Annotated in this window: 53 protein-coding genes (2 of these 53 running past the window's edge); 18 read left to right on the top strand and 35 right to left on the bottom strand. The window is 61.2% G+C overall.

Annotation, left to right across the window (positions count from 1 at the left end; translation table 11 throughout):
* A protein-coding gene (locus tag AB7E19_RS19360; RefSeq protein ID WP_319882614.1) for a MotA/TolQ/ExbB proton channel family protein crosses the window boundary here: on the bottom strand, positions 1–351 show its beginning. Its footprint begins 957 nt before the window's first position; 351 of the gene's 1,308 nt are visible here — the first part of the coding sequence; its start codon is at positions 349–351; its stop codon lies beyond the left edge, outside the window.
* Complete coding sequence (locus tag AB7E19_RS19355) at positions 348–1,109, bottom strand: DUF3450 domain-containing protein (protein ID WP_180344745.1); 762 nt, start codon at positions 1,107–1,109, stop codon at positions 348–350. Before AB7E19_RS19355 ends, AB7E19_RS19360 begins: the two co-directional genes overlap by 4 nt.
* 211 nt (positions 1,110–1,320) lie before the next feature.
* Between AB7E19_RS19355 and AB7E19_RS19350 the strand changes: the two genes are divergently transcribed.
* Positions 1,321–2,097: a LuxR family transcriptional regulator gene (locus AB7E19_RS19350; RefSeq protein ID WP_010672236.1), complete on the top strand. Its 777-nt coding sequence runs from the start codon at positions 1,321–1,323 to the stop codon at positions 2,095–2,097.
* A 60-nt stretch (positions 2,098–2,157) separates the two neighbouring features.
* On the opposite strand, the gene glmS is transcribed toward AB7E19_RS19350, so the two are convergent.
* Positions 2,158–3,990 carry a glutamine--fructose-6-phosphate transaminase (isomerizing) gene (gene glmS / locus AB7E19_RS19345; RefSeq protein ID WP_010672252.1) on the bottom strand — a complete coding sequence of 611 codons (1,833 nt, stop codon included), beginning with the start codon at positions 3,988–3,990 and terminating at the stop codon, positions 2,158–2,160.
* A gap of 55 nt (positions 3,991–4,045) precedes the next feature.
* Positions 4,046–4,819, bottom strand: coding sequence for a DeoR/GlpR family DNA-binding transcription regulator (locus AB7E19_RS19340; RefSeq protein ID WP_010672253.1), 774 nt, complete (start codon positions 4,817–4,819; stop codon positions 4,046–4,048).
* Positions 4,820–4,941: 122 nt separating this feature from the next.
* On the opposite strand from AB7E19_RS19340, the gene blrA reads away from it, so the two are divergent.
* From blrA to creD, 4 genes are all read left to right on the top strand, one after another.
* The gene (gene blrA / locus AB7E19_RS19335; RefSeq protein WP_041212060.1) at positions 4,942–5,616 is read left to right on the top strand and encodes a beta-lactam response regulator transcription factor BlrA; all 675 of its coding nucleotides are present in this window, start codon (positions 4,942–4,944) and stop codon (positions 5,614–5,616) included.
* Between the two features lie 34 nt (positions 5,617–5,650).
* Positions 5,651–7,072 carry a beta-lactam sensor histidine kinase BlrB gene (gene blrB / locus AB7E19_RS19330; protein ID WP_045522705.1) on the top strand — a complete coding sequence of 474 codons (1,422 nt, stop codon included), beginning with the start codon at positions 5,651–5,653 and terminating at the stop codon, positions 7,070–7,072.
* A 99-nt stretch (positions 7,073–7,171) separates the two neighbouring features.
* Positions 7,172–7,966, top strand: a complete 795-nt coding sequence (gene blaOXA, locus AB7E19_RS19325; protein ID WP_427936278.1) for a class D beta-lactamase — start codon at positions 7,172–7,174, stop codon at positions 7,964–7,966.
* A 121-nt stretch (positions 7,967–8,087) separates the two neighbouring features.
* On the top strand, positions 8,088–9,479 hold the full coding sequence (gene creD, locus AB7E19_RS19320; RefSeq protein ID WP_322131117.1) for a cell envelope integrity protein CreD: 1,392 nt from the start codon (positions 8,088–8,090) through the stop codon (positions 9,477–9,479).
* A gap of 51 nt (positions 9,480–9,530) precedes the next feature.
* Here the strand turns inward: creD and glmU are convergent, their stop codons facing one another.
* The 15 genes from glmU to mioC form a co-directional block, all read right to left on the bottom strand.
* A complete protein-coding gene (glmU, locus tag AB7E19_RS19315; protein ID WP_263309558.1) occupies positions 9,531–10,892 on the bottom strand; it encodes a bifunctional UDP-N-acetylglucosamine diphosphorylase/glucosamine-1-phosphate N-acetyltransferase GlmU in 1,362 nt (453 codons plus the stop codon).
* Positions 10,893–10,985: 93 nt separating this feature from the next.
* Positions 10,986–11,414, bottom strand: a complete 429-nt coding sequence (locus AB7E19_RS19310) for a F0F1 ATP synthase subunit epsilon (RefSeq protein WP_010672259.1) — start codon at positions 11,412–11,414, stop codon at positions 10,986–10,988.
* Between the two features lie 18 nt (positions 11,415–11,432).
* Complete coding sequence (atpD, locus tag AB7E19_RS19305) at positions 11,433–12,821, bottom strand: F0F1 ATP synthase subunit beta (protein WP_010672260.1); 1,389 nt, start codon at positions 12,819–12,821, stop codon at positions 11,433–11,435.
* A gap of 33 nt (positions 12,822–12,854) precedes the next feature.
* Positions 12,855–13,721, bottom strand: coding sequence for a F0F1 ATP synthase subunit gamma (gene atpG / locus AB7E19_RS19300; RefSeq protein ID WP_010672261.1), 867 nt, complete (start codon positions 13,719–13,721; stop codon positions 12,855–12,857).
* Between the two features lie 42 nt (positions 13,722–13,763).
* Positions 13,764–15,305 (bottom strand): F0F1 ATP synthase subunit alpha, encoded by a 1,542-nt coding sequence (gene atpA / locus AB7E19_RS19295; RefSeq protein ID WP_010672262.1) that lies wholly within the window; start codon positions 15,303–15,305, stop codon positions 13,764–13,766.
* 15 nt (positions 15,306–15,320) lie between these two features.
* A complete protein-coding gene (gene atpH / locus AB7E19_RS19290) occupies positions 15,321–15,854 on the bottom strand; it encodes a F0F1 ATP synthase subunit delta (protein WP_010672263.1) in 534 nt (177 codons plus the stop codon).
* 13 nt (positions 15,855–15,867) lie between these two features.
* A complete protein-coding gene (atpF, locus tag AB7E19_RS19285) occupies positions 15,868–16,338 on the bottom strand; it encodes a F0F1 ATP synthase subunit B (protein WP_010672264.1) in 471 nt (156 codons plus the stop codon).
* Between the two features lie 51 nt (positions 16,339–16,389).
* A complete protein-coding gene (gene atpE, locus AB7E19_RS19280; RefSeq protein WP_010672265.1) occupies positions 16,390–16,629 on the bottom strand; it encodes a F0F1 ATP synthase subunit C in 240 nt (79 codons plus the stop codon).
* Positions 16,630–16,687: 58 nt separating this feature from the next.
* A complete protein-coding gene (gene atpB, locus AB7E19_RS19275; protein ID WP_010672266.1) occupies positions 16,688–17,470 on the bottom strand; it encodes a F0F1 ATP synthase subunit A in 783 nt (260 codons plus the stop codon).
* An 8-nt stretch (positions 17,471–17,478) separates the two neighbouring features.
* Positions 17,479–17,889: an ATP synthase subunit I gene (locus tag AB7E19_RS19270; RefSeq protein ID WP_010672267.1), complete on the bottom strand. Its 411-nt coding sequence runs from the start codon at positions 17,887–17,889 to the stop codon at positions 17,479–17,481.
* A 190-nt stretch (positions 17,890–18,079) separates the two neighbouring features.
* Complete coding sequence (locus AB7E19_RS19265) at positions 18,080–18,988, bottom strand: ParB/RepB/Spo0J family partition protein (RefSeq protein WP_010672268.1); 909 nt, start codon at positions 18,986–18,988, stop codon at positions 18,080–18,082.
* Positions 18,985–19,788, bottom strand: a complete 804-nt coding sequence (locus AB7E19_RS19260; protein ID WP_279474156.1) for a ParA family protein — start codon at positions 19,786–19,788, stop codon at positions 18,985–18,987. Before AB7E19_RS19260 ends, AB7E19_RS19265 begins: the two co-directional genes overlap by 4 nt.
* Before the next feature lie 27 nt (positions 19,789–19,815).
* On the bottom strand, positions 19,816–20,442 hold the full coding sequence (gene rsmG / locus AB7E19_RS19255) for a 16S rRNA (guanine(527)-N(7))-methyltransferase RsmG (protein WP_010672270.1): 627 nt from the start codon (positions 20,440–20,442) through the stop codon (positions 19,816–19,818).
* A 20-nt stretch (positions 20,443–20,462) separates the two neighbouring features.
* Positions 20,463–22,352, bottom strand: a complete 1,890-nt coding sequence (gene mnmG / locus AB7E19_RS19250; protein ID WP_427936271.1) for a tRNA uridine-5-carboxymethylaminomethyl(34) synthesis enzyme MnmG — start codon at positions 22,350–22,352, stop codon at positions 20,463–20,465.
* 508 nt (positions 22,353–22,860) lie between these two features.
* Positions 22,861–23,310, bottom strand: a complete 450-nt coding sequence (gene mioC / locus AB7E19_RS19245; RefSeq protein ID WP_427936269.1) for an FMN-binding protein MioC — start codon at positions 23,308–23,310, stop codon at positions 22,861–22,863.
* A 371-nt stretch (positions 23,311–23,681) separates the two neighbouring features.
* Here mioC and AB7E19_RS19240 point away from each other — a divergent pair, with 371 nt between their 5' ends.
* The 5 genes from AB7E19_RS19240 to fhuB are packed head-to-tail and all read left to right on the top strand — an operon-like array spanning position 23,682 to position 31,221.
* On the top strand, positions 23,682–25,790 hold the full coding sequence (locus tag AB7E19_RS19240) for a TonB-dependent siderophore receptor (protein ID WP_319891547.1): 2,109 nt from the start codon (positions 23,682–23,684) through the stop codon (positions 25,788–25,790).
* Between the two features lie 60 nt (positions 25,791–25,850).
* The gene (locus AB7E19_RS19235) at positions 25,851–27,497 is read left to right on the top strand and encodes a multidrug ABC transporter permease/ATP-binding protein (RefSeq protein ID WP_322131114.1); all 1,647 of its coding nucleotides are present in this window, start codon (positions 25,851–25,853) and stop codon (positions 27,495–27,497) included.
* Positions 27,498–27,543: 46 nt separating this feature from the next.
* Positions 27,544–28,308, top strand: a complete 765-nt coding sequence (locus tag AB7E19_RS19230; RefSeq protein WP_010672275.1) for an ATP-binding cassette domain-containing protein — start codon at positions 27,544–27,546, stop codon at positions 28,306–28,308.
* Between the two features lie 31 nt (positions 28,309–28,339).
* Positions 28,340–29,242 (top strand): ABC transporter substrate-binding protein, encoded by a 903-nt coding sequence (locus AB7E19_RS19225; protein ID WP_427936289.1) that lies wholly within the window; start codon positions 28,340–28,342, stop codon positions 29,240–29,242.
* On the top strand, positions 29,239–31,221 hold the full coding sequence (gene fhuB / locus AB7E19_RS19220) for a Fe(3+)-hydroxamate ABC transporter permease FhuB (RefSeq protein WP_029313369.1): 1,983 nt from the start codon (positions 29,239–29,241) through the stop codon (positions 31,219–31,221). Before AB7E19_RS19225 ends, fhuB begins: the two co-directional genes overlap by 4 nt.
* Before the next feature lie 70 nt (positions 31,222–31,291).
* Here fhuB and mnmE read toward each other — a convergent pair whose 3' ends face one another.
* The 8 genes from mnmE to AB7E19_RS19180 form a co-directional block, all read right to left on the bottom strand.
* The gene (mnmE, locus tag AB7E19_RS19215) at positions 31,292–32,653 is read right to left on the bottom strand and encodes a tRNA uridine-5-carboxymethylaminomethyl(34) synthesis GTPase MnmE (RefSeq protein ID WP_010672278.1); all 1,362 of its coding nucleotides are present in this window, start codon (positions 32,651–32,653) and stop codon (positions 31,292–31,294) included.
* A gap of 109 nt (positions 32,654–32,762) precedes the next feature.
* The gene (gene yidC, locus AB7E19_RS19210; RefSeq protein ID WP_041214180.1) at positions 32,763–34,409 is read right to left on the bottom strand and encodes a membrane protein insertase YidC; all 1,647 of its coding nucleotides are present in this window, start codon (positions 34,407–34,409) and stop codon (positions 32,763–32,765) included.
* Positions 34,410–34,414: 5 nt separating this feature from the next.
* Positions 34,415–34,663 (bottom strand): membrane protein insertion efficiency factor YidD, encoded by a 249-nt coding sequence (gene yidD / locus AB7E19_RS19205; RefSeq protein WP_010672280.1) that lies wholly within the window; start codon positions 34,661–34,663, stop codon positions 34,415–34,417.
* On the bottom strand, positions 34,630–34,989 hold the full coding sequence (rnpA, locus tag AB7E19_RS19200) for a ribonuclease P protein component (RefSeq protein WP_010672281.1): 360 nt from the start codon (positions 34,987–34,989) through the stop codon (positions 34,630–34,632). The genes yidD and rnpA overlap by 34 nt, the downstream gene beginning before the upstream one ends.
* Positions 34,989–35,123: a 50S ribosomal protein L34 gene (gene rpmH, locus AB7E19_RS19195; protein WP_005307156.1), complete on the bottom strand. Its 135-nt coding sequence runs from the start codon at positions 35,121–35,123 to the stop codon at positions 34,989–34,991. Before rpmH ends, rnpA begins: the two co-directional genes overlap by 1 nt.
* A gap of 269 nt (positions 35,124–35,392) precedes the next feature.
* A complete protein-coding gene (locus tag AB7E19_RS19190; protein ID WP_010672282.1) occupies positions 35,393–36,127 on the bottom strand; it encodes an amino acid ABC transporter ATP-binding protein in 735 nt (244 codons plus the stop codon).
* A gap of 12 nt (positions 36,128–36,139) precedes the next feature.
* On the bottom strand, positions 36,140–36,808 hold the full coding sequence (locus tag AB7E19_RS19185; RefSeq protein WP_010672283.1) for an amino acid ABC transporter permease: 669 nt from the start codon (positions 36,806–36,808) through the stop codon (positions 36,140–36,142).
* Positions 36,809–37,567, bottom strand: coding sequence for an amino acid ABC transporter substrate-binding protein (locus tag AB7E19_RS19180; RefSeq protein WP_010672284.1), 759 nt, complete (start codon positions 37,565–37,567; stop codon positions 36,809–36,811). It lies immediately after the preceding gene.
* Between the two features lie 310 nt (positions 37,568–37,877).
* On the opposite strand from AB7E19_RS19180, the gene dnaA reads away from it, so the two are divergent.
* The 4 genes from dnaA (at position 37,878) to gyrB (ending at position 43,949) form a co-directional block, all read left to right on the top strand.
* Positions 37,878–39,248 carry a chromosomal replication initiator protein DnaA gene (dnaA, locus tag AB7E19_RS19175; protein WP_039040645.1) on the top strand — a complete coding sequence of 457 codons (1,371 nt, stop codon included), beginning with the start codon at positions 37,878–37,880 and terminating at the stop codon, positions 39,246–39,248.
* 83 nt (positions 39,249–39,331) lie between these two features.
* The gene (gene dnaN, locus AB7E19_RS19170) at positions 39,332–40,435 is read left to right on the top strand and encodes a DNA polymerase III subunit beta (protein ID WP_039040646.1); all 1,104 of its coding nucleotides are present in this window, start codon (positions 39,332–39,334) and stop codon (positions 40,433–40,435) included.
* A gap of 2 nt (positions 40,436–40,437) precedes the next feature.
* Positions 40,438–41,541: a DNA replication/repair protein RecF gene (gene recF / locus AB7E19_RS19165; RefSeq protein ID WP_010672287.1), complete on the top strand. Its 1,104-nt coding sequence runs from the start codon at positions 40,438–40,440 to the stop codon at positions 41,539–41,541.
* Positions 41,538–43,949: a DNA topoisomerase (ATP-hydrolyzing) subunit B gene (gene gyrB, locus AB7E19_RS19160; protein ID WP_322131113.1), complete on the top strand. Its 2,412-nt coding sequence runs from the start codon at positions 41,538–41,540 to the stop codon at positions 43,947–43,949. The genes recF and gyrB overlap by 4 nt, the downstream gene beginning before the upstream one ends.
* Positions 43,950–44,053: 104 nt before the next feature.
* Here the strand turns inward: gyrB and AB7E19_RS19155 are convergent, their stop codons facing one another.
* Positions 44,054–45,019: a GlxA family transcriptional regulator gene (locus tag AB7E19_RS19155; RefSeq protein WP_427936261.1), complete on the bottom strand. Its 966-nt coding sequence runs from the start codon at positions 45,017–45,019 to the stop codon at positions 44,054–44,056.
* 85 nt (positions 45,020–45,104) lie between these two features.
* Positions 45,105–45,875, bottom strand: a complete 771-nt coding sequence (locus tag AB7E19_RS19150) for an MBL fold metallo-hydrolase (RefSeq protein ID WP_322131111.1) — start codon at positions 45,873–45,875, stop codon at positions 45,105–45,107.
* 256 nt (positions 45,876–46,131) lie between these two features.
* Between AB7E19_RS19150 and AB7E19_RS19145 the strand changes: the two genes are divergently transcribed.
* Both AB7E19_RS19145 and AB7E19_RS19140 read left to right on the top strand, forming a co-directional pair.
* On the top strand, positions 46,132–46,545 hold the full coding sequence (locus AB7E19_RS19145; protein WP_010672291.1) for an Hsp20 family protein: 414 nt from the start codon (positions 46,132–46,134) through the stop codon (positions 46,543–46,545).
* A 92-nt stretch (positions 46,546–46,637) separates the two neighbouring features.
* Positions 46,638–47,078 (top strand): Hsp20 family protein, encoded by a 441-nt coding sequence (locus tag AB7E19_RS19140; protein WP_010672292.1) that lies wholly within the window; start codon positions 46,638–46,640, stop codon positions 47,076–47,078.
* Positions 47,079–47,151: 73 nt separating this feature from the next.
* On the opposite strand, the gene AB7E19_RS19135 is transcribed toward AB7E19_RS19140, so the two are convergent.
* Positions 47,152–48,402 carry a valine--pyruvate transaminase gene (locus tag AB7E19_RS19135; protein ID WP_109113150.1) on the bottom strand — a complete coding sequence of 417 codons (1,251 nt, stop codon included), beginning with the start codon at positions 48,400–48,402 and terminating at the stop codon, positions 47,152–47,154.
* Positions 48,403–48,685: 283 nt separating this feature from the next.
* Between AB7E19_RS19135 and AB7E19_RS19130 the strand changes: the two genes are divergently transcribed.
* Positions 48,686–48,919: a hypothetical protein gene (locus tag AB7E19_RS19130; protein WP_041212072.1), complete on the top strand. Its 234-nt coding sequence runs from the start codon at positions 48,686–48,688 to the stop codon at positions 48,917–48,919.
* On the opposite strand, the gene AB7E19_RS19125 is transcribed toward AB7E19_RS19130, so the two are convergent.
* On the bottom strand, positions 48,849–49,673 hold the full coding sequence (locus AB7E19_RS19125; RefSeq protein ID WP_322131110.1) for a helix-turn-helix transcriptional regulator: 825 nt from the start codon (positions 49,671–49,673) through the stop codon (positions 48,849–48,851). The genes AB7E19_RS19130 and AB7E19_RS19125 overlap by 71 nt on opposite strands.
* Positions 49,674–49,765: 92 nt before the next feature.
* Here AB7E19_RS19125 and AB7E19_RS19120 point away from each other — a divergent pair, with 92 nt between their 5' ends.
* The gene (locus AB7E19_RS19120; protein ID WP_322131109.1) at positions 49,766–50,893 is read left to right on the top strand and encodes an MFS transporter; all 1,128 of its coding nucleotides are present in this window, start codon (positions 49,766–49,768) and stop codon (positions 50,891–50,893) included.
* A 96-nt stretch (positions 50,894–50,989) separates the two neighbouring features.
* Here the strand turns inward: AB7E19_RS19120 and AB7E19_RS19115 are convergent, their stop codons facing one another.
* From AB7E19_RS19115 to kdpB, 4 genes are all read right to left on the bottom strand, one after another.
* Positions 50,990–51,673: a response regulator gene (locus AB7E19_RS19115; RefSeq protein ID WP_322131108.1), complete on the bottom strand. Its 684-nt coding sequence runs from the start codon at positions 51,671–51,673 to the stop codon at positions 50,990–50,992.
* A 38-nt stretch (positions 51,674–51,711) separates the two neighbouring features.
* Positions 51,712–54,300 carry a sensor histidine kinase gene (locus AB7E19_RS19110; protein ID WP_042016150.1) on the bottom strand — a complete coding sequence of 863 codons (2,589 nt, stop codon included), beginning with the start codon at positions 54,298–54,300 and terminating at the stop codon, positions 51,712–51,714.
* 102 nt (positions 54,301–54,402) lie between these two features.
* Positions 54,403–54,930: a potassium-transporting ATPase subunit C gene (locus AB7E19_RS19105; RefSeq protein WP_049636913.1), complete on the bottom strand. Its 528-nt coding sequence runs from the start codon at positions 54,928–54,930 to the stop codon at positions 54,403–54,405.
* 60 nt (positions 54,931–54,990) lie between these two features.
* On the bottom strand, positions 54,991–56,640 hold the 3' portion of the coding sequence (gene kdpB, locus AB7E19_RS19100; RefSeq protein ID WP_427936255.1) for a potassium-transporting ATPase subunit KdpB. 408 nt of this gene lie beyond the right edge of the window; only the last 1,650 of its 2,058 coding nucleotides appear in the window; its start codon lies off the right edge, out of view; its stop codon occupies positions 54,991–54,993.

Below are 56,640 nucleotides of genomic sequence, written 5' to 3'. Positions count from 1 at the left end.
CTGGCCCTCGACGGCGGATTCGCTCAGCAACTTGACCGCATCGCTGGCCCCCTGACGGGTGACCGCAAAGATGTCGTTCATGTCGCCGGAGGCTTGCTCCCACTGGGTATTGAGCTCCACCAGCTGCTTTTCATTGGCCGCGAACTGGCTGGCCAGCTCCTTGCTCAGGCGCTGGGCCTCGGCCAGCTTGGTACGGGCAGTGCTCAGCTCCCTGGAGACAGACGCCAGATCCTGCTGAGCCTTCTGTTCACGGGCCTGTTCCTGCTGCTGCCAGGCTTCCTCGGCCACGGCGGCTGTGGTGCCCAGAGAGAGGGCGAGGGCAAGGGGTAACCACTTCATGGTGACGCTCATGACTGGGCCTCCTGACCACGGCTGACGGAAAGGGGGACATTCAACAACTGGGGAACTTTCTTGTCGGCAGCCATTTCCAACGCCTCGGCGATGGGGGAGAGCCACTGGCCGTCGAGGGCTTGCCACTGCTTGTGCTCGGCAGACCAACGCCACGCCTGGGAGCGATCGGCGGTCATCGCCAGCAGGGAGACCCGACCCAGAGCCAGCACATCGACCCGGCGCGGTGCGCCATCCAGCACCAGCTCGGCGGAATAATGGTCCAGCCTGCTGCCGTATTCGGCTTCAATCTGATAGGCCTGCAATAGCTGGCGGAACTTCTCCGCCTCGCTCACATCGGCTCTGGCCAGCGTCGCTTTCAAGGCAGCAACCCGCGCCAGACGATCCTCCCTGCGCAGCGGGATGTCATCCTGTACCAGCTGTTCCAGATCGGCTTGCATCTGCAGCATCAGGGGGACAAGCCCCTGTCTGGTCTCCTGTACCGCCTCCAACTGCTGGTCCAGCTTGCCCAGCTCGTTTTGCTGATCGGCCACCAGAGACTGCATGTAGCGGTTGTAGGCTTCCAGATCCCGCAGTTGCAGTTGGGCATTTTGCAGCTCAATCCTGGCGGCGACGGCTCCATCGGCGGCTTTCTCCACACGCAGCTGGGAGGCTTTCCCGTCGGCGATACTGTTCTTCAATGCTGGCGCAACCACTTCGTCGGCGGACACGACGCAATGAACGGCCATGGGTAACAAGGCCAGACCCCAAAACTTGTTCATGATATAAATCTTAACAATGATAACTATTCTCATTGTCTCAAAGAGTAGGGTCACTGGCAATCAGATGATTTTCTTGGCCTCTGGCCGAAAAAACAGGATACTTTTTAGACAAGTACGGGAATAACTGGCGTTGGTAGTCGCAACACCATTTTAAATAACTAAAAAATGTCTTTTCGATCAGCAAGATAAGTGATCGAAAAAGGAGACTTACATGTTTAACGATGCGATCTGGGAACACATAGATCGGTTCACCAAGGCGAAGAAGACCAGCGAGATCCAGCAACAACTGGAGCGCTTCAGTCATCAGATGGGGTTTGATTACTTCCGTTTGCTGATTATTTTCCCCATCAGTATGCAGAAATCCCATGTGGCCTTGTTCAACAACTGCCCCACCAGCTGGTTTGATGCCTATTCGGAACGACACTACCTGACCCAGGATCCGGTCGTCTTCCTGGGACTGAAGCAGACCCAGCCCATCTTCTGGAACAAGCTCGATTGTGATGCCCCCTGGTTGCCCAGCGCCAGCAGGGAAGTAATGAACCTCGCCGCCGACTTCGGGGTGAGGAACGGCGTCTCCTTCCCGCTGCACACGCCGCAGGGGGAACACGGCATCCTCTCTTTCATCAGCAAGGAGAAGTCCAATTCCGATCTGATGTTTGAAAACGTTCCCCTGCTGTCATTCTGTGCCAGCTACATTTTCAACTCGGCCCTGACCCTCATCAAGGCCAGGCCAGACCTGATGAAATACCTGGCCGAGCTGTCGGATCGGGAGAAGGAGTGCCTGTTCTGGGCCAGCGAGGGCAAGACCTCCTGGGAGATCGCCACCATCCTCGGCATCAGCGAGCGAACCGTGAACTTCCACCTCAATCAGGTCACCAACAAGACGGACTCGCGCAACCGCAACCAGGCGATTGCCAAGAGCATCTCCAGCGGCATCATTGTGCCTTCCCTGGACGACGTGACCATCACCAACCTGCGGCTGTCGTAGCCTGTTTTGCCAAAACAAAAAGAGCCGCAATGCGGCTCTTTTTTCATTTCCGGCGACGGCTTATTCCACAGTCACGGATTTGGCCAGGTTGCGTGGCTGATCCACGTCGGTGCCCTTGATGAGGGCGACGTGGTAGGAGAGCAACTGCAGCGGCACGGTATAGACGATCGGCGCGATCATCTCTTCCACGTGGTTCAGGCTCATCACCCGCATGGTCTCGTCGCTCTTGAAACCGGCGTCCGCATCGGCGAACACATAGAGGATACCGCCACGGGCACGCACCTCTTCCACGTTGGACTTGAGCTTCTCCAGCAGATCGTTGTTCGGCGCCACGACGATGATGGGCATCTCGGCATCGATCAGCGCCAGCGGGCCATGCTTCAACTCACCGGCGGCATAGGCTTCTGCGTGGATGTAGGATATCTCCTTGAGTTTGAGCGCCCCTTCCATGGCGATGGGGTACTGACTGCCACGACCGAGGAACAGGCTATGGTGCTTGTCGGCAAACTCTTCGGCCAGAGTCTCGATCTGCTTGGCCAGGGCCAGGCTCTCCTTGATGCGCACAGGCAGGGCTTGCAGCGCCTTGACCAGTTCGGCCTCGGCGGCGGCGCTCAGGTTGCCACGGCAGTGACCGACGGAGGCCACCAGCATCAGCAGACCAGCCAACTGGGTGGTGAACGCTTTGGTGGACGCCACCCCGATCTCGGCACCAGCCCGGGTCATGAAGGCCAGGTCGGATTCGCGCACCAGGGAGGAGCCTGGTACGTTGCAGATGGCCAGAGAGCTCATGTAACCAGACTCCTTGGCCAGACGCAGGGCTGCCAGGGTATCGGCAGTCTCGCCGCTCTGGGAGAGGGTCACCAGCAGGCTGTTGGGACGCACCACCGACTTGCGATAGCGGAACTCGGAGGCGATCTCCACGTCGCAGGAGACGCCGGCGATCTCTTCGAACCAGTAGCGCGCCACCATGCCGGAGTTGTAGGAGGTGCCACAGGCGACGATCTGGACGTGCTCGACCTTGTCGAAAATGGCACGGGCGCCGTTGCCGAAGGACTCGACCACCACGTGATCGCTGCCCAGGCGGCCTTCCAGGGTATTGGTGATGGCCTTGGGCTGCTCGTAGATCTCCTTGAGCATGTAGTGGCGGTATTCACCCTTGTCACCGGCATCGTGGGACAACTCGGACTCCAGCTCTTCGCGCACCACGGCCTCGCCGTGGGTATCGAAGATGTGCACGTCGCGGCGGGTCACTTCGGCCACATCGCCCTCCTCCAGGAAGATGAAGCGGCGGGTCACCGGCAGCAGGGCCATCTGGTCGGAGGCGATGAAGTTCTCGCCGATGCCGCGGCCGATCACCAGGGGGGAGCCGGAACGGGCCACCACCACGCGGCTGTCGTCACGGCTGTCCATCACGACTGTGCCGTAGGCGCCGCGCAGCTGCTTCACCGCTACCTGCATGGCCGCCAGCAGGCTGGGGGCGGATTTCAGCTCGTGGTGCACCAGGTGGGCGATCACTTCGGTGTCGGTGTCGGAGCTGAAGACATAGCCCAGCGCCTTCAACTCTTCCCGCAGCTCTTCGTGGTTCTCGATGATGCCGTTGTGCACCACCACGATATGCTCGGAGACGTGGGGGTGAGCATTGCGCTCGGACGGCTCGCCATGGGTAGCCCAGCGGGTGTGGGCAATGCCGGTACCACCGTGGACGGACTGCTCCTCCAGCGCCTTGGCCAGCTCGGCCACCTTGCCGAGGCGACGTACCCGCTGCAGCGGCTGGTTGGCGCTGAACACGGCGACACCGGCCGAATCGTAGCCACGGTATTCCAGACGGCGCAGACCCTCTACCAGGATTTCAGCCACATCACGTTGGGCGACGGCCCCGACGATGCCACACATAGACTTCTCCTTGAAACGTAAGACGTTAATTCGGTTGGATAATGGTTTGTTCAAATCACACGGCCACGGGAGCGCAAATCAGCGTGATCCCCCTGGCCTGAATCTGTTCTCTGGCCGCATTGCTCAGCCCCTCGTCGGTCACCAGGGTATGGATGCCGGACCAGGGCAGCTCGAGATTGGGGATCTTTCGGCCGATCTTTTCCGACTCCACCATGACGATGACCTCCCGTGACACTTCGGCCATGACCCGGGAGAGGCCCACCAGCTCGTTGAAGGTGGTGGTGCCCCGCTCCGGGTCGATGCCATCGGCACCGATGAAGAGCTGGTCGAAGTCATAGGAGCGCAGCACCTGCTCCGCCACCTGACCCTGGAATGATTCGGAATGGGGATCCCAGGTCCCGCCAGTCATCAGCAGGGTGGGCTCGTTTTCCAGCTCGCGCAGGGCACCGGCCACATTGAGGGAGTTGGTCATGACGATGAGGCCGCGCTTGTTGCCCAGCATGGGGATCATGGCGCTGGTGGTGCTGCCGCTGTCGATGATGACGCGGTTGTGATCGCGGATCCGCTCGGCGGCAGCGCGGGCAATGGCCAGCTTTCGATTCGAAACTTGTTCCGGGTTGCTGTCCACCACCATCTCGCTGGGGAGGGGAACGGCACCGCCGTAGCGACGCAGCAACAGGCCACCGGTCTCCAGCACCGCCAGATCTTTGCGGATGGTCACCTCGGAAGTGGCGAAGTGTTTGGCCAGGGCATCGACGCTGACTTCCCCCTGCTCCTGCACCAGACTCACTATGGTGTGACGGCGCTGCTGTGTGTTGCGTTTGGTCATCTTTAAGTTTCGATTCGAAAGAATTGCGAAATATTAATGCCTTTTCGGGAAAAATCAAACGGCAAATAGGATCCGATTTGGTTCGATGCCAGAATGAGGAGCCGATTTGCGACGAGGACGCCATGCAAAAACGACTCATCTGGCTGGTGGAAGATGAAGCCAGCATTGCCGATACCCTGATCTATGCCCTGCAGACCGATGGTTTCGAGGTGGAGTGGTTCCCCCTCGGCCAGCCGTTGCTGGCGCGACTGGAACAGACGCGACCGGATTTTTTGATCCTGGATGTGGGGCTGCCGGACATCAGCGGTTTTGAACTGTGCAAGCGGGTGCGGGCACTGACCGATATTCCCCTGATGTTTCTCACCGCTCGCAGCGAGGAGATAGACAGGCTGATCGGGCTGGAGATAGGGGCAGACGACTATGTGGCCAAACCCTTCTCACCCCGTGAGGTGTGCGCCCGGGTGCGGGTCATCCTGCGCCGCAGCCAGCCCGCCCCCTACCAGCCGATACAGCCACTCGCCCTGGACGAGGAGCGGGCACGAATCTGCTTCCTGGGCCAGCCCCTGACGCTCACCCGCTATGAGTACCTGCTGCTCAAGACCCTGATGCTGGCGCCGGGTCGGGTCTACTCCCGCCAGCAGCTGATGGATCTGGTGTGGCAGGATGCGGAAGAGAGTCTGGATCGCACCGTCGACACCCACATCAAGACTCTGCGGGCCAAGCTGCGGGAGCGGGACCCTGACGCCAACCTGATCCTGACCCACCGCGGGCTGGGCTACAGTCTGGAGCTGGCATGAACTCGGGGTGGCCGGGCATCGGCAGGGGGATGAGATGAGAATCGGATTGCAACTGCTGTGCGGCCTGGTGCTGATCTTCGCCCTGGCCGCCTGGTTCGTGCTGGAGATCTTCGTCGAGGAGATCAAGCCCGGGGTACGCAGCGCCACCGAAGATACCCTGGTAGACATGGCGCAGATGCTGGCCCCCCTGGCCCTGGACGACATGCAGGAAGGAAAGATGGCGAATGGCCGGCTGGCCAGCGCCTTCGCCCGCCTGAACCAGAGTCCCATCAATGCCCTCATCGATGGCCACCTCAAGCAGCAGGCGGAGTACCGCATCTATGTGACCGACGCAAAAGGCAGGGTGGTCTACGACTCGGACGGGGTGGATCTGGGCAAGGACTACTCGCGCTGGAACGACGTCTACCTGACCCTGCGCGGCGAATATGGCGCCCGCAGCACCCGCAGCGACCCCGACGATCCCGCCAGTTCGGTGATGCACGTGGCCGCCCCGCTGCGGGAAGGGGATGACATCCTCGGCTCCCTCACCGTCGCCAAGCCCAACAGCACCCTGCAGCCCATGATAGAGCGCAGCGAAGACCAGTTGCTGAAAGGGGCGGCCCTGCTGCTGTTCATCTCGCTGCTCATCGGCGCCTTGCTGGTGTGGTGGCTCAACCGCGCCATCGGCAAGCTGGTGCACTATGCAGATGCAATCAGCCAGGGTCAGCCCGCCAGCCTGCCGCGCCTCTACAGCCCCGAACTGGACAGGCTAGGCCACTCCCTGGAAACCATGCGCCGCCAACTGGACGGCAAGGCCTATATCGAGGCCTATGTCCACAGCCTGACCCACGAGCTCAAAAGCCCGCTGGCGGCCATTCGCGGGGCGGGGGAGATTCTGGCCGAGGCGCCGCCGCCGGACATCGCAAAGCGCTTTATCGGCAACATCAATCTGGAGACGGCCCGCATGCAGCAGCTGATCGAGCGCATGCTGCAACTCGCCCGCCTCGAATCAGGGCAGGGGCTGGACAGACAATCCGTCGAGCCGGCCCGGCTGGGCAGACGGGTGCTCGACGCCCGCCAGATCCAGGCCCAGCGCCGCCAGATCTCCCTGCACGCCGAGCTGGGGGAAGGTCAGAAGCAGAAGTGGGATCCCCTGCTGGTGGAGCAGGCCCTTGGCAACCTGCTGGACAACGCCCTCGATTTCGCCCCCGTCGGCAGTACCCTGGTGCTGAGCGGCGCCATGGAGGAGGGGGGTTATTGCTTCCGGGTGCGGGATCAGGGGCCAGGCATTCCCGACTTTGCGCTGCCCAGGATTTTCGAGCGTTTCTACTCCCTGCCAAGGCCAGACAAGGGAAAAAGCAGCGGCCTCGGGCTCAGTTTTGCCATGGAGGTGGCACGCCAGCATGGCGGCCATCTTGCTCTTGCCAATCAGCCGGACGGGGGGGTGCTGGCCACACTCTGGCTGCCCGGCAACTGAGGACACTTCACACCAAGCACACAGAGCCGGGCTAAGCTGCACCTCCTCGATGACGACCTTCCCCGTCGATGCGCATTCATATTAATCAAGGAGATAGATATGCCCCGTATGCTGTTGTCCGGTCTGCTTGCTGCTGGCCTCTTCTGTGCACTGCCTGCCAGCGCCGCTTCTGGCTGCATGCTGTTTGCCGACGGCACCGGCAAACCCGTCAGCACCCAGGGGGACTGTGCCGCCCAGTTGACCCCGGCCTCCACCTTCAAGATCCCGCTGGCAGTGATGGGCTATGACAGCGGCTTCCTGGTGGATGAACAACTGCCTGCCCTGCCGTTCAAGGCCGGTGATCCTGATTTCCTGCCGGAGTGGAAACAGACCACCACCCCGAGCAGCTGGATGCAATTCTCGGTCATCTGGTACTCGCAGCGCCTCACCGAGTGGCTGGGAGAGGCTCGCTTCCAGCACTACGTGGACAGCTTCGACTACGGCAACCGGGATCTCGAAGGCAACCCGGGCAAGCACGACGGTCTGACCCAGGCCTGGCTCAGCGCCAGCCTCGCCATCAGCCCCCAGGAGCAAGCCCGCTTCCTTGGCAAGATGGTGAGCGGCAAGCTGCCGGTCTCCGCCCAGACCCTGCGCCATACCGCCAACCTGATGCGTCAGCCCGACATCGACGGTTGGCAGATCCACGGCAAGACCGGCATGGGTTACCCCAAGCTGCTGGATGGCAGCCTGGACAGGGAGCAGCAGATCGGCTGGTTCGTCGGCTGGGCCAGCAAACAGGACAAGACGCTCATCTTCGTCCACACCGTCATCCAGACGCCGGGCAAGCAGTTCGCTTCCCTCAGGGCCAGGGAGGAGGTGTTCGCCGCCCTGCCGGCCCGGTTGAAGACACTCTGATGCCAGCAACACCGGCGCCTGGCGCCGGTTTTTTTATCCCCCTTCACCACTACTTCACACTGCCCCATCCTCCCTTCACGCGACCCCGGCACACTCCCGTTCAACAACAAGGAGACGTGTCATGGTCAAACAGATTTTCACCCACAAGATCGCCCTGCTGCTGTTGCTCTGCCTGCTGATGATGATCCCGGTTCACGCCATCATGGAGCTGAATCGGGAGCGCCAGGCCTATCGCAGTCAGGCCATTCACAGCATCATGGCCAGCCACAGCGGGCCCCAGCGCCTGATGGGGCCCGTACTGGTACAACCCTATACCCGGGCCGTCACCGTCGAGCAGGATGGCAAACATTTCGTGCGCAAGGAGCAGGTCTATCGCTACCTGCTGCCCAAGAGGCTGGACGTGCGGGCCAGCATGGAGGTGACCCCGCGCAAGCTCGGCATCTATCAGGCCCAGATTTATCACAGTCGCCTCTCTCTCTCCGGCCTGATGCCCACCAGCCTGGCTGACAAGGGGCTGGTGGCCGGCAACCCGAACCTGAGCTTCGACCCGGCTGATCCCGCCCTGGTGCCGGGCAAACCCTATCTCAGCCTGATCCTCTCCGATGCCCGGGGCATCAGCCGCGTACCCGAACTGCAATGGGGGGAGCAACGCATCCCGTTTGCCCCTGGTGCCCAGCTGGGGGACGGGCGAGTGGGGATCCATGCCCCGCTCGACGCCTTGCCAGACGAAGATGGCCGCTTTCACATCGAGCTGGATCTGCAGGGCATGAACGCGCTGGAAGTGGTGCCGCTCGGACAGGACAGCCGGTTTCACCTGAGCGGCAACTGGCCCCATCCCAATTTTCTCGGCGACTTTCTGCCCGGTGAACGCACCCTTGCGGATCAAGGGTTCGAGGCAAGCTGGCAGACCAGCTGGTTCGCCACCGACATGGAGAGTCGCTTCAACCGCATGATGAAGGGAACGGGCACCAAACTGCCGTCATTCAGCGTCAGCCTGGTGCAACCGGTGGATCACTATCAGCTGAACGAGCGGGCCGCCAAATATGCCCTGCTGTTCATCGGCCTCACCTTCATCAGCTTCTTCATGTTCGAGCTGATCAAGGGACTGCGGGTACACCCCATCCAGTACGCGCTGGTGGGCATGGGGCTGGCCATCTTCTATCTGGTGCTGCTGGCGCTGACCGAGCATCTCGGCTTTACCTTGGCCTATCTCATTGCCGCCCTGGCCAGTGTGGCCCTCAACGGCTTCTACCTGAGCCATGTGCTGGGCGGCCCGAAACAGGGCATGGGATTCGCCGCCCTGCTGGGGCTGGTCTACGCCATCCTGTTCGGGCTGCTGCAGGCCGAGGAGACAGCCCTGTTGCTCGGCGCCCTGCTGCTGTTCGCCACCCTGGCGCTGGTCATGGGGCTGACTCGCAAGCTCGACTGGTATCAGGTGATGGAGAGCAGTCCCTCCGCCACCGCATGGGCGGCCCCCCAGCCATCGACCAGTAACACCAGCCATCAGCCATAAGCAAAAAAACCGGCGCCTTCGGGCGCCGGTTTGCATTTCATTGATCGGGCATCACTTCTTCTTGACCGGACGGGGCCAGTTGGGAATGTGGCGCTGGGGCACCCGGGTGATCACCAGCTCGTTTTCCGCCACATCCTTGGTGATGGTGGAACCCGCTCCCAGGGTCGCCCCCTTGCCGATGCGCACCGGCGCCACCAGCTGGGTATCGGAGCCGACAAACACATCGTCCTCGATGATGGTCTGGAACTTGTTCACCCCGTCGTAATTGCAGGTGATGGTGCCGGCACCGATGTTCACCTTGGCGCCGACGTCCGCATCCCCCAGATAGGTCAGATGACCGCACTTCGAGCCAACCCCCAGCCGGGCCTTCTTCATCTCGACGAAGTTGCCGACATGGGCATCCTGCTCCAGCACGGCACCCGGGCGCAGGCGGGTAAAGGGCCCGACCGAGCACTGGTCGGCAATTTGCGCACCTTCGATGACGGAGTAAGGTTTCACCTCGGAGTGGTCGCCGATCACGCAATCCTTCAGCACGCTGCCGGCACCGATGCGCACGTGATTGCCCAGCACCACCTTGCCTTCGATGATGACGTTGACGTCGATCACCACCTCCTCCCCGATTTCCAGGGAACCCCGCAGATCGAAACGGGCCGGATCGATCAGGGTGGCGCCAGCGATCATCAGCTTCTCGGCCTGCATCTGCTGGTAGCTGCGCTCGAGCGCCGCCAGCTGCACCCGGTTGTTGGCCCCTTCCACTTCCATGGCGCTGTCCGGGTGGACGGCGGCGATGGCACAGCCATCCCCATGGGCCATGGCGATGACGTCGGTCAGGTAGAACTCGCCCTGGGCATTCTTGTTGTCCAGGCGGGAGAGCCAGCTGCGCAGCTGGCCGCCGTTGGCCACCAGCACGCCGGTGTTCACTTCACGGATGGCGAGTTGCTCGGCGTTGGCATCCTTCTGCTCGACAATGCCGACCACCTGACCGTGTTCCCGCACGATGCGGCCATAGCCGGTCGGATTGTCCAGTACCACGGTCAGCAGCGCCATGCCATCGTCGGTCTTGGCGGCCAGCAACCTTTGCAGGGTCTCGGGCTGGATCAGCGGGGTATCGCCGTAGAGCACCAGCACGTCGTCTTCGTCATGCCAGAACGGAATGGCCTGGGCAACGGCATGGCCGGTTCCCAGTTGCTGGGCCTGCAGCACCCAGTTCAGGTCGGATGCCTGGATCCGCTCCTTCAGCAGTTCGGCGCCGTGGCCATAGACCAGGTGCAGCTGTTCGGCACCGATCTGGCGGGCGGTCTCGATCACATGGGAGACCATGGGCTTGCTGGCAACGGGGTGCAGCACCTTGGGCAGGGAGGAACGCATGCGGGTGCCTTTGCCCGCAGCCAGGATCACGACGTTGAGAGACATAGCTAGCCTTTGAAACAGGTGGAAATGCTGGGCGGAGTCTATCCAACGGGCAAAAAAAAAGCGACCCGAAGGTCGCTTTTTGCATCACCGTGATTAACGGTAATTCTTTTTGACGATATCGATAACCCGCAGCTGGGCCATCGCTTTGGCCAGCTCGGCAGACGCCTGAGCATAGTCGATATCACCATGGGAGCTGTTGATCCGCTCTTCGGCACGACGCTTGGCTTCCTGGGCTTTCGCCTCATCCAGATCGTCTGCGCGAATGGCGGTATCGGCCAGCACGGTCACGGCTTCGGGTTGTACTTCCAGCATGCCGCCGGAGATGTACAGCACCTCTTCGCTACCATTTTGCTTGATCAAGCGGACCAGGCCCGGCTTGATGGCAGTCAGCAACGGAGCATGACCGTGGCGGAGACCCAGCTCACCTTCGGAGCCTGATACCTGGGCAGATTGCACGCGACCGGAAAACAGTTTTCCTTCGGCGCTCACCACATCCAGGTGAAAGGAGATCATCTCAGCCATGGGCCCTCCTATCGAGGCTTACAGTTTCTTGGACTTCTCGACGACTTCGTCGATGCCGCCAACCATGTAGAACGCCTGCTCCGGCAGATCGTCATACTCGCCCTTCAGGATGCCCTGGAAGCCACGGATGGTTTCCTTCAGCGGCACATATTTGCCCGGAGAACCGGTAAATACTTCGGCCACGAAGAACGGCTGGGACAGGAAACGCTCGATCTTACGGGCACGGGCTACGGTCAGTTTGTCTTCTTCTGACAGTTCATCCATACCCAGGATGGCGATGATGTCCTTCAGCTCCTTGTAGCGCTGCAGTACGGTCTGAACGCCACGAGCGGTCTCGTAGTGCTCCTTGCCAACCACCAGCGGATCCAGCTGACGGGAGGTGGAGTCCAGCGGGTCAACGGCCGGGTAGATACCCAGAGCCGCGATCTGACGGGACAGTACGACGGTCGCATCCAGGTGGGCGAAGGTGGTCGCCGGAGACGGGTCGGTCAAGTCATCCGCAGGCACGTAAACGGCCTGTACGGAGGTGATGGAACCGGTCTTGGTGGAGGTGATGCGCTCTTGCAGAACACCCATCTCCTCGGCCAGGGTCGGCTGGTAACCTACTGCGGAGGGCATACGGCCCAGCAGTGCGGATACTTCGGTACCGGCCAGGGTGTAACGGTAGATGTTGTCCACGAAGAACAGCACGTCACGACCTTCGTCACGGAACTTCTCGGCCATGGTCAGGCCGGTCAGCGCCACGCGCAGACGGTTTCCGGGCGGCTCGTTCATCTGACCGTAAACCAGAGATACTTTGTCCAGTACGTTGGACTCCATCATCTCGTGGTAGAAGTCGTTACCCTCACGGGTACGCTCACCTACACCGGCGAACACGGAGTAACCGCTGTGCTCGATCGCGATGTTACGGATCAGCTCCATCATGTTGACGGTCTTGCCGACACCGGCGCCGCCGAACAGACCAACCTTACCACCCTTGGCGAACGGACATACCAGGTCGATAACCTTGATGCCGGTCTCCAGCAGCTCGGTGCTGTTGGACTGATCTTCGTAGCTGGGGGCTTCGCGGTGGATGGACCAACGCTCTTCTTCGCCGATCGGACCCTTCTCGTCGATGGGGTCGCCCAGTACGTTCATGATACGGCCCAGGGTCGAGGTACCGACCGGTACCTGGATGGCCTTGCCGCTGTTAACTACTTCCAACCCACGACGCAGACCGTCGGAGGAACCCATGGTGATGCAACGCACGACGCCGCCGCCGATCTGTTGCTGAACTTCCAGTACCAGACCCTGGCCTTGGCCTTCGCTGACAACCTTCAGTGCATCGTACACCTGGGGCACGGCATTCTGCGGGAACTCGATGTCCACCACAGCGCCGATGATTTGGACGATGAAACCGTTACTCATGTCAAATCCTCTAAACCTTTGATAACCCTTGCCTTACACCGCAGCAGCACCGGAAACGATCTCTGTGAGCTCCTGGGTAATACTGGCCTGACGGGCCTTGTTGTATACCAGTTGCAGATCGTTAATCAGGTTGCCGGCGTTGTCAGTCGCGGCTTGCATGGCAACCATTCGGGCTGCCTGTTCACTTGCCAAGTTTTCTACCACACCCTGGTAGACCTGGGATTCGACGTAGCGAATCAGCAGGGTATCCAGCAGTTGCTTGGGATCCGGCTCATAGAGGTAGTCCCAGTGGTGCTTCTTGGCGAGCTTGCTGTCTTCTGTTACGGGCAAAGGCAGCAGTTGATCGACTTTTGGTTGCTGAACCATGGTGTTGACGAACTTGTTGTACACCAGATACAGCCTGTCAATCTCACCGTTGTCGTAAGCCTTCAGCATGACCTTCACTGAACCGATCAGGTCATTGACGCTCGGGTTGTCACCCAGTCCGGAGACGTGGGCTTTCACCTTGGCGCCGTGCCGTTCAAAGAAGTTGGAGGCCTTGTTACCGATCAATGCCAGGTCAACCTTGGCACCTTTCGCGCTCCATTGCTTCATATCATTGAGGGCAGCCTTGAACAGGTTGATGTTCAGACCACCACACAGGCCACGGTCGGTGGAGACGACGATGTAACCCACTCGCTTCACCTCACGTTCGATGAGGTAGGGGTGCTTGTATTCCAAGTTCCCCTGAGCGATATGGCCGATCACCTTGCGCATGGTTTCAGCGTACGGACGGCTGGCAGACATGCGTTCCTGCGCACGGCGCATCTTGCTCGCTGCCACCATTTCCATAGCGCTGGTGATCTTCTGAGTGTTCTTCACACTCCCGATCTTGTTACGTATCTCTTTTGCGCCGGCCATCTCTTCTCTCCATCAGGTGGCAGCTTGCGCTGCCACACACGCTTACCAGGTCTGGGTTGCCTTGAAGTCATCCAGCAACGCAGTCAGCTTGCCAACGATCGCGTCGTTGTAGTCGGCCTTGGCATTGATTTCAGCCATCAGCTCGGCATGCTGGGTATTGGCGTAAGAGAGCAGAGCGGCTTCGAAGTCGACGATCTTGCTCAGTTCGACATCGGCGAGATAACCCTTCTCGGCGGCGAACAGCACCAGGGATTGCTGGGCCACGCTCATCGGAGAGTACTGCTTCTGCTTCATCAGCTCGGTGACTTTCTGACCGTGATCCAGCTGCTTGCGAGTGGCATCGTCCAGGTCGGAAGAGAACTGGGCAAATGCCGCCAGTTCGCGGTACTGGGCCAGCGCGGTACGGATACCACCGGACAGCTTCTTGACGATCTTGGTCTGAGCAGCACCGCCCACACGGGATACGGAGATACCCGGGTCAACCGCCGGACGAATACCGGAGTTGAACAGCTGGGAGGTCAGGAAGATCTGGCCATCGGTGATGGAGATCACGTTGGTCGGAACGAACGCGGAGACGTCACCGGCCTGGGTTTCGATGATCGGCAGGGCGGTCAGGGAACCGGTCTGGCCTTTCACGGCACCATTGGTGAACTTCTCTACGTACTCGGCGTTGACGCGAGCAGCACGCTCCAGCAGACGGGAGTGCAGATAGAAGACGTCACCCGGGTAAGCTTCACGTCCAGGCGGACGGCGCAGCAGCAGGGAGATCTGGCGATAGGCAACGGCCTGCTTGGACAGGTCATCATAGATGATCAGTGCGTCTTCGCCGCGGTCACGGAAGTACTCGCCCATGGAGCAACCGGCGTAGGGAGCCAGGTACTGCAGAGCAGCCGCTTCGGAGGCAGAAGCCACGACCACGATGGTGTTGGCCAGGGCACCGTGCTCTTCCAGCTTGCGCACCACGTTGGCGATGGTGGAGGCCTTCTGGCCGATCGCAACGTAGACGCACTTAATGCCGGAATCTTTCTGGTTGATGATGGTGTCGATGGCGATGGCGGTCTTACCAACCTGGCGGTCACCGATGATCAGCTCACGCTGGCCACGACCGATAGGGATCATGGCATCGATGGCTTTCAGACCGGTCTGGACTGGCTGGTCAACAGACTTACGCTCGATAACGCCCGGGGCGATCACTTCGATCGGCGAGAAGCCGTCGTTGTCTACCGGACCCTTACCGTCGATCGGCTGACCCAGGGTGTTGACCACCCGGCCCAACAGACCACGACCGACCGGCACTTCCAGAATGCGGCCGGTACCCTTTACCTTCATCCCTTCGGCCAGATCGGCATAGGGACCCATTACTACGGCACCAACGGAGTCACGCTCCAGGTTCAATGCCAGAGCGAAGCGGTTGCCCGGCAGCTCGATCATCTCACCCTGCATGGCATCGGCCAGACCGTGGATACGAATGATACCGTCGCTTACAGAAACGATGGTACCTTCGTTACGCGCTTCGCTTTTGACATCAAACTGCGCAATGCGCTGCTTGATCAGCTCGGCGATTTCAGTGGAATTCAGTTGCATGCTCTAATACCCCAATCAAGATTGCAGCGCATCGGCCATGCGATCCAGCTTACCGCGGACCGTGCCGTCGATAACGAGATCACCGGCCTTGATGAGCACCCCGGCCATCAAGGACGCATCTGTGCTGCAATTCAGCTTCACTTTGCGCGCGAGACGTTGTTCCAGAGAAGCCTGAATATTGGCTTTCTGCTGGTCGGTCAGTTCGATCGCCGAAATCACGTCAGCCTGAACTTCTTTGTCCAGTTCAGCCTTGAGCGCGACGAATTCGGCAACGACCGCCGGCAGCACACCCAAGCGACCATTCTCGGCCATCACCCGGATCAGGTTCTGACCGTGCTCGTTGAGCTGCTCACCGCAGACACCGACAAACAGCTTTGCCAGTTCTTCGGCAGCAACGGAGCCGTTTACCAGGCTGTGCATGGTCTCGTTTTCAGCCACCTGAGCGGCGAAATCGAGCATCTCCAGCCATTGGTCAACCGCCTTGTGCTCAACGGCAAACTCGAAAGCAGCCTTGGCGTAGGGGCGAGCGATTGTAGTCAGTTCAGACATAGCCCCGTTCCCGTTACAGTTCTGCTACCAGTTTGTCGACGATGTCGCTGTTGGCAGCCTGGTCGATTTGGCGTGCCAGGATCTTCTCTGCACCCGCGATGGCAAGAGCAGCAACCTGCTTGCGCAGTTCTTCTTTGGCACGATGACGTTCAGCTTCGATCTCTGCACGGCCCTGAGCCAGGATTTTCTCCCGCTCAGCTTGGGCTCCGACAGCAGCCTCATCAATGATCTGGGCCTTGCGTTTGTTGGCCTGATCGATGATTTCAGCAGCCTGAAGCTTGGCTTCTTTCAGCTGATCGGTGGCGTTGGCCTTGGCCAGCTCCAGATCTTTCTTGGCACGCTCTGCAGAAGAGAGGCCGTCAGCTATTTCTTTCTGACGGGCTTCGATGGCAGCCATCAGCGGCGGCCATACGTACTTCATGCAAAACACTACGAAGATGAAAAAAGCAACTGCTTGGCCGAGGAGGGTGGCGTTGATATTCACAGCCGATGTCCTCTTTAGTTAGTTAATGGGTTCTGCGTGAGTCGTAATGACTTAGGCAACCGCAAACATCACATACAGACCCAGACCAACGGCGATCATCGGGATCGCATCCACCAGACCCATCACGATGAAGAACTGGGTACGCAGAACAGGGATCAGGTCAGGTTGACGAGCTGCACCTTCCAGGAACTTGCCACCCAGGATACCGATACCGATGGAGGCGCCGATAGCCGCCAGACCCATCATCATTGCAGCAGCGATGTACAGCAGGTCCATGTTCAAGTTTTCCATGAGGATCTCCATTTATTTAGATGTAATTGATTGTATAAAAAGGATTATTTGAGTTGCATCAACCATGGTCTTCCTGCGCCATCGACAGATAGACGATGGTCAGAACCATGAAGATAAACGCCTGCAAAGTGATGATCAGGATGTGGAAGATTGCCCAAGGCACGGACAGGATCCACTGTGACCACCAGGGTAACAAACCCGCAATCAGGATGAAGATCAGTTCGCCAGCATACATGTTGCCGAACAGTCGCAGACCCAATGAAACAGGCTTGGAAATCAACGTGACGGTTTCAAGGATGAAGTTAACCGGGATGGCAGCAGGGTGATTGAAAGGCTGAAGCGTCAGCTCCTTCACGAACCCGCTGATACCCTTGACCTTGATGCTGTAGTACAGGATCAAGAAGAACACGCCCAAAGCCATGGACATGGTGATGTTAACGTCAGCAGAGGGAACCACACGCAGATAGGGAACACCCATCAACTGTGCAGCGTGAGGGATAAAGTCAACGGGGATCAGGTCCATGAAGTTCATCAGGAAGATCCACACGAACACCGTCAGGGCCAAAGGTGCGATGACCTTGTTGCGACCATGAAAGATGTCCTTGACGTTACCATTCACAAACTCGACCAGCATCTCCACAAAGCACTGCAGCTTACCGGGCACACCGCTGGTGGCCTTGACGGCAACCTTGCGGAACAACCAGATAAACAGGGCGCCTAGCACGACGGAAAATATCATGGAATCGATATTCACCGTCCAGAACCCGGACCCTACCTGCAGGTGGGTCAGGTGGTGGGAGATATATCCCTGAGGAGTCAGGACTTCTCCGGTTGCAGACATGAGTTTTCCTAATAGTGGTTGTTAAGCGTGAATGAAACTATCCACTGTACAACGAGGGCGAGGATATAAGTGGCGAAGAACGAGGCGGTGTCGACCTCAATCCCGGCGCCAAACAGCAGGGCGAAAAGTCCTGTTGTAGTAATGAGCTTAATCCCTGCCCCACCATAAAAGTCCCGCAAAACCAGGCCTACGCTCTCTTTCGTCACCTTGCGGCGCAGAACCCAGAGCGTGAACAGGGCTTGAGGAACCCAGTACATCCCCCCTCCGTAGAGAGAGGATTGTCCGGCGAACTCTCCCGCCTGATAAAACCAGACGGTGGCGATCGCCAGGATCAGGACCAGCTGACAAACGAGCATAGCCAAGGCCAGCGTCAAACCTTCCAAGGCTATTTTCTGCTTCACCAACCTACCCCTGAACATTACAGAACTGTAAAAAATCGGGATCCGAAGACCCCAGGTTCACAGCTCGAAAAGCCGGTCAAATTATACCCGTGAAGACGGCTATTGCAACATGGCAAAAATCCTTAATTTTTGCGGCTTTCCGCGCGAAATTAAGGTTATGTTCATATCGAAAGTAATGGATGTTTTATTACTACAAAAAGCGTAAAAATCACGATTCTGACAGGCCAAAATAGCCCAATACCCGGTCCAAATCTGCCAAGTTATCGTAACTTATTACTAACTTGCCGCTATCTTTCTTGCCCGGCTGAAGTTGCACCTGATTGCCAATTTTTTCAGAAATCTGGCGCTCGAGATAACCAAACTGCGGATCGCGGACGGGTTCAACCCTGGTTTTTGCCGGTTCCAGTGCTTTTTGCACCAGCTTCTCGGTATCTCTCACTGTCAGCCCCTTCTGGGCCACCAGTTTGGCCAGCTCTGACTGGGCCTGGCCGCTCAGGGCCAGCAGGGCACGGGCATGCCCCATGTCGAGGTCGCCGTGTTCCACGAAGCGCTTCACGTCCTCGTTGAGCTGGTTGAGACGCAACAGGTTGGTGACCGTGGTGCGGGACTTGCCCACCGCCTCGGCAACCTGCTGGTGGGTCAGTTCGAACTCCGTCAGCAGGCGCTGGAGGGCGACGGCCTCCTCGATGGCGTTGAGATCTTCACGCTGGATGTTCTCGATGAGTGCGATGGCGACGGCCGCCTCGTCGGCGACATCCTTGACCAGGCAGGGCACCACTTCGAGACGGGCCAGCTGGGAGGCGCGCCAGCGGCGTTCACCAGCAATGATTTCGAAACGGTTTTCACCGATGGAGCGAACCACGATGGGCTGGATCACCCCTTGTGCACGGATGGAGTTGGCCAGCTCCTCCAGCGCATCCTGGGACATGTCCTTGCGCGGCTGGTATTTGCCGGACTGCAACCACTCCACCGGCAGCTTGCGCAATTCCCCCTGATTGGTCGGGGCCATGGCCTGTTCGGTGCGCTGGTCGCTCATCACCTGTTTCTGGCGGGCGGCCGTGCTGGTGCTGAGCAGGGCGTCCAGCCCCTTGCCCAGCCCACGTTTCTTCGGCGTCATATGCTCTCTCGATCTGCGGTGAACGGCAGGGACTCCTGTTCCTGGCGGCGCAGGATCTCGCCAGCCAGGGCCAGATAGGCCTTGGCCCCCACCGATGATTTGTCATAGTGCATGGCTGGCGCGCCAAAGCTCGGCGCCTCCGCCAGTCTTACGTTGCGGGGAATGATGGTGCGATAGACCTTGTCCCCGAAATGCTGTTTCAGCTGATCGGACACATCATTGGCCAGCCGGTTGCGATGATCGAACATGGTGCGCAGCACCCCTTCAATCTTCAGCTCCGGATTGACCACGGCTGCCAGCTTGCTGATGGTGTCCACCAGGGCGGTCAGCCCTTCCAGCGCATAGTATTCGCACTGCATGGGCACCAGCACTGAGTCGGCGGCGGCCATGGCGTTCACCGTCAGCATGTTGAGAGAAGGCGGGCAGTCGATGAAGACGTAGTCGTACTTGTCCCTGACCGAGGCCAGGGCGTTGCGCAGGCGGATCTCGCGGGCAAAAAACTCCATCAGGCGGATTTCTGCCGCGGTCACGTCGGCATTGGCGGCAATCAGGTGATAGCCTCCCGAGGTTTCGGGGATGATCACCTCGCCGATGGGGGCATCTTCGATCAGCAGTTCATAGGCAGTGCGTTCGACATCGTACTTGTCGACGCCACTGCCCATGGTGGCATTGCCCTGCGGATCCAGATCGATCACCAGCACCTTGCGCCGGGTAGCGGCCATGGAGGCGGCCAGATTCACACAGGTGGTGGTTTTACCCACTCCACCCTTCTGGTTGGCTATGGCAATGACTTTTCCCACACTGTCCCCTAAATGAATGCGGCGGCCCTATTCGGGCTGGATGGCTTTAAACTCCAGCAGATGGCGTTCGCCTTCCAGTTCCGGCACCACCAGCTTGTGGGTGGCAACCAGACGAATGCTGTCAGGCAACTGTGCCAGCTCCTGCTCGGGGTATTGTCCCTTGAGCGCCAGGAAGCTGCCCTCGGGTGACGGCAGATGATGACACCAGCTCAGCATGTCCTCCAGGGAGGCGAAAGCCCGGCTCAGTACACCATCAAATCCGGTCTCGGGTTGATACTCCTCCACCCGGGATTTGACGGGGGTCACATTGGTCAACCCCAGTTCCAGGATCACCTGGCGGATGAAGTTGATCCGCTTGCCCAGGCTGTCGAGCAGCACGAACTGTTTGTCCGGATTGATGATGGCCAGCGGCAGTCCGGGCAGACCCGGACCCGTTCCCACATCGATGAAGCGTTCACCGTGCAGGTGAGGACTCACCACCAGGCTGTCGAGGATATGCTTGACCAGCATGGCGTCCGGATCTCGCACCGAGGTGAGATTGTAAGCCTTGTTCCACTTGTGCAGCAACTCGACCAACTGCACCAACTGGGTCTTCTGGGTTTCGGTGATAACAATTCCGGCCTGCATGAGCAGGCCGTTCAATCTTTGCAGCATGTTGTCCAACGGGGAATTCCTCAGGCGGTTTTACGCAGCAGGCCGTGTTTCTTCAGGTGCACCAGCAAGATGGAGATGGCGGCAGGGGTGATGCCGGAGATGCGGGACGCCTGACCAATGGTCTCTGGCTTGGCATCGTTGAGCTTGGCGATCACCTCGTTGGAGAGACCGTTCACGTCGCGGTAGTTCATGTCCAGCGGCAGCAGGGTGTTTTCGTTGCGCAGCTGTTTCTCCACCTCGTCGTGCTGACGCTCGATATAACCGGCGTACTTGATCTGGATCTCCACCTGATCCGCGGCAGCCGCATCGGTCAATGCAGGCCCCACACCCTCGATGGCCATCAGGGCATCGTAGGTCACCTCGGGGCGACGCAGCAGCTCTTCCAGGCTCTGCTCCCGGGTCAGGGGAGTGTTGACCAGGGCGTTGACGGCCTCCAGAGACGGATGCTGCGGGTGGATCCAGGTCGAGCGCATGCGCTGACGTTCCTGCTCCACCTGTTCCACCTTGGCATTGAACAGGCTCCAGCGATGATCATCCACCAGACCCAGCTCGCGGCCGATGGCGGTCAGGCGCAGATCCGCATTGTCTTCCCGCAGCAGCAGGCGATATTCGGCACGGCTGGTGAACATGCGATAGGGTTCGCGGGTCCCCAGTGTGGAGAGATCGTCCATCATCACGCCCATGTAGGCCTGATCCCGGCGTGGGTGCCAGGCTTCCTTGCCCTGGGCGCGCAAGCCCGCGTTCAGACCGGCCATCAGGCCCTGGGCAGCGGCCTCTTCATAGCCGGTGGTGCCGTTGATCTGACCGGCGAAGAAGAGGTTCTCGATGCACTTGCTCTCCATGTTGGCCTTGAGATCCCGCGGATCGAAGAAATCGTACTCGATGGCGTAGCCAGGGCGAGTGATATGGGCATTCTCGAAGCCACAGATCGAGCGGACGATCTGCACCTGCACGTCGAACGGCAGGCTGGTGGAGATCCCGTTCGGGTAGAGCTCGTGGGTGGTCAGGCCTTCCGGCTCGACGAAGATCTGGTGCGCCGTCTTGTCGGCAAAGCGGGTGATCTTGTCTTCGATCGACGGGCAGTAGCGCGGGCCTATCCCCTCGATCACCCCGGCGTACATGGGGCTGCGATCAAGGTTGTTGCGGATCACCTCGTGGGTCTGCTCATTGGTATGTGTCACGTAGCAAGGCATCTGGCGCGGATGCTGGTTGGCGTTGCCGATGAAGGAGAAGACCGGGCGAGGATCGTCGCCATGTTGCTGCTGCATCACGGAAAAATCGACGGTGCGTGCATCGATGCGTGGTGGCGTGCCCGTTTTGAGGCGATCGATGCGCAGCGGCATTTCACGCAGGCGCTGAGCGAGGGCGATCGAGGGAGGATCCCCGGCGCGGCCCCCTTTGTAGTTCTCCATGCCGATGTGGATCAGACCATTGAGGAAGGTGCCAACGGTCAGTACGACCGTCTTGCCGCTGATGCGGATCCCGCTCTGGGTGACGACCCCGGCGACGCGATCCCCGTCCATGACCAGATCGTCGCAGGCCTGCTGGAAGATCTTCAGGTTCGGGTAGTTCTCCAGGGTCTGACGCACCACAGCCTTGTACAGCAGGCGATCCGCCTGAGCACGGGTAGCCCGCACCGCAGGGCCCTTGGAGGAGTTGAGCGTGCGGAACTGGATCCCGCCGAGATCGATGGCCTGCGCCATGATCCCGCCAAGGGCGTCGACTTCCTTGACCAGGTGTCCCTTGCCGATCCCGCCGATCGCCGGATTGCAGGACATATGCCCCAGCGTATCTATGTTGTGGGTGAGCAACAGGGTATTGAGACCCATGCGGGCTGCCGCTGTTGCTGCTTCGGTTCCTGCATGACCGCCACCGACGACGATCACATCAAATTGTTCATGGTATTGCATTGGGGATCACCTTGATCTGCACGCCTGAAGATCTTTGTTTGCCTGGTCTGAAGGGCGGATCATTCTATCTGTTTAGCATCCGGAGGGGAACGTCTACTTCAGGATCAGTATGGATCAGGGATCGGTTAAATAGATCTTAAGGATCTTTAGATCGATCTTTTATTGGATCTTTTATTAGGATCCGCGACTTCTGTTGATAAGGCATTTTTGATCATAAAGATCATTCGGTTAAGGTCGATCGCTGCTTGTGGAAAAGCTTGGATCCAGAGGGAGCGAGCGGGGGGATAACATGGGTTTTTATGCACAGGCACATGGTTGGTAAGATCTAATACATGAATAACTATAGGTTTTGCAGAGCTTAGCACCTAAGTTATACACAATTATCTGAGCTCATGTGGGGAGCTCTCGGGAAAAACTTATCCGGATCCCCCTGTTAATAACCTGGTGGATAGGGATCTGGGGATAACCAGGGAGATCGGAGGTCGTGACCGGATCTCCCTGGCCCCGATCAGCTGATCAAGGTCATCCAGTCGTGGATCCAGGTTTCTGCGGCATCTTCGGGGATCTCGTGCTGGGTCACGTCTATTTCCAGGAGATCCCCCAGTCGGCTGGCACCGCACCCGGCCAGCAGCCGATCCAGCGTCTTGCCGCCCTGGCAGAAGGTGTCATAACTGCGATCCCCCAGGGCGATCACTCCGTACTTGAAGGCGGTGAGATCCGGCTGCTGTTCGGCAAGATCCCGGGCAAAGGGCTGCAGATTGTCGGGTACATCCCCCGCACCATGGGTGGAAGTGACCACCAGCACGATGGCTTCTGGCTCGGCCAGGATCCTGGCCAGGCTGGCGGGGTTGTGGATCTCCGCCTGGTGGCCCGCCTGTTCAAGGAGGCCGACCACATGATCTGCGACATATTCGGAGGCCCCCAGCATGGAGCCGACGACGAGGTTGAGTTTGGCCATGGAATGGATCCTGATGTCATCGAAAAGGTGAAGAGCGGGGATCTTACCGCCAAAGCATGTGGATAAATATGGATAAAGCTTGGGGATAAGGATCCTGTCCACTTTGTTGCAGCCAAAACCGGCCTCGTGGCCACTGTGCCGCCTTCTTTCCGCCTGTTGCGACCTCATCGCACCTTTCGTTGTCAAACGACACTTCAAAACATCAATTAACAATGCAGATGCAAATGATTAGCAATTATTGAATCGATTCGATCACGGCACCTGTAGTAGCATGGCGCTGCTTTATTCGCCTGAGGCGCCGGGCTGACCGGTCCAATTGGGCACCCATAATAAGAAATCAAACATAAATTATTGATATTTGAGACACTTATATGATTGCGCAAAAAAATACCCCGAATGCCGTGATGCGAAAGAGAGGCGCACAGCTGCTGCCGCTCTCCTGTCTGCTGGCGTCCCTGCCCGTGTTGGCGGCGGAACAGGCGGATAAAGAGTTGCCCAAGGCGGGCGAAACCATGGTCGTGACCGGGACCGCCATGAAGGTCGAGGTCCCCATGGCAGAGACCCCCCGTGCCGTCTCCGTGGTCAATCGCGAAGAGCTGGACCAGCACGCCGTACTCAAGCTAGACGAGTCCCTGCGCTATCGCTCCGGCGTCCTGTCCCAATCCTATGGTTCGGACACGGATGCTGACTGGTTCAAGGTGCGCGGCTTCGATGCGGCTTCTTACCTGGATGGCAACCGTCTTTTCAGCACCGGTTACTATGTCTGGACCCCGGAGCCCTTCGGCCTTGAGAGCGTGGAAGTGCTCAAAGGCCCGGCCTCCATTCTGTATGGCGAAGCCCCTCCCGGAGGCGTCATCAACGCCATCAGCAAGCGTCCGACCGCGACCCCGCAGGGACTGGTGAACCTGCAACTGGGCAACCGGGATCTGCGCCAGGTCGGGGTGGATGTCTCCGACACCCTTACCGACAACAGCCGTTATCGTCTGGTGGCCCTCTACAACGAGCGGGACGGCGTGCTGGATGGCACCTACAACGAGCGCGCCTATCTGGCGCCGAGCGTGACCCTGGATATTTCGGATCGCACCACGCTGACGCTGCTTTCCAGCTTCAAGCACGATGAAGGGGTGCCGACCAACGGCTTCTTCCCGGTTTACGGCACCCTGAATACCTCCGGAGGCCAGATCGATCCCTCCACCAACCTGAGCCAGCCGGATTACGATCGCAATCGCAATACCCAGATCTCCGCCGGGTACGAGCTGGCCCACCAGCTCAACCAGACCTGGGAGTTCAAGCAGAACGTTCGCTTCAACTACAACGATCTGCTGCTGCGCCAGACCTATATCTTCCCGACCTATGAAGGCACCACCGCCTACCGCGGCCTGGTCTACCGGGATGGGGATACCAAGAGCGCCACCATGGACAACCAGATGGTGGGCTACTGGAACACCGACAGCACGGAGCAGACCCTGCTGCTGGGGGTGGATCTGCAGCGCCATGTCAATGAAGGCCAGGAAGCCGACAACTATGGCATGGGCGCCATCAACACCATGAACCCGGATTACAGCGGTTTCCCCGGTTTTGATGAATCCACCGCGACCCATCAGAAGAGCACCAAGGGTCAGAGCGGCCTCTATGCCCAGCACCAGATCCGCTGGGATGATCGCTGGCTGCTGACCGCGGGCGGTCGTTTCGATTACGTGGAAACCCACAACATCAGCGAAGCCAAGAGCAAGAACGAGAAACAGTACGACAACAACCTCTCTCTCTCCGGCAGCCTGATGTACCTGGCCGACAACGGTCTCTCCCCTTACTTCGCCTATGCGGAATCCTTCGAAGTGCTGCCGGGGATAGACCCCAACACCGGCAACTCCTACAAGCCGCTGGAAGGCAAGCTCTACGAGACCGGCGTCAAGTACGCACCCAGCTTCCTCGATGGCTACATCAACCTGGCGCTGTTCGATCTGGAGCAGACCAACTCCCTGGTCTCTACCGGCTCCGGCCAGCAGACCCAGGCCGGTGAAGTGACCTCCCAGGGGGTCGAGCTGGAGGGGAGCGTGCAGGCCACCGAGGCGTTGCGCCTGACCGCTGCCTATACCTATACCGATGCCAAGACCAACGACACCGGCAACGGCGATCGTCGTGCGAGCCTGATCCCGCGCCACCAGGCCTCCTTCTGGGGCAACTACAAGGTGCAGCAGGGCCCGGTATCCGGTCTTGAGCTGGGTTCCGGCGTGCGCTATGTGGGTTCCAGCGTCGGCATCGGCGCGGTGAATGCGGACTACACTCCCATCTATGGTTCCGCCCAGGTACCGGCACACACTGTATGGGATGCGATGATCGGGTATGACTTTGCCAAGAACTGGCGTGCCCAGATCAACGTCAACAACCTGCTGAACGACACCTATGTGGCGAGCTGCGACTACTACTGCTACTACGGCGAGCCGCGCAGCATAGTCGGCACCGTCAACTACCGCTGGTAAGCGACAGGCCGGGCGGGGGCGAAGGCTCCCGCCCTCCTTCCATTCATCTACAGGCCTGTCATGGAACTCTTGTCACTGGTTTATCGCCAATACCGTTGGCCCTTCATCGCCATTACCCTGCTCAGCCTGCTGAGTGCTGTCAGCGGGATAGGCGTCATTGCCTTCATCAATCAATCACTTATCGAATCAGTCGGGGATCCGCTGCCGATCCTGGGTCAGCTTGTCGGCCTTGTCTTGCTGCTGCTGGTGATCACGCTCGGATCCCAGCTGGCCCTGACCACCCTGGGTCACCATTTCGTCTACCGGTTGCGTGGCCGCCTGCTCAAGCAACTGCTGGATACCGACGTCGCCCGTCTGCGTCAAATAGGGCAGGGGCCGCTCCTGGCCTCCCTTTCCAGCGACATCGGTCAGATCACCATCGCCTTCGTGCGCCTGCCGGAACTGGTACAGGGTCTGGTGCTCACCCTGGGCTCCATCATCTACCTTGGCCTGCTCTCTCCCGCCTTGCTCGGTGTTACCGCCCTCTGGGTCACCGTGACCATGGTGGTTGGCTGGCTGCTGGTGAACCGGGTCTATCGCCACCTGGCGCACATGCGCCAGGCCGAAGACAGGCTCTACCAGAACTACCAGTCCATCATCGCCGGGAGCAAGGAGCTGGCGCTCAACCGCGAGCGTGCCCACTTCGTCTACCACCAGCTCTATGAGCAGAATGCCCGGGACTACCGGGAGCAGATCATCCGCGCCGATACCTACCACCTGAGCGCGGTGAACTGGTCGAACATCATGATGCTGGGTGCCATCGGCCTGGTCTTCTTCCTGGCCAACGGGCTGGGCTGGGCCAACACCAATGTGGCCGCCACCTTCGCCCTGACCCTGTTGTTCCTGCGCACTCCCTTGCTGCAAGGCATCGGAGCCCTGCCGACCCTGATCGCCGCCCAGGTGGCGTTCGACAAGATAGCTGCCCTCAATCTGGCAGAGTCGGACGAAGCGTTCCCGTTGCCGCCTGCGCCTCGCCCCTGGCAGCGCATCGAGCTGGATCAGGTGAGCTTTCACTACCAGGGGGAGGGCGGTTTCTCCGTGGGCCCCATCAATCTGGTGATCGAGCGGGGGGAGCAGATATTCCTCATCGGTGGCAATGGCTCCGGCAAGTCGACCCTGGCCATGCTGCTGACCGGGCTCTATCAACCGGTCTCTGGCCGGATCCTGCTGGATGGGGAGCCGGTCACCGATCGCAACGGCTATCTGGGGCTCTTCTCCGCCATCTTCACCGACTACCACCTGTTCCAGCATTTGCTGGGGCCCGAGCCGAAAGAGGCGCTGGTCGCCGAGTGGCTTGAGCGGTTGCAGATGGGCAGCAAGCTTGCCATCGAGGATGGCTTCATCGCCGATATCGACCTCTCCCAGGGCCAGCGCAAGCGGGTCGCCCTGCTGCTGGCCCTGGCAGAGCAGCGGGAGGTGATGCTGTTCGACGAGTGGGCCGCGGATCAGGATCCCCAGTTCCGCCGCATCTTCTATCAGGTGCTGTTGCCGCGTCTCAAGGAGATGGGCAAGACGGTGATCGCCATCAGCCACGACGATCACTACTTCTCTCTGGCCGATCGCCTGCTGGAGATGCGCCAGGGCCGCCTCACCGAACTGACCGGCGAGCAGCGCGAGCAGGTGAGCCGGGATGCGGTCGCCCATCTGGATGGCAAGGTGCCGACCTGATGCTGGCACCGATGAGACTGGCAGCAAGCCAGCACAGGAATTGCTTATGTTCGAGATGAAATCCGCCAGCTTCGCGGTCAATGACCGCACGCTGCTGCACCCCACCAGCCTTCGCTTCGAGCAAGGTCGGGTCTATGGCCTCATCGGCCACAACGGGTCGGGAAAATCGACCCTGATCAAGCTGCTGGCGCGCCAGCAACCCCACAGCGGCGGGGAGATCCTGTTCGATGACCAGCCGTTGTCTGCCTGGGGCAACCGGGAGTTTGCCCGTCAGGTGGCCTATCTGCCCCAGCACCTGCCGAGTGCCGAAAACCTGCTCGGCCGCGAGCTGGTGGAGATGGGGCGCTACCCCTGGCGCGGCCTGCTGGGCCGGATGGGAGCGGAAGATCACCGTCAGGTGGAGCGGGCCATCGCCCTGACCCACACCGAACGCTTTGCCGATCGGCTGGTGGATACCCTCTCCGGCGGTGAGCGGGGACGAGTCTGGCTCGCCATGCTGCTGGCTCAGGAGAGCCGTTTCATCCTGCTGGACGAGCCACTGGCCGCCCTGGACGTGGCCCATCAGGTGGAGGTGCTCACGCTCGTCAAGCAGCTCAGCCGCCAGCTCAACCTCGGGGTCATCATCGTCATTCACGACATCAACATGGCCTCCCGCTTCTGCGATCGGCTGGTGGCGCTGCACTCCGGCCGTCTGCTGACCCACGGCGAGCCCGAACAGATTATGACAGGGGAGACCCTGAACGCCATCTATGGCATCCCCATGGAGGTCATTCGCCATCCGGCCCATGACCACGCCATCGCCATCGTCTGACCGGGGGCCGCTCTTGAACCGTTTATTGAAGATGGCGCCCTGTCTGCTCAGTCTGCTGCTGCCCCTGGCAGGGGAGGCCGGGCAGCTTGTCACCGCCACCGACGCCACCAGCGCCACGCCTCGCATCGCCACAGTGGACTGGACCATGGCCGAGACCCTCCTGGCTCTGGGGGTCACCCCGATGGCGGTGGGGGATGTGGCCCCCTATCGCGCCTGGGTCGGTGAACCCCAGCTTCCTGCCGGGGTGATCGATATCGGGCTGCGTGCCCAGCCCAACCGGGAACTGCTGGCGGAGCTCAAACCGGATCTTATTCTCATCTCGCCGCTGGCGGCCCCCCTGGCGCCGACTCTCTCCCGCATCGCGCCGGTGCACTCCATCGCCCTGTATGAACCGGGCACCGATCTGTGGCAGCGACTGCGGGAAGCGACCCTGACCATAGCCGCCCTGGTCAACAAAGAGGCGGAGGCTGAACGCCAGCTCGCCGCGCTGGAGCAGGATCTGGCACAGATGCAGGCGGCGCTGCCCGCCGATCTGCCCCCCTTGCTGGTGGTGCAATTCATCGATGAGCGCCATGTGCGGGTGTTTGGCCGTGGCAGCCTGTTCGAGGCAGTGATGCAGCGCCTCGGCCTTCGCAACGCCTGGCAGGGAGAGACCAATGCCTGGGGATTCTCGGTCGCGAGCCTGGAGCAGTTTCTCGGGATGTCGGAGGCCAGGCTGGTGGTGGTGGACCCCGTGCCCGTAGGAGTTGGTGAAAAACTTCAGGAGCCTGGATTGTGGCAGCATCTCCCGCTGGTACAGAACAATTCGGTGATCCATCTGCCTGCGACATGGAGTTTTGGTGGCATATTGGCGGCCCGCCGCTTCGCCACCCTGCTGGACGGTGCCTTGCGGGAGCAGGCTGTCCACAGAGCAACCGGGGGATCAAATCAATGAGCTCTTCTCTTTCTTCGCCCCTGCTGCGCCCGGGTCTCTGCCTGTTGGTGCTGACACTGGGGCTGGCTTGCGCCGAGCTGGCGCGTCAACTGCCGGGGGCGCTCTGGTGGCAGGCCCTGTTCTCCCCCGAGCTGGACGATGCCCGCCAGGCGGTGGTCCATTTCAGCTGGCTGCCGCGCCTTGCCATCTGCCTGCTGGCCGGTGCCGCCCTCGGGCTCGCCGGTACCCTGATGCAGCAGGTGCTGCGCAATCCCCTGGCCTCGCCCACCACCCTGGGGGTGGCCTCCGGCGCCCAGCTGGCGCTGATGATGGTGACCCTGCTCGCCCCCTCCTGGCTGCTGATCGGGCGGGAGTGGATCGCCATGGCCGGGGGAAGCCTGGCCATGGGGCTGGTCTTCGCCCTGGCTTGGCGCCGTCAGCTCAATCCCGTGGTCATCGTCTTTGCAGGGCTGGTGATCAACCTCTATCTGGCCGCCATCAGCATGGGATTGCTGCTGTTCTTCCAGGAGGAGCTCAAAGGGTTGCTGGTGTGGGGGAGCGGATCTCTGGCCCAGAACAGCTGGAGCGGCGTCGGCTATCTGCTGCCACGGTTGCTGCTGGCCGCGATGCTGGCGGCGGTGCTGGTGCGCCCGCTGGCAGTGCTGGAGCTGGACGATGCCAGCGCTCGCAGCCTGGGGGTCTCTCTCAAGCACCTGAGATTCGCCGGTCTCGGCCTCGCGGTCTTCATCACCGCCTGCGTGGTGAGCGTGGTGGGGCTGATCGGTTTTATCGGGCTGGCGGCGCCCGCCATGGTGCGGCTGCTGGGGGTCAGAAAACTGGCCCAGCGGCTGCTGTGGGCACCCATCCTCGGCGCCCTGTTGCTGGCGGCCACCGATCTGCTGCTGCAGACCCTGAGCCGGTTCTGGCCTGTGCTGATCCCGACCGGCGCCATGACGGCCCTGTTGGGGGCGCCGCTGCTGCTTTGGCTGATCCCGCGTCTTGGCATCAAGCAGAGTGCGCCTAAGGCGAACTCCTCTCTGTTGTTGGCCCGCCATCCGGCGCCGACTCGCCTTGTTGGCCTGATGGTGTTGGGGCTGGCTGCGGCGGTGATCGCCTCCCTGTTGTTTGGGCAGGGGATGGGCGGCTGGGGTTGGCCGAGCTGGCTGCGGTGGCAGGCCCAACTGGAGTGGCGCTTGCCGCGCACGCTGGCTGCGGGTGCCGCAGGCGTGTTGCTGGCGCTGGCTGGCACCCTGTTGCAGCGAGTCAGCAACAACCCCATGGCGAGCCCCGAGCTGCTGGGGGTGAGCGGTGGCACCTTCATGGGGGTGATTGCGGCGGCCCTGTTGCTGCCCGCCTTGCCGCTGCCCATGATGCTGCTAGGGGGACTGGTGGGCGCCTTCGCCTGCCTGTTGCTGCTGGTGCTTATCAACCGGCGCAACGGCTTCCAGCCGGAGCGGATACTGCTGTCTGGCATCGCCATCACGGCGCTGTTCGAGCCGTTGCAGGCCATCGCCCTGGCCAACGGCGACCTGCGGGTGCAGCAACTGCTCTCCTGGATGTCCGGCTCCACCTATTACGTCACCCAGCCGGTGGCCCTTGCCCTGGTGGTGTTGGCGCTGCTGATGCTGGCAGCCTGCCTGCTGGCGAGCCGCTGGCTCGACCTCATGCCCATGGGGCCGGCGGTAGCGACGGCTCTGGGGATCCATCTCGGCCGCGCCCAGCTCACCATCCTGCTGCTGGTGGCCGTGCTCACCGCCAGTGCCACCATGGTGATAGGCCCGCTCTCCTTTGCCGGTCTGCTGGCGCCGCACCTGGCCAGATTGATGGGGTTGGTGAGGGCGCGCTGGCACCTGCTCGGCGCCGCAGGCTGTGGCGCTTTGCTGATGGTGTCGGCGGACTGGATCGGCCAGCAGATCCTCTTTCCCCAGGAGGTGCCCGTCGGTCTGGTCTCCACCCTGTTAGGGGGCGCTTACTTCATGTGGTGCCTGCGCCGTCTCTAGGTTGGTGGATGAAAAGCGCACAAAAAAAGCCCGGGGTGAACCCGGGCTTTTCATTGCCTGCTCTGCGGATTTACTTGCCGATGCAGAAGCTGGAGAAGATGCGGCCCAGCAGATCGTCGGAGCTGAACTCGCCCGTGATTTCGGACAGGGACTCCTGGGCCAGGCGCAGCTCCTCGGCCACCAGTTCGCCAGCCACATAGACCTCAAGCTGCTCCCTGGCTACCAGCAGCCGCTCGGCGGCGCGCTCCAGTGCGTCCAGGTGGCGGCGGCGGGCCATGAAGCCCCCTTCGGTGTTGCCCTGGAAGCCCATGCAGGCCTTGAGGTGCTCGCGCAGTGCGGGCAGCCCAAGCTCGGTCTTGGCGGAGATGCGATAGACGGCGTGGCCCTGCTCCTGGCTCGGTGCCAGGTCCTCGCCGGTCAGGTCCGCCTTGTTGCGCACCACGGTGAGGCCGATGTTTTTTGGCAACCGATCAACGAATTCCGGCCAGATATCGTGGGGATCGACGGCATCCGTGGTGGTGCCGTCCACCATGAACAGCACCCGGTCGGCCTGTTCGATCTCGGCCCAGGCACGCTCGATGCCGATCTGTTCCACCTTGTCCTGGGTATCGCGCAGGCCCGCGGTGTCGATGATGTGCAGCGGCATGCCGTCCAGATGGATGTGCTCGCGCAGCACGTCGCGGGTGGTACCGGCGATCTCGGTGACGATGGCGGACTCGCGGCCTGCAAGGGCGTTGAGCAGGCTCGATTTGCCGGCGTTGGGACGACCGGCGATCACCACCTTCATTCCCTCTCGCAGCAGGGCGCCCTGTTTGGCCTCGCCGCGCACGTCGTCCAGCTCGGACATGATGGCGTAGAGGTCACCCGCCACCTTGCCGTCGGAGAGAAAGTCGATCTCTTCATCCGGGAAGTCGATGGCCGCTTCCACATAGATGCGCAGCCGGGTGAGGCTCTCCACCAACTGCTGAACCTTGCCGGAGAACTGCCCCTGCAGGGAGTGCATGGCGCTGCGGGCCGCCTGCTCGCTGGAGGCTTCGATGAGATCGGCGATGGCCTCGGCCTGGGCCAGATCCAGCTTGTCGTTGAGGAAGGCGCGCTCGCTGAACTCGCCCGGGCGGGCGGGGCGGATGCCATCGATCTGCAGGATGCGGCGGATCAGCATGTCGAGAATGACGGGGCCACCATGGCCCTGCAGCTCCAGCACGTCTTCGCCAGTGAAGCTGTTGGGGGCCTTGAACAGCAGGGCGATGCCCTGATCCAGCGCCTGGCCCTGCTCGTCCCTGAACGGCAGATATTCGGCATAACGCACCCTGGGGAGCTTGCCGAGCACTATCTCGGCGACCCGCTCGGCGGCAGGGCCGGAGACGCGGACTATGCCGACACCGCCACGGCCGGGGGCGGTGGCCTGGGCCACGATGGTATCTGTTGTCATCTTGCTTGACTCGCTGGTTGGCTGAATGAGTAAGAGGGTGGGGGACATTGTAATAAAAAAGGCGGCCCGAAGGCCGCCTCTTTTGTCATCAGGAAAGATGGGCTGCGCATCAGTTGCGTGAGTGCAGGCCTTTCTTCTCCAGCTGACGATAGATGATGGTCTGCTGGATGATGGAGATGACGTTGCTCACCAGCCAGTACAGAGTCAGACCTGCCGGGAACCAGAGGAACATGAAGGTGAAGATGATCGGCATGAACTGCATCACCTTCTGCTGCATCGGGTCCGTGATGGTAGTCGGGCTCATCTTCTGCAGATACCACATGGAGGCACCCATGAGGATTGGCAACACGAAGAAGGGGTCCTTCACCGACAGGTCGGTGATCCACAGGGCGAACGGTGCGTGGCGCAGCTCGACAGACTCCATCAGTGCCCAGTAGAGAGCGATGAAGATGGGCATCTGTACCAGGATGGGCAGGCAGCCGCCCAGCGGGTTGACCTTCTCCTTCTTGTACAGCTCCATCATGCCCTGGGACATCTTCTGACGATCGTCACCGAAGCGTTCCTTGAGCGCAGCCAGCTTGGGCTGGAGCATGCGCATCTTGGCCATGGAGGTGTACTGGGCCTTGGTCAGCGGGAACATGATGCCGCGCACCAGCAGGGTCAGCATGATGATGGCCAGACCCCAGTTCTGGACGAAACCGTGGAACACGGTCAGCAGCCAGTGCAGCGGTTGGGCGATGAACCAGAGCCAGCCGTAGTCGACAGTCAGATCCAGGTGGTTTGCCACCTTGGCCATCTGATCCTGCAGCTTGGGACCGATCCACAGCTTGCCGCTCACTTCGGCCTGCTGGCCGGCAGCGACGTCAACCAGCGGCGCCTTGTAGCCGATGATGGCCTGGTCCTTGCCCGGGATCACGCGGCTGTAGAAGCTGTTGGTGTCGTTGGCATTCGGGGCCCAGGCAGAGACGAAGTAGTGCTGCAGCATGGCGACCCAACCACCCTGGGTGGTCTTGTTCAGGTCGGCATCCTTCATCTCGTCAAAGGTGTACTTCTTGTAGCGGGAGTCTTCGCTGGAGAAGGCACCACCACGGTAGGCACTGGCCACCATGGCATGACCTTCCTGATCCTTCGGCGTGGTCATGGTCTGCTTCAGCTGACCGTAGAACTGTACCTGGACCGGCTCGGCAGACTTGTTGTCGATCTTGTAGTCGACGCCCACGGCGTAATCACCGCGCTTGAGCACGAACTCCTTGGTGAAGACCACGCCCTTGCTGTCGGTCCAGGTCATCGGAACGACGACTTGATCCTGACCATCGGCCAGCTGATAGCTGGTCTGGGCGGCTTCATAGGTGGGACGACCCTGGGCCTGGCTGTCCGGACCATCGCGACCGACCAGACCGCTCTGGGCCACATAGAGGTGGGCAGGCTGGCTGGTCAGCAGGGTGAACGGCTGTTCCTTGCCTTCTTCCAGCTTGTGGGCCAGCAGTTCGGCAGAGACGATGTCACCGCCCTGGGTGTCCAGGGTCAATTTGAGCACGTCGGAGGAGACGGTGATCAGCTTGCGCGCGGCGTTACCATTTGCTTGCTCGGAAACCTGAGGAATATCACCGGTCTGACCGGCTTCAGGTACGAAATGTTCGGTTTGGGCCACGGTAGTCGGGGCCGGCTTCGGAGCCTTGTCGGACTCCCACTGTTGCCAGAGCAAGAAGCTCACGAACAGCAAACCGATCAGGAGTAAATTGCGTTGTGATTCCATAGTCTTCAGTTTCTTCGCTTTGGTTGCGGAACCGGGTCATAACCACCCTCGGATAAGGGATGGCATTTTAATAGACGTTTGCTGGCTAACCAAACGCCTTTTATGAAACCGTGAAGTCGGATTGCTTCTATCGCAAATTGGGAACAAGTCGGGGTGAAACGGCAGCGCGGCCCGAGCAGGGGACTAATGATTAGCTGATACAGGCGTATCAGTTTGATTGCTACCCATTGCAACGGCGTGACAGAGTGCGCCATAGCTTTTCCAGTAACTTGAACAGCGCTTCGTTGTCCATCTCCTTCACGCCACCCTTGGCGATCACGACGATGTCGATAGCGGGCAGATTGGCTTGATTGAGGCGAAAACTTTCCCGAACCACTCGTTTTACACGGTTGCGCCAGACGGCACGCTTGAGCGCCTTTTTGGGCACGGCGAGGCCAAGACGGGGGTGTTCGAGGGAGTTGGGGCAAGCAAGAAGCGTAATTTGCGGAGAAGCGGCCCGGACAGGCTCGGCGAAAACGCGTTTGAAGTGTTCGGGAGTTAACAGACGTAACTCCCGAGAGAAGGTGTGCTGGGTAGGCATTAGACTACCAGGCGGGCACGACCCTTGGCACGACGAGCGGCCAGAACTTTGCGGCCGTTGGCAGTAGCCATGCGAGCGCGGAAACCGTGAGAGCGCTTGCGCTTCAGGTTGGACGGTTGAAAAGTACGTTTCATGATTCGATTCCGTATTTCTGTACAGTTTTGATTGTCACACTTAGCCGACGCGCCAGCTATAGCGTGTGACGACTAGCAAAAGAGGCCGAATTCTAAACAGAGTTCAGCTTCTCGTCAATCCGCCGTTCCTTTCCATCTCGCCCCGTTCGTCGACCGAGCGGGATAATCTGGCAGGATCCGGAGGATCAAGGGCCCCGAATTATACTGGCAACCCGGGGTTAAACAAGGATCCCTCAAGAAAAAAGGCGGCCAGGCCGCCAAAGAGAGAGCTATTTAAGTACTTTGCGCAGGAACTCCCGGGTACGGGGATCCTGCGGATCGACCAATATCTGATCCGGCGGGCCCTGCTCCACGATCCGGCCTCCTTCCATGAAGATCACCCGATCGGCGACATCACGGGCAAACTCGATCTCGTGGGTCACCACCACCATGGTCTGGTGCTGGCGGGCGAGCTGCTTCATCAGGCCCAGCACCTCGTCGACCCATTCGGGATCGAGGGCGGAGGTGGGCTCGTCAAACAGGATCACCTTGGAGTGGGCCGCCATGGCCCGGCCGATGCCGACGCGCTGTTGCTGGCCGCCGGAGAGGGAGGCCGGGTAGGCATCCTGTTTCTCGGCGAGGCCGATGTCCTTGAGGATGCCCAGGGCAGTGGCACGAGCCTCCGCCTTCGGCTGCTTCCAGACGGTGATCAGCCCCTCGGCGATGTTGTCCAGCGCCGTCTTGTTGGCGAACAGGGCGTAGTTCTGGAACACGAAAGAGGCGCGTTTGCGCAGTTCGATGGCCTGCTGGTCGCTGGCCTTGGCCAGATCCACGGCGAGGTCATCGATGACGAGCCGCCCTGCATCCGGGGTTTCCAGCAGGTTGAGGCAGCGCAGCAGAGTCGACTTGCCGGTACCGGAAGGACCGATGATGACGACAATCTCCCCCTTCTTTACCTCAAGATCGATGCCGTTGAGCACCTGATTTCCGTCATAGGCCTTGGAGAGACCCGTTAGGTTGATCATGACAGGCCTCCTTTAATAAGCACGGTTCAGCCGCACTTCCAGCAGATGCTGCAAGCGAGTGAAGAAGATGACCACCACCCAGTAGATCAGCGCCACCGCCATGAAGCTCTCGAAGAACTTGAAGGAGGAGGCCGCTTCCATCTGGGCCTTGCCCATGATCTCCGCCACTCCCAGGGTAAACGCCAGGGAGGTGCTCTTGATCATGTCGATGAAGTAGTTCATCAACGATGGTGTCGCGATGCGGGCCGCCTGGGGCAGGATGATCCGCTGCATCGCCTGCAGCCGGCTCATGCCGATACTGAGGGCGGCTTCCATCTGGCTCTTGTGGATGCCGAGAATGGCTGCCCGGATCGACTCGGCCATGTAGGCGGCAAAGTGCAGGGTCAGGCCGATGATGGCGGCGGTAAAGGCATCCATCCCCACGAAGATGGGGAAGAGCTGCGGCAGCCCGTAATAGAGCAGGAACAGCTGGACGAGCAGCGGTGTACCCCGGAAGAACGAGATATACAGCATCGCCAGCCAGTGAAGTGCGGGAACGCGAAACACCCGTACTATTGCCAGGATCAGCGACAGTACGAGTGCCAATACGAATCCCCACAGGGCCATTTCCATCGTGGTGCCCAGGTATTTGAGCAGGATGGGAAACAGCCCTAGCGTGTACTCGAGGTCAAATTCCATCATTTATTTGCTGGTGATGTCCGCTGCGAACCATTTTTCGGAGATTTTGGTCAGGGTGCCGTCTTTGCGCATGGCGGTGAGGGCATCGTCAACCTTCTTCAGCACGGCCTGCTTTTCCGGGGTCTTCAGGAAGGGCAGGGCGTTCTCGATGGTTTCGAACGGTGCACCGGCCTGTTGCAGCGGCAGCTTGGATTCCTTGATCAGCTGGGCGGTGGAGACGCGGTCCATCACGAAGGCGTCGATGCGGCCCAGGGCGACATCCTGCTCGAAGGCGGAGTCATAGGTACGGATATCGATCTTCTTGTTGGGGTCGTTCTTGCGCAGCAGCTCTTCGAAGTTGGAGCCCAGGTTGACGGCGACTTTCTTGCCTTCCAGGTCTTTGATGCCGTGGATGGTGTTGTTGCCCTTGCGGACCACGATCTGGGCACCGTCATAGACATAGGGCTGGGAGAAGGCGTACTTGGCCTTGCGCTCGTCGGTGATGGTGATCTGGTTGGAGATGGTGTCGACGCGGCCGGTTTCCAGCATGCCGAACAGGCCGGAGAAGCTGGCGGTCACGAACTCGACCTTGTAGCCGGTGCGCTCACCGATCTGGTTCCACATGTCCACCTCGAAGCCCTGCAGCTTGTCCTGCTTGACGAAGGTGAACGGGAAATATTTGCCGGACATGCCGACCTTGATGGTTTCCTGGGCGATGGCCTGGCCGGACAGGCTGGCCAGCAGAATGGCGGCGCCGGAAATCAGCTTGATGGTGGTTTTCATGGGGATTCCTCTCTCTGTAGTGCTGTATTTTTAGTTGTAATCACGGGTTGGCGCTGATGTTATTGGAATAAAATATAAAAAATAAATGATATTTGGTTATATAAAATAACTATGGTCGCAGCGCGCCATTCTGTCCACATTGACGATATCCGGCTGTGGGTAACTTTGGGGATGAAATGGGATCCTGGGGCGTTGGATCCTTGAAAGTCAAGGATCTTATTTGCTGGATCCGTGCGGCAGCAACTGGAGATCCGGCCACTAAAAACGTAGAATAGCCGGTCTTTACTTAATCAATTGACGGGAGTCTAGAGTGACTGCTTCGCTATGGCAGCAGTGCCTTAACCGGCTGCAAGATGAGTTGCCCTCGGCAGAATTCAGCATGTGGATCCGGCCGCTTCAAGCGGAGTTGAGTGACAATACTCTGACCCTGTATGCACCGAACCGCTTTGTTCTGGACTGGGTACGCGACAAGTACCTGCTCCGGGTCAACGGCATCATCAACGAGCTGTGCGGAGCCGACGCTCCCACCCTGCGTTTTGATATCGGCAATCGCCCTCATCCCGTCGCGGTCGCCAGGGCGCCGGCCCGTGGTGTCGATCCTGTGAATAACTCTCCCAAGAGCTGGGAAAACAAGGCCGAAAACAAGCCCGAGCCAAACCACAAGAGCAACACCAACGTGAACTATACCTTCGAGAATTTCGTCGAGGGTAAGTCCAACCAGCTGGCCCGTGCGGCCGCCCGTCAGGTGGCCGACAATCCGGGTGGTGCCTACAACCCGCTGTTCCTCTATGGCGGCACCGGCCTGGGCAAGACCCACCTGTTGCACGCCGTTGGCAATGCCATCAAGGATCGCAAGAAAGACGCCAAAGTCATCTACATGCACTCCGAACGGTTCGTGCAGGACATGGTGAAGGCGCTGCAGAATAACGCCATTGAAGAGTTCAAGCGTTATTACCGTAGCGTCGATGCCCTGCTCATCGATGACATCCAGTTCTTCGCCAACAAGGAGCGCTCCCAAGAGGAGTTCTTCCACACCTTCAACGCCCTGCTTGAAGGCAACCAGCAGATCATCCTGACCTCGGACCGTTATCCGAAAGAGATCAACGGGGTGGAAGATCGTCTCAAGTCCCGCTTCGGCTGGGGCCTGACGGTGGCGATCGAACCGCCCGAGCTGGAGACCCGGGTGGCGATCCTGATGCGCAAGGCGGACGAGAACCAGATCCACCTGCCGGACGAAGTGGCCTTCTTCATCGCCAAACGACTTCGCTCCAACGTCCGTGAACTGGAAGGTGCCCTCAACCGGGTGATCGCCAATGCCAACTTCACCGGCCGCGCCATCAACATCGACTTCGTGCGCGAGGCGCTGCGCGATCTCCTGGCCTTGCAGGAGAAGCTGGTTACGATCGACAACATCCAGAAGACGGTGGCGGAGTACTACAAGATCAAGCTGGCGGATCTGCTCTCCAAGCGTCGCTCCCGTTCCGTTGCCCGCCCGCGCCAGCTGGCGATGGCGCTGGCCAAGGAGCTGACCAACCACAGCTTGCCTGAGATAGGGGATGCCTTTGGTGGCCGTGACCACACCACGGTTCTTCATGCCTGCCGCAAGATCGAGCAGCTGAAGGAAGAGAGTCACGACATCAAGGAAGACTATTCCAACCTGATCCGTACCCTTTCTTCCTGATAACGGAACGGAGTGCACAGATGCAGATTGCATGTTCCAGCCTGATCCGAATCCTTTCCTCCCAATAACAACGGAGAGCACAGATGCAGCTCGAAATTAGCCGTGAGGCCCTGTTACGTCCCCTGCAACTGGTGTCCGGTGCCCTGGGTGGCCGGCCGACTCTGCCCATCCTCGGCAACGTCCTGCTCGATGTCAGCAATGGCCTGCTGTCGCTGACCGGGACCGATCTCGAGGTGGAGATGATCGGACAGGTCTATCTCAACAGCGACAGCCAGGATGGCCGCACCACAGTGCCGGCGCGCAAGCTGCTGGACATCTGTCGCGGTCTGCCGGAGGGGGCGGAGATCCGCCTCAGCACCGAGGGAGAGCGCCTCATCATCCGTTCCGGCCGCTCCCGCTTCAACCTGTCGACCCTGCCGGCGACCGAATACCCGAACATCGAGGATTGGGAATCCGTGCTCGAGTTCGATATCAGCCAGCTGGAGCTGAAAAAACTCATCGACGCGACCCAGTTCTCCATGGCGAGCCAGGACGTGCGCTACTACCTGAACGGCATGCTGTTCGAGAGCGAAGGACACGGCCTGCGTACCGTGGCGACGGACGGTCACCGGCTGGCCACCTGCCGCCGCGAGGTGGTGGGGGAATCGTTGCCCGATCATCAGGTCATCCTGCCGCGCAAAGGGGTGCTGGAGCTGGTGCGCCTGCTAGAAGCAGAAGACAAGCCGGTACGGCTGCAAGTGGGCCGCAGCAACCTGCGCGCCGCCCTGGATGGCTTCATCTTCACCTCCAAGCTGGTGGATGGCCGTTTCCCGGACTGGCGCCGCGTCATCCCGAGAGGGAGCGACAAGGCCCTGATCGCCGGTCGCGAGGATCTGCGCCAGGCCTTTGCTCGTGCCGCCATCCTCTCCAACGAGAAATTCCGTGGGGTGCGTCTCAATCTGCAGGAAAACCTGCTGCGCATCACCGCCAACAACCCGGAACAGGAAGAAGCCGAAGAGCTGCTTGACGTACAATACGCCGCTGGCGAGATGGAGATCGGCTTCAACGTCTCCTATGTGCTGGACGTGTTGAATACGTTAAAATGTGACCAAATCCGGATCAGCCTGAGCGATTCCATCAGCAGCGCCATTATTGAGGATTTTGAGAACCAAGATGCCCAGTACGTGGTGATGCCGATGCGGATCTAGTCGTGTCCCTGGTCAAACTCCAGCTCAGCGACTTTCGCAACATTCAGCACGCCAGTCTCGCGCTGTCTCCCGGCCTCAATATCCTGGTCGGGAGCAACGGCAGCGGCAAGACCAGCGTGCTGGAAGCCATTCATTACCTTGGTCTCGGCCGCTCGTTTCGTACCCATTTGACCGGGCGGGTCATCCGCCAGGGCGAGCGGGCCTTTACCCTGTTTGCCCAGTGCGAGCTGGAGGGGCGTCAGGTGCCCATCGGGCTTGCCAAGGACAAGGGGGGCGAAACCCAGCTCAAGATCGCCGGTGCCCAGGCCCAGCGCCTGGCCGATCTGGCGGAGCTGTTGCCGGTACAGTTGATCCACCCCGATGGTTTCAGCCTGCTGACCGGTGGGCCCCAGGCTCGCCGGGCCTGGCTCGACTGGGGTGTTTTCCATCAGGAGCCGACCTTCTTCTCCCTCTGGGGGCGGGTGCGTCGGCTGCTGAAGCAGCGCAATGCCTTGCTGCGCCAGAGCACCCAGTATCGCCAGCTGGCGTTCTGGGATCAGGAGCTGGTGCGACTGGGTGGCGAGCTGGCGGGGTTTCGCGCCAGTTATTGTCAGGCCATTACGCCCCTGATCAAGGAGATGACGGCAGATTTTCTGCCGGAGTTCGATATCAGTCTTGGATTCTATCGAGGCTGGGAAAAAGACACTCCCCTCGATGCATTGCTGGAGGCGGGGTTCGAACGGGATCGTTCGCTGGGGTACACTGGGGTCGGTCCGCAGAAGGCGGACGTGCGGCTCAAGGCGAACGGCGTGCCCGCGCAGGATATTTTGTCCAGGGGTCAGCTGAAGTTGCTGGTCTGTGCCATGCGGCTGGCCCAAGGGCTCTATTTGAATCAACATAGCAGCCGCGGCTGTATTTTTTTAATTGATGATTTTGCCTCTGAACTGGATGTCGACAAACGTCGTCTGCTGGCCGCAAGGCTGAAGCAGTGCGCGTCCCAGGTGTTCATCACCGCCATCGATACCGGTCAGCTCGCAGACATGATGGATGCGAGTGACTGCAAGCTGTTCCACGTGGAACAAGGCAAGATCTCCGAAACGTTAGAGAAGGCAGAGAGTAAGCTATGAGTGAAAATACTTACGACTCCTCGAATATCAAGGTGCTCAAGGGCCTGGATGCGGTCCGCAAGCGCCCGGGGATGTATATCGGCGATACGGACGATGGATCGGGCCTGCACCACATGGTGTTCGAGGTCGTCGACAACTCCATCGACGAGGCTCTGGCTGGCTACTGCTCCGATATCCAGGTCAAGATCCATTCCGACGGCTCCGTCTCCGTGCGCGACAACGGTCGCGGCATTCCGGTGGACATCCACCCGGAAGAGGGCCGCTCCGCCGCCGAAGTCATCATGACCGTGCTGCACGCCGGCGGCAAATTCGATGACAACTCCTACAAGGTGTCCGGCGGTCTGCACGGTGTGGGCGTCTCCGTGGTGAACGCGCTTTCCGACAAGCTGCTGCTGACCATCCGCCGCAACGGTCATGTCTACGAGCAGACCTATCACCTGGGCGAGCCGCAGGCCCCCCTCAAGCAGATTGGTGACAGCTCCGGCACCGGGACCGAAGTTCGCTTCTGGCCGAGCCCGACCATCTTCAGCGACACCCTGTTCCACTACGAGATCCTGGCCAAGCGTCTGCGCGAGCTCTCCTTCCTCAACTCCGGCGTCTCCATCCGTCTGATGGACGAGCGTGACGGCCGCGAGGCGCACTTCTGCTACGAAGGGGGCATCAAGGCCTTCGTCGAGTACCTGAACCAGAACAAGACTCCGATCCACCCCAAGGTGTTCCACTTCACCACCGAGCAGGACGGCATCGGTGTCGAAGTCGCCATGCAGTGGAACGACGCCTATCAGGAAGGGGTCTACTGCTTCACCAACAACATTCCGCAGCGGGATGGCGGTACCCACCTGGTGGGCTTCCGTACCGCGTTGACCCGGACGCTGAACAACTACATGGACAAGGAGGACTACAGCAAGAAGGCCAAGTCCGCCGCCAGTGGTGACGATGTCCGTGAAGGTCTGATTGCCGTTATCTCCGTCAAGGTGCCTGACCCTAAGTTCTCCTCCCAGACCAAGGACAAGCTGGTTTCGTCCGAGGTGAAGACCGCCGTGGAACAGGCGATGGGTGAGAAGCTGGCGGACTTCCTGCTGGAAAACCCGGGCGACGCCAAAATCGTGGTCAACAAGATCATCGATGCGGCCCGTGCCCGCGAAGCGGCCCGCAAGGCCCGCGAACTGACCCGCCGCAAGGGCGCGCTGGATATCGCCGGTCTGCCTGGCAAGCTGGCGGACTGTCAGGAGAAAGACCCGGCGCTCTCCGAACTCTACATCGTGGAAGGGGACTCTGCTGGCGGCTCCGCCAAGCAGGGTCGCAACCGGAAGAACCAGGCCATCCTGCCCCTCAAGGGCAAGATCCTGAACGTGGAGAAGGCCCGTTTCGACAAGATGATCTCCTCCCAGGAGGTGGGCACCCTGATCACCGCCCTGGGCTGTGGCATCGGTCGCGACGAGTACAACCCGGACAAGCTGCGCTATCACAACATCATCATCATGACGGATGCGGACGTCGATGGTGCGCACATCCGTACCCTGCTGCTGACCTTCTTCTATCGTCAGATGCCGGAAATCATCGAGCGTGGCTATGTCTTCATCGCCCAGCCGCCGCTCTACAAGGTGAAGAAGGGCAAGCAGGAGCAGTACCTGAAAGACGAAGACGCATTGTTGCAGTACCAGACCGCCATGGCGCTGGACGGTGCGACCCTGCACGTCAACGAGTCCGCCCCGGCCATCGGTGGCGAGGCACTGGAACGTCTGGTCAACCAGCATCGCGCCGTGACTCACCTCATCACCCGCATGTCCCGTCGCGCCCCGGAAGCCGTGTTGACCCAGCTGATCTATCAGCCTGAGTTGAACGAAACCCTGCTGGCCAGCGAGAGCGATCTGCTGGCCTGGTGCCAGAGCATGGAGGCCGTGCTCAACGAGAGCAACCACGGCATCCAGTACCAGATGCAGGTACGCCGCGACGAGGAGCGCAGCCTGTTCGTGCCCCACGCCGTGGTACGCCAGCACGGGGTCGACCGCGAATACCCGCTCAGCTATGACTTCCTGCAATCCTCCGAGTACCGTCAGCTGGTCTCCCTGGGCAAGGAGATCGCCAACCTGATCGAGGAAGGCGGTTACATCAAGCGTGGCGAGAAGGTGAAGCCGGTCGCCAGCTTCGTTGAAGCGGTCGAGTGGCTGATGGGCGAAGGCAAGCGTGGCATCTACATCCAGCGCTATAAAGGGCTGGGGGAGATGAACCCGGAGCAGCTGTGGGAAACCACCATGGATCCGGAAGCCCGCCGCATGCTGCGCGTGACCATCGACGACGCGGTCGGTGCCGACCAGCTCTTCTCCACCCTGATGGGTGATGCAGTAGAGCCCCGTCGCGACTTCATCGAGACCAACGCCCTGCGGGTTGCCAACCTCGACGTCTAATCAGACGGTCCGACAACCATCAAAAGCCGCTCCTCGTGAGCGGCTTTTTGTTTTCTGGGGCAAGGAAGAGGGCGCGTTCCACGTGAAACATGAGGGGCCTAGACCTAGACTCTGTCACCGCGAAAGGTGCGGCGCCACTCCCGCGGCGACACCCCGAAGCGGGCGCGAAAGTGCTTGCGCAATATGGTGGCAGACCCGAGCCCCACCAGTTCGGCGATGCGTTCCACGGTGTGGGCGCTGGACTCCAGCAGCGTCTGGCTGCGGCGCAGTCGCTCCGCCATCAGCCACTCCCCGAGGGAGAGACCGGTGGCAAGCTGGAAGCGGCGGCTAAAGGTGCGTCGACTCATCATGCAATGTTCCACCAGGCTGTCCAGGGTGTGGGGCGCGGCCAGGTGCAGGCGCAGGTGATCGAACAGCTGGTTGATCCTGGCATCCCGGGTGGTGGCGGGCACCGGCTGCTCGATGAACTGGGCCTGGCCACCCTCCCGGTGGGGAGGCACCACCAGCCGCCTGGCCAGCTTGTTGGCAATCTGGCTGCCGAGATGCTGGCGAACCAGATAGAGGCAGCAGTCCAGGCTGGCGGCGGTGCCAGCCGAGGTGATGAGCCCGTCGTCGTCGACGTAGAGCGCATTGGTATCGAGCCGCACCCGGGGGAAGCGCTGGACAAACTCCTGTTCAAATTCCCAGTGGGTGGCGGCACCGCGCCCGTCCAGCAGGCCAGCGTAGGCCAGCACGTAGGTGCCGAGACAGAGCCCCACGATCTGGGCTCCCCTGATCCGGGCGGCAACCAGGGCATCGAGCAGGGGTTGGGCGGGGCGCTCGGCCGGATCGCGCCAGAAGGGGATGATGATGATATCCGCCTCCAGCAGACCCTCCAGGCCATAGTCGGCCTCCATGCGAAAGCCCTGGGAGGAGGCGGGTTGCCGCGTGTCATCCCCGGCGCAGAGTCTCAGCTCGAACAACGGCTGGCCCGGCATCATCTTGTCGCCAAAGATGAGGCAGGGCACCGAGCAGTGAAAGGGGCTGAAGCGATCGAAGGTGATGACGGCGACGATAAGGGGACGGGGCATGGTGGCAGACTCCTTTGCACTCGGATCCCCATCATACGGGGCAGCAACAGAAAGCCGAAGAGCCATCTGGTGCCCGGCCTCTCGCTCAGAGCACCATGGTGTCGCCATCCTCGGGCACCCGTACCCGGGCGGCCATCCCCTGGCTGTCCAGGTAGTCGCGCAGCTCCCGCCGGGACAGCAGGGCATGATTGACCGCCTCCATGTGGCTGGCGATCAGGGTGGCCTGCGGGGCGGCCTGATAGACGGCGGCCACATCCTCCTTGCCCATGATGATGGCGCCCAGACCCGTCACCTGGGCATCGCCGCAGTTGAGGACGACGACCTCGGGTTGGTGCCGGTGCAGCGTTTGTTCAACCTGGGCATTCCAGACGGTGTCGCCGGCCAGATAGAGGGTCTTTTCGGCGGGATGGGAGAAGACCACTCCGCTGACCTCGCCAAGGCGATCCCCCAGCAGGGCCATGATGGTGTCGCTGCCGTGCCGGCCTTCCGTCTGTTGCAGGCGGATGCCGGCGAACTCGCCGACCTCGCCCAGCAGGCGCACATCCTCGAAGCCGCATCCCCTCATGGTGTCGGCATCTTTCTGATGCTGCACGAACAGGGGAAGGTGCCTGGGGATCTTCGCTTTCGCGACGTCGTCCCAGTGATCCAGATGGTCATGGGTGACAATCACCGCATCCACCTCCAGCAGGGTCGCCATGGGCAGCGGCAGCTCGACCAGGGGGTTGCGAAGATGGCTGTTGGCCATGCCTTCGAAGCCGGGGTAGCTCCCCTTGGGGGCCAGCATGGGGTCGATGAGGAAGCGGGTTCCTGCGTAGTGGATGAGCAGGGTGGCGTTGCGAACCTGGGTAATCTTCATGGCGTGCTCCGGTTTCTCGTTGGGGACACGGCCAGTATGGAGGGATGAGGGACGGATCATGAGTGGCCCGCAGGCCTATTATCGATCCAATCGGGCCATTCTTGATGGCCTGCATTTCTTTTGTTTTTACCCCTTGAAAGCCACATGCTGGCCCCTATATAGATAACAAGGCCGGAACGCTCGACAGAGGTTTCGACCAGGCGCCCGTCCATCAGGAGGGCAAACAATCCGTTATCGCTCACAAGAGGGTAATACTATGCGTTCTATCGACTTTTCTCCGCTCTATCGTTCTGCCATCGGCTTCGATCGTCTGGCCACTCTCATCGAATCTGCCGCCAGCAATGGCAATGCCGGCTATCCCCCCTACAACATCGAGCAGCTGGGTGACAGCGACTACCGCATCAGCATGGCGGTGGCGGGCTTTACCCAGGAAGAGCTGGAGTTGAGCTTCCAGGAAAATCTGCTGACGGTGAAGGGCAGCAAGCAGGCCGACACCGAGCGCAACTACCTCTACCAAGGCATAGCCGAACGCGGCTTCGAGCGTCGCTTCCAGCTGGCCGACTACGTGCGGGTGAAGGGGGCCGACCTGAAGAACGGTCTGCTGCACATCGACCTGGTGCGCGAAGTGCCCGAGGCGATGAAGCCCCGCAAGATCGAGATCAACGGCTGACAGCCTGACCTCGTTGCATTGCTGATGTTTCCCGGGTGCCGATGGCGGGCCCGCGGAGAGTAAACCCTGTTGCTTTATAGAAGGATAGGATCATGCGTAACCTCGATTTTTCTCATCTCTATTCCAATGCCGTCGGCTTCGAGCGGATGGCCCGCGAGCTGGAAGGCCTGTTCGATCAGAAGACCTCGGCCTACCCCCCATACAACATCGAAAAGCGGGATCACGACAGCTACCTCATCACGGTTGCCGTGGCCGGTTTCGATCGCAATGAGCTGGAGCTGGAGACCGAAAACGGTACCCTCAAGGTGAAGGGGCGCAAGGTCGCCACCATGGGCGAGCGCCAGTTCCTCCATCAGGGGATCGCCGAGCGGGACTTCGAGCTCGCCTTCAAGCTGAGCCAGCACGTGGAAGTGCAGGGGGCCAGGCTGGAGCACGGCCTGCTGACCATAGAGCTGGCCCGGGAGCTGCCGGAAGCGCTCAAGCCCCGCGCCATCCCCATCGGCAAACCCGATCAGCTGGCACTGCCCGGTTAAACAACATCGCTGACCACCTGATAGAAAAGAGGCCTGCATCTGCAGGCCTCTTTTTTTCATGCCGAAGGGGGAATCAACCGGCGTAGAGGGCGTTGATCTCGTCGGCCAGGATGGCGATGCCACGACGCACCAGGTCTTCGCTCTGGGCATAGTTGAGGCGGATGCACTCCTGGCTGTGGCGCCACTCGGGGTCGTCGATGCCGGGGAAGAAGTAGTGGCCGGGCACGATCAGCAGGTTCTTCGCCTTCAGTCGCTCGTACAGCTCCTGGCAGTGGATCGGCAGGTCTTCGAACCAGAGCCAGAGGAAGAGGGCACCCTCCGGCTTGTGGATGTGGAAGCGCGGGTCCGGAATGGCCTCGCGCAGCAGCTGGACCGCGAAGGTGGCTTTGTGCTGGTAGAAGGGTTTCACCACCTGTTCGCTCAGGGTGATGATGTCTCCGCTCTCGATCATCGGAATGGTGATGGCCGGACCCAGGCTGCCCGGCGCCAGATTGATGATGCCGCTCAGGTTGGTGATGGCCCGGATGATCTTCTCGTCGGCGATGACGATGCCGCAACGGGTGCCCGGCAGGCCGAGCTTGGAGAGGCTCATGCAGAGGATGGTGTTGGCGTTCCAGAACGGCTTGGCGTCGCTGAAGATGATGCCGGGGAAGGGCACGCCGTAGGCATTGTCGATGAGGAGCGGGATCCCCTTGTCACGGGCGATCTGATCGAGGTGTTCGATCTCCTCGTCGGTGAGCACGTTGCCGGTGGGGTTGGTCGGCCGGGAGACACAGATCACCCCGATGTCGTCGCCCACCTGCAGGCTCTCGAAATCCACGTGGTATTTGAACTGGCCGTCGGGCAGCTTCTCGATGGTGGGCTTGTAGGCGACGAAATGATCGTCCGAGAGGGCCGAGTCGGCATAGCCGATGTATTCGGGGGCCAGGGGGAACAGCACCTTCTTCTTGCGACCGTCGGCGAATTCGCCGGCCAGCAGGTTGAACAGATAGAAGAAGGCGTTCTGGCTGCCGTTGGTCAGGGCGATGTTGCGGGCGGAGATCTCCCAGCCCAGCTCCTTGCTGAGCAGGGCGGCCAGCGCCCTGGTGAACCTGTCCTTGCCCTGGGGGCCATCGTAGTTGGCCATGGCCTTGATCAGTTCGCCGTTGTCGAGCAGGGTATTGGCCTCGGCCTGAAAGCGTTCCAGCATGGCGGGGATGGGGGCCGGATTGCCGCCTCCCAGCATGATGGCGTCGGGATTCAGCAGCCCTTGATTGAGGTCGTCCATGAGTTGGGTAATACCGGCGTGGCGAGTGAACTTCTCGCCGAACAAGGAGAATTCCATTCGGTGGCAAATCCAGAGTCAGTTAAGGGGGGAGCTAGCACCATAGCTCACTTCAAAAGCGGGTGTCGATCAAAAAAACGGGGCGTTTCACGTGGAACAAGGTTGCCATGATGGAGGTGGTAAAAAAAACCATTTATAGGTTTTAAAATAACCAATATTCGATTCAGGAAGAGGGGTGGCAGCATCAAAAAATTATTTATATCAATAAAATCATGCTGTTATAAATATGGCACAACTATTGGAATAGCTATCTGGTCATCTCAACCACACCGGAGCACACCAGATGAAGATCCTGATCGCTACCCTGATTGCCAGCAGCCTGAGCCTGAATGCCATGGCCGCCGAGAACCCCAGACCCGAACTGGACAGCGCCGCCCTGCAGCAGGAGATGCTGGCCTTGCAGCAGCAGGCTTCCCATGACGTGGTGGCAGAGGCCATTCAAAACCTCAAGCCGCTGGCCCTGGAGACCCTGGTGGTGGAGGCGAGTTCGGCCGATGCGACTCATCCCGAGAGTTGAGGTAGCGCAAGGGGGTCTGCCCCGTGTGCTGCCTGAAGAAGGCGATGAAGGCGCTGTCGCTGGCGAACTCCAGCGCAGCGGCCACCCGGCTGATGGGCTCGGCTTCGGCCAGCAGTTCCATGGCCCGCAGCAGTCGCCACTGCTGGCGCCAGGCCTGGTAGCTCATGCCGGTCTCCCGCATGAAGATGCGGCCTATGGTCTTGTCACTGGCACCCACCCGTTCGGCCAGCCGGTTGAGCCGATCGGGCAGGGTGTCACCCCGCTTTATCTCCTGCAGCCAGCCGATCAGACGCCCGTCTGACGGCAGCGGCAACTGCCAGGATTCCCGCGGCGCTTGCGCCAGCTCTTCTTTCAATAATGCCAGTGTGCAGGTTTGCTCTACCTCCGGCTTGTCCCAGGGCCAGAGCGCCATCCGCTCGATGATCTCCCGCAGCAGCGGGTTGACCGCCAGCACCGCCATCTCGTTTGGCAACGCGGGCTCCGGCTGGAAGTAGAGGGAGCGATACGCCACTACCCCGCGCATCAACACCCGATGGGGCAGGCCTGCTGGCAACCAGGCCGCTCGCGTCGGCGGCAGCAGGCAGACCTGATCGTCCAGCTCTATAGTCATGCAGCCTGCCTGGGCGAACAGCAGCTGGTGGCGCTGGTGCTGATGGCGGCCGGAGTCGTGCCAGCCGAGGGCGGCGGCAATACCGATGGTGCTGCCATCGTGCTGGTCCGGATCAAAGGGGTGATCGGGAAGAATAAAGGCCATGTGTCCGATTCTTGCTGTTTATAGTCCGCCTTATTGTAATCGGACATGTTATCCCTCTCTAGAATGGCGACCTCTTGTGAAGGAGGTGTGTCATGAACAACAGGTTGCCACCGCGCTGGCTGGTGGTCGGATTGATGATGTTTCCCCAGATGGTGGAGACCATCTACAGCCCGGTGCTGACCCATATCGCCACTGAGTTTCGGGTGAGCGAGGGGCAGGCGTCCCAGACCCTGTCGGTCTATTTTCTGGCGTTTGCGGCGGGCGTGGTCTGCTGGGGCAGGTTGTGCGATCTGGTCGGGCGGCGTCCCGCCATGCTGGCGGGGCTGCTGACCTATGGCGCCGGCACTCTGCTGGCGTTGCTGGCCGCTCAATTTGAAACCCTGCTGCTGGCACGGGTCATCGCGGCCTTCGGTGCCGCCGTGGGTTCCGTGGTGACCCAGACCATGCTGCGCGACAGCTATCAGGGCAGCGATCTGGCGCGGGTCTTTTCGGTGATGGGCATCGCGCTCTCCCTGAGTCCTGTGCTGGGGCTGGTGAGCGGTGGCCTGCTGGCTGATGGCTTGGGTTATCTCGGGGTATTCGGCGCCCTGCTGGTATTGGCAGTTGGATTGCTGCTGGTCACTTGCTGGCAACTGCCGGAAACCCGCCCGGCCATCACCCAGAGGGTCGCACTCTGGCCGCTAGCCTGCCGGATGGTGCGTGATACCGGCTTGTGGCGCAGCGCTGCCCTGGTGGCGCTGTTCAACACCATGCTGTTCGGCTACTACAGCCTGGCGCCGTTTCTGTTTGCCAGTCTGGGGCTGAGCGCGGGGGAATTTGGTTACTCCGGCATCGTGCTGGCGCTGGCGACCCTGGTGGGCAGCCTGCTCAACAAGCGCCTGCTGGGCCGTGGCTGGACGCCTGCCTCGTTAATACGGCTCGCCGCCGTGCTGGCGTCGGGTTCGGGTTGGCTGGTGTGGGCCAGTCAGGCATCGCTCTGGTTTCTGCTGCCCATGACGGGAGTGGTGGTCGCGTTCGGGCTGGCTATCCCCAATGTGCTGAGCCAGGCGCTGCTGGCCTATCGGGAGGTGGCGGGCAGTGCCGGGGCCCTGTTCGGGCTCGGTTACTACCTGTTGCTCAGCCTGGGGTTGGCGGTTGCCGCCAGCTTGCAGGATCTCGGGCTGCTGCTCGGGGGATGCGGTCTGCTGGCCCTGTGCTGCGGTTGGCGTCGTTCCACGTGAAACATCAGCTGCCGATAAAACGGTAGCCGATGCCGGCTTCAGTTTCGATCAGGGTGGGTTGCTGGGAATGTTGCCGCCCAGCTTCTTGCTGCAACATCAGCTGCCGATAAAGCGGTAGCCGATACCGGATTCGGTCTCGATCAGCGTGGGTTGCTGGGGGTTATCTCCCAGCTTCTTGCGCAGGCTGGCGATGACGATGCGCAGGTAGTGGGTATCTTCCTTGTGGCTCGGTCCCCAGATGTCGATGAGCAGCTGGGTCTGTTGCACCAGCTTGCCGGGGTGGCACACCAGCGCCTGCAACAGGGCGAACTCCTTGCGGGAGAGGGGGATCTCCTCGCCCTGCAGGGTCACCTTGTGGCTGCTGCTGTCCAGGGTCAGGCCACAGTGGGGGAAGTGTCGACACTCGCCGCTGGTGGCACCGACTCGCTGGCGCAGCAGCACCCGGATACGGGCCATCATCTCCCCGACGCCGAACGGCTTGCTCATGTAGTCGTTGGCCCCCGCATCCAGCAGCCGCACCTTCTCCTGTTCCGAGTCCCGCGCCGAGAGCACCAGAACGGGATTGGCGTGATGCTCGCGGATGGCGTGCAGGATATGGATGCCATCACCGTCCGGCAGGCCCAGATCCAGGATCACCAGATCGGGGTTGAGGTGGCGATACTGCGCCATCCCCTCGGTGACGCCGACCGCCTCACTCACCTGATGTCCTTCGGCGATCAGGCTGATCCGCAAAAAACGGCGGATGGCCGCCTCGTCGTCGATGACCAGTATGTGAGCCATTCAGCCTCCCGTTTGCTGATTGAAAAGGGCGGCGACCATCAGGCCGCCGGTGCGTTGAGGGCCAGCGGCAGGGAGATGCGCATGCAGGTGCCGTTGCCGTTGGGGCCGGCGAATGCCCAGATGCGGCCGCCGTGGACCTCTATCATAGCGCGGGAAATGGCGAGGCCAAGCCCGGTGCCGCGGCTGCCGCAGTCGCCGACCGGCTGGGTGTAGAACAGATTGAAGATCTTGTCCCGATCCGACTCGGCGATGCCGACCCCGATATCGATGATGTCGATGATGAGGTCGGGGTCTGCCAGCATCACCTTGAACTCGATGGGGGTGCCGGCCGGCGAGTAGCGGGAGGCGTTGTCGAGGATGTTGACCAGCACCTGCTCGATCAGGGCGCCGTGCACATAGAGCCGGGGGATCTGCTGATCGAAGTGCACCAGCAGCTTGTGCTGGCGCCAGGAGGAGTCGAGTCTGCGGCGGGCGCTTTCCACCAGGTCCGCCAGGTCGACCCAGTCCCGTTTCAACTGGAAGTCCGGTGAACCGATGCGGGTCATGTCCAGCAGGTTTTGCACATAGCCGTGCAGGCGGCGCGCCTCGTCCTGCACCGAGTGCAGCAGTTCGATGCGGTCCTCCGCACTTATCCGGTCCCCGTATTCCAGCAGGGTGCTGCCAGCCCCCATGATGGTGGCCAGCGGCGTCTTCAGGTCGTGGGAGACCGAGGAGAGCAGGGCCGCGCGCATCCGGTCGGTCTCCGCCTGCAACTGGCTGTCGGCCAGCCGCTCGTTGAGATCGATCCGCGCCAGGGCGGCGCGGATATCGGTGAGCAGGGCCTGTAGCTGGTGCTCGGCGGCGGAGGTGAGCGGGCTGGCCAGCCGGATGCCCAGCACCAGGTCATCGCCGAGGTGATGATACTGGGCCTCGGCGGCGTTGAGGGTGGCGGTATGGGCACCGGCACTCTGTTTCTGGGCCAGGCACCAGTCAATGGCGGCCTTGTCTGTCTGGCCCGGCCCGGTCTGGGTGTCACCGGCCCGGTACTGGTAATCCCCATCGAGCGCGAACACGGGCTGCCCAAGGGCGAGGGCGATGGCCTGGGTTCCCTGTCTCAGCACGTCCACCGGGCTGCTGGCGGTGGCCAGCCCCTGGCTCAGGGAGAGCAGGGCGTTACCGAGCTGCTGGGTCTCGCGCAGACTGACCAGTTGCTGACGCTGGCGGGAGGCGAGGCGCCCGGCCGCGATGCCGACGATGAGCAGCACGAACAGGGTGAGCAGGTCGCTGTGGCTGGCCACGCTCAGGGAGAAGTAGGGGAAGGTGAACAGCAGATTGTGGCCGACGAAGCCCAGCACGGCGGCCAGGATGGCGGGGACCAGGCTGGTGGTGAGCGCGGTGGCCAGCACCCCCAGCACGAACAGCATGGGCAGGGAGGCGGGGGGCAGCCAGTGGGAGAGGGCCCAGACCACGGCCGAGGTCCCCCCCATGATGGCCACCGCGAGCAGGCTCTGGCGAAGCTCACCCGGGCCTGCCGTAGGTAGGGTCAGGCCGGGCTTGCGCTTCTCGGTATCCACCAGCGTGATCTCGAATCCCTGCGCCTGTTTGAGCAGGTGCTGTACCAGGGATCGACGCCAGGGCGGGTTGCGGGATTTGCCGAGCAGCAATTGGGAGACCTGCTGCTGTTCGGCGGTTTCCAGCAGGGCATCGGCCACGGCCGGGCTGGAGAGGGTCAGCACCCTGGCCCCCAGTTGGGAGGCGAGGGCCAGCGCCTGCTCCAGCTCGGGGGAGCGTTGCCCCTTGCTGTCGATGTGCACCACCAGCCAGGGTAGTTGCCTGCGCTGGGCGAAGCGGTGGCCGTAACGCACCAGAGCGGCGCCGTGCTCATCCCCGATGCAGACCATCAGTTTGCCCCGCAGCGGCAGTGTGGTCTTGCCGGCGGCCTGCCACTGCAACTGCAGATCCCCCTCCACGTGGCTGGCGGCGGTCTGCATTGCCAGCTCCCGCAGGGCGGTCAGGTTGTTGAGGGAGAAGAAGGACTGCAGGGCGGCCTTGGCCTGGTGGGGCACATAGACCTTGCCCTCCTTGAGGCGGCCGAGCAGCTCCTTGGGGGGGAGGTCGATCAGTACCAGGCTGTCGGCCTCCAGCAGCACCTGATCCGGCAGGGTCTCCTTGACCCTGACCCCGGTCAGCTGCCACACCAGATCGTTGAGGCTCTCCAGGTGCTGCACGTTGAGGGTGGTGTAGACGTCGATGCCGGCGCCCAGCAGCTCCTCTACATCCTGCCAGCGCTTCTCGTGGCGGCTGCCGGGGGCGTTGCTGTGGGCCAGCTCGTCCACCACGGCGATGGCGGGCTTGCGCGCCAGCAGACCGTCCAGATCCATCTCCTCCAGCCGCTGCTGGCGGTGCAGGTGCAGTGTGCGCGGCAGGATGGCGAGCTTGTCGAGCAGGGCCAGGGTCTCCTGGCGGCCGTGGGTCTCCACCACCCCGATCAGGATGTCGACTCCCTCTCTGGCCTGCTCCCGCACCGCCTGCAGCATGGCGTAGGTCTTGCCGACGCCGGGGGCCGCGCCGAGAAACACCTTCAGCTTGCCCCTGTGCTCCTGCTCCAGGCTCGCCAGCAGGGCGTCCGCCCTCACTTCATCACGCATCCCCGTGCTCCCGTTGCATCGGCCGAACCGCGGCCGTGACCTCATTGCTCATGCTTGTCCCCGTTGTCGAAAGGGAGCCTTCCCGAACGGCAAGGAGCGCCCTCAGGCGCCCTTTTGATGATCGAGTTGCAGGTTCAACTGGAGAATGTTGACCACCTGCGGGCCAAGGATACCAGCTTGTGCCGCCGACTTGACCTGCTCCGTCAGCCGAACGGGATCCAGCCCCCGTTGCCCGGCGACCCTATCCACCTGGGCCAGCGCTGCATCGAGGGGCAGATGGGGATCGAGGCCGGAGGCGGAGCGGGTCAGCAGGGCGGGGACCCTGGCTTCCGGCTGCGCCCTGGCCGCCGCTGCGGCAAACTCGGCCCGCAGGGGCGAGCTCATCCCCAGGTTGCTTCCGCCGCCACCTATGGTGGCGAAATCGCTGGCGGAGGGGCGGGAGTGGAAGTAGTCGGCCCGCTCGAATTTCTGGGCCAGCAGGGCGCTGCCGACCACCTGCTGCTTGGCGTTGGTGAGCAGGCTGCCGTTGGCCTGCCAGGGGAAGAGCAGCTGGGCCAGCCCGGTGACGGCCAGCGGATATGCCACCCCCAGCAGCAGGGTCAGGGTCAGCAGGGTTCTGATTGCGATCATGATGTGTTTGCTCCAAATGTGTTGGGTGGATGCGGGCCTGCCCCGCATCCGGTGATGCCGTTACACCAGCCCCAGGCCGGTGATGACCAGGTCGATCAGCTTGATACCTATGAAAGGCACTATCAGGCCGCCGACGCCGTAGATCAGCAGGTTGCGGCGCAGCAGGCTGGCCGCCGTTCCCTTCAGGCTGACCCCGCGCAGGGCCAGCGGCACCAGCGCGACGATGATCAGGGCGTTGAAGATGATGGCCGACAGGATGGCGCTCTCCGGGCTGCCCAGCTGCATCAGGTTCAGCGCCCCCAGCTGTGGATAGGCGGCGATGAACAGGGCCGGCAGGATGGCGAAGTACTTGGCCACGTCGTTGGCGATGGAGAAGGTGGTCAGGGCGCCACGGGTCACCAGCAGCTGCTTGCCCACCAGCACCACGTCCAGCAGCTTGGTGGGGTTGGAGTCGAGATCCACCAGGTTGCCCGCCTCCTTGGCGGCCTGGGTCCCCTCGTTCATGGCCAGGCCCACGTCGGCCTGGGCCAGCGCCGGTGCGTCGTTGGCGCCGTCCCCGCACATGGCGACCAGGCGGCCATCGGCCTGCTCCTGACGGATGTAGGCCAGCTTCTTCTCCGGCGTCGCCTCGGCGATGAAGTCGTCCACCCCAGCCTCGGCGGCGATGGCGGCGGCGGTCAGCGGGTTGTCACCGGTGATCATCACGGTGCGGATCCCCATGTGGCGCAGGATCTGGAAGCGTGCCTTGATGCCCGGCTTGATGATGTCCTTGAGGAACACTACCCCCAGCAGCTTCTCGTGGGTGCAGACCAGCAGCGGGGTACCGCCCTGGCGGGCAATGTTGTCCACCGATTTGAGAATGAGCTCGGGCACCGCCTTGCGATCGAGTGAGAGGTAGCGCAGCACAGCGTCCACCGCCCCCTTGCGATAGTGATGGCCGTTGCGATCCAGCCCGCTCAGCCGGGTCTCGGCGCTGAAGGGGATGAGGATGTCGCTCTCCAGCTGGCTCGGTCTGGTGTGGCTCTTGCCCGCCAGGGTCAGGATGGATTTGCCCTCCGGCGTATTGTCACCGAGCGAGGCCAGCATGGCGGCCTGAGCCAGCAGGGAGGGATCCACGCCGGGGGCCGGGATCAGCTCGTCCGCCATCCGGTTGCCGAAGGTGATGGTGCCGGTCTTGTCCAGCAGCAGGGTACGCACGTCGCCGGCGGCCTCCACCGCCCGGCCCGACTTGGCGATCACGTTGAGCTTCACCAGCCGGTCCATGCCGGCGATGCCGATGGCGGAGAGCAGACCGCCGATGGTGGTCGGGATCAGGGTGATGAACAGCGCCAGCAGATAGAGCCGGGGTACCTGGGTGCCGTTGTAGTCGAGGAACCAGGGCAGGGTGGCCACCACCAGCAGGAAGATCAGGGTCAGCCCCACCAGCAGGGCATCCAGCGCCATCTCGTTGGGGGTCTTCTGCCGCTTGGCCCCTTCCACCAGGGCAATCATGCGATCCAGCGTGTTTTCGCCCGGGTTGTTGCTGATGTGCACCCAGATCTGGTCGGAGACGACGGTGGTGTTGCCGGTCACGCCGCTGCGGTCGGTGCCCGACTCGCGGATGACGGGGGCGGATTCGCCGGTGATGGCCGCCTCGTTGACCGAGGCGATGCCGGCGACCACTTCGCCGTCGGCGGGGATCATCTCGCCGCTGCGCACCAGCACCAGATC

Origin of the sequence: Aeromonas sp., from assembly GCF_050252055.1 — a bacterium.
In the GTDB taxonomy this organism is placed as follows: Bacteria; Pseudomonadota; Gammaproteobacteria; order Enterobacterales; family Aeromonadaceae; genus Aeromonas; species Aeromonas caviae.
This window is presented reverse-complemented; position numbering and strand designations above follow the sequence as displayed.

Excerpts from the sequence above, each read along its gene's own strand:
- AB7E19_RS19355 (WP_180344745.1), bottom strand. The coding sequence starts at position 1,109 with ATGAACAAGTTTTGGGGTCTGGCCTTGTTACCCATGGCCGTTCATTGC.
- AB7E19_RS19350 (WP_010672236.1), top strand. The coding sequence starts at position 1,321 with ATGTTTAACGATGCGATCTGGGAACACATAGATCGGTTCACCAAGGCG.
- glmS (WP_010672252.1), bottom strand. The coding sequence starts at position 3,990 with ATGTGTGGCATCGTCGGGGCCGTCGCCCAACGTGATGTGGCTGAAATC.
- AB7E19_RS19340 (WP_010672253.1), bottom strand. The coding sequence starts at position 4,819 with ATGACCAAACGCAACACACAGCAGCGCCGTCACACCATAGTGAGTCTG.
- blrA (WP_041212060.1), top strand. The coding sequence starts at position 4,942 with ATGCAAAAACGACTCATCTGGCTGGTGGAAGATGAAGCCAGCATTGCC.
- blrB (WP_045522705.1), top strand. The coding sequence starts at position 5,651 with ATGAGAATCGGATTGCAACTGCTGTGCGGCCTGGTGCTGATCTTCGCC.
- blaOXA (WP_427936278.1), top strand. The coding sequence starts at position 7,172 with ATGCCCCGTATGCTGTTGTCCGGTCTGCTTGCTGCTGGCCTCTTCTGT.
- creD (WP_322131117.1), top strand. The coding sequence starts at position 8,088 with ATGGTCAAACAGATTTTCACCCACAAGATCGCCCTGCTGCTGTTGCTC.
- glmU (WP_263309558.1), bottom strand. The coding sequence starts at position 10,892 with ATGTCTCTCAACGTCGTGATCCTGGCTGCGGGCAAAGGCACCCGCATG.
- AB7E19_RS19310 (WP_010672259.1), bottom strand. The coding sequence starts at position 11,414 with ATGGCTGAGATGATCTCCTTTCACCTGGATGTGGTGAGCGCCGAAGGA.
- atpD (WP_010672260.1), bottom strand. The coding sequence starts at position 12,821 with ATGAGTAACGGTTTCATCGTCCAAATCATCGGCGCTGTGGTGGACATC.
- atpG (WP_010672261.1), bottom strand. The coding sequence starts at position 13,721 with ATGGCCGGCGCAAAAGAGATACGTAACAAGATCGGGAGTGTGAAGAAC.
- atpA (WP_010672262.1), bottom strand. The coding sequence starts at position 15,305 with ATGCAACTGAATTCCACTGAAATCGCCGAGCTGATCAAGCAGCGCATT.
- atpH (WP_010672263.1), bottom strand. The coding sequence starts at position 15,854 with ATGTCTGAACTGACTACAATCGCTCGCCCCTACGCCAAGGCTGCTTTC.
- atpE (WP_010672265.1), bottom strand. The coding sequence starts at position 16,629 with ATGGAAAACTTGAACATGGACCTGCTGTACATCGCTGCTGCAATGATG.
- atpB (WP_010672266.1), bottom strand. The coding sequence starts at position 17,470 with ATGTCTGCAACCGGAGAAGTCCTGACTCCTCAGGGATATATCTCCCAC.
- AB7E19_RS19270 (WP_010672267.1), bottom strand. The coding sequence starts at position 17,889 with ATGTTCAGGGGTAGGTTGGTGAAGCAGAAAATAGCCTTGGAAGGTTTG.
- AB7E19_RS19265 (WP_010672268.1), bottom strand. The coding sequence starts at position 18,988 with ATGACGCCGAAGAAACGTGGGCTGGGCAAGGGGCTGGACGCCCTGCTC.
- rsmG (WP_010672270.1), bottom strand. The coding sequence starts at position 20,442 with ATGCTGCAAAGATTGAACGGCCTGCTCATGCAGGCCGGAATTGTTATC.
- mnmG (WP_427936271.1), bottom strand. The coding sequence starts at position 22,352 with ATGCAATACCATGAACAATTTGATGTGATCGTCGTCGGTGGCGGTCAT.
- mioC (WP_427936269.1), bottom strand. The coding sequence starts at position 23,310 with ATGGCCAAACTCAACCTCGTCGTCGGCTCCATGCTGGGGGCCTCCGAA.
- AB7E19_RS19240 (WP_319891547.1), top strand. The coding sequence starts at position 23,682 with ATGATTGCGCAAAAAAATACCCCGAATGCCGTGATGCGAAAGAGAGGC.
- AB7E19_RS19235 (WP_322131114.1), top strand. The coding sequence starts at position 25,851 with ATGGAACTCTTGTCACTGGTTTATCGCCAATACCGTTGGCCCTTCATC.
- AB7E19_RS19230 (WP_010672275.1), top strand. The coding sequence starts at position 27,544 with ATGTTCGAGATGAAATCCGCCAGCTTCGCGGTCAATGACCGCACGCTG.
- AB7E19_RS19225 (WP_427936289.1), top strand. The coding sequence starts at position 28,340 with ATGGCGCCCTGTCTGCTCAGTCTGCTGCTGCCCCTGGCAGGGGAGGCC.
- fhuB (WP_029313369.1), top strand. The coding sequence starts at position 29,239 with ATGAGCTCTTCTCTTTCTTCGCCCCTGCTGCGCCCGGGTCTCTGCCTG.
- mnmE (WP_010672278.1), bottom strand. The coding sequence starts at position 32,653 with ATGACAACAGATACCATCGTGGCCCAGGCCACCGCCCCCGGCCGTGGC.
- yidC (WP_041214180.1), bottom strand. The coding sequence starts at position 34,409 with ATGGAATCACAACGCAATTTACTCCTGATCGGTTTGCTGTTCGTGAGC.
- yidD (WP_010672280.1), bottom strand. The coding sequence starts at position 34,663 with ATGGCGCACTCTGTCACGCCGTTGCAATGGGTAGCAATCAAACTGATA.
- rnpA (WP_010672281.1), bottom strand. The coding sequence starts at position 34,989 with ATGCCTACCCAGCACACCTTCTCTCGGGAGTTACGTCTGTTAACTCCC.
- rpmH (WP_005307156.1), bottom strand. The coding sequence starts at position 35,123 with ATGAAACGTACTTTTCAACCGTCCAACCTGAAGCGCAAGCGCTCTCAC.
- AB7E19_RS19190 (WP_010672282.1), bottom strand. The coding sequence starts at position 36,127 with ATGATCAACCTAACGGGTCTCTCCAAGGCCTATGACGGAAATCAGGTG.
- AB7E19_RS19185 (WP_010672283.1), bottom strand. The coding sequence starts at position 36,808 with ATGATGGAATTTGACCTCGAGTACACGCTAGGGCTGTTTCCCATCCTG.
- AB7E19_RS19180 (WP_010672284.1), bottom strand. The coding sequence starts at position 37,567 with ATGAAAACCACCATCAAGCTGATTTCCGGCGCCGCCATTCTGCTGGCC.
- dnaN (WP_039040646.1), top strand. The coding sequence starts at position 39,332 with ATGCAGCTCGAAATTAGCCGTGAGGCCCTGTTACGTCCCCTGCAACTG.
- gyrB (WP_322131113.1), top strand. The coding sequence starts at position 41,538 with ATGAGTGAAAATACTTACGACTCCTCGAATATCAAGGTGCTCAAGGGC.
- AB7E19_RS19155 (WP_427936261.1), bottom strand. The coding sequence starts at position 45,019 with ATGCCCCGTCCCCTTATCGTCGCCGTCATCACCTTCGATCGCTTCAGC.
- AB7E19_RS19150 (WP_322131111.1), bottom strand. The coding sequence starts at position 45,875 with ATGAAGATTACCCAGGTTCGCAACGCCACCCTGCTCATCCACTACGCA.
- AB7E19_RS19145 (WP_010672291.1), top strand. The coding sequence starts at position 46,132 with ATGCGTTCTATCGACTTTTCTCCGCTCTATCGTTCTGCCATCGGCTTC.
- AB7E19_RS19140 (WP_010672292.1), top strand. The coding sequence starts at position 46,638 with ATGCGTAACCTCGATTTTTCTCATCTCTATTCCAATGCCGTCGGCTTC.
- AB7E19_RS19135 (WP_109113150.1), bottom strand. The coding sequence starts at position 48,402 with ATGGAATTCTCCTTGTTCGGCGAGAAGTTCACTCGCCACGCCGGTATT.
- AB7E19_RS19130 (WP_041212072.1), top strand. The coding sequence starts at position 48,686 with ATGAAGATCCTGATCGCTACCCTGATTGCCAGCAGCCTGAGCCTGAAT.
- AB7E19_RS19125 (WP_322131110.1), bottom strand. The coding sequence starts at position 49,673 with ATGGCCTTTATTCTTCCCGATCACCCCTTTGATCCGGACCAGCACGAT.
- AB7E19_RS19120 (WP_322131109.1), top strand. The coding sequence starts at position 49,766 with ATGAACAACAGGTTGCCACCGCGCTGGCTGGTGGTCGGATTGATGATG.
- AB7E19_RS19115 (WP_322131108.1), bottom strand. The coding sequence starts at position 51,673 with ATGGCTCACATACTGGTCATCGACGACGAGGCGGCCATCCGCCGTTTT.
- AB7E19_RS19110 (WP_042016150.1), bottom strand. The coding sequence starts at position 54,300 with ATGCGTGATGAAGTGAGGGCGGACGCCCTGCTGGCGAGCCTGGAGCAG.
- AB7E19_RS19105 (WP_049636913.1), bottom strand. The coding sequence starts at position 54,930 with ATGATCGCAATCAGAACCCTGCTGACCCTGACCCTGCTGCTGGGGGTG.